Source organism: Streptomyces sp. B15 (genome assembly GCF_018070605.1).
Taxonomy (GTDB): Bacteria; Actinomycetota; Actinomycetes; order Streptomycetales; family Streptomycetaceae; genus Streptomyces; species Streptomyces smyrnaeus.
This window is the reverse complement of record NZ_JAGPXJ010000015.1, coordinates 57,672-110,139: the sequence shown is the minus strand read 5'-3', so window position 1 is coordinate 110,139 and position 52,468 is coordinate 57,672. Positions and strand designations below refer to the sequence as shown.

At 69.6% G+C, this 52,468-nt stretch carries 45 protein-coding genes, 1 tRNA gene and 2 pseudogenes; 25 read left to right on the top strand and 23 right to left on the bottom strand.

Annotated features, from left to right (window positions below; all coding sequences use genetic code 11):
- Window positions 1–130: 130 nt before the first annotated feature.
- The 3 genes and pseudogenes from KBY19_RS10155 to KBY19_RS10145 all read right to left on the bottom strand — a co-directional run bounded on the left by KBY19_RS10155 (window position 131) and on the right by KBY19_RS10145 (window position 4,546).
- A complete protein-coding gene (locus KBY19_RS10155) occupies window positions 131–1,147 on the bottom strand; it encodes an RNA polymerase sigma factor RpoD/SigA (RefSeq protein ID WP_099881893.1) in 1,017 nt (338 codons plus the stop codon).
- A gap of 710 nt (window positions 1,148–1,857) precedes the next feature.
- Window positions 1,858–3,413, bottom strand: a pseudogene (locus KBY19_RS10150) (MFS transporter).
- 458 nt (window positions 3,414–3,871) lie between these two features.
- Entirely contained in the window at window positions 3,872–4,546 is a 675-nt protein-coding gene (locus tag KBY19_RS10145) for a TetR/AcrR family transcriptional regulator (RefSeq protein WP_185017209.1), read from the bottom strand.
- A 434-nt stretch (window positions 4,547–4,980) separates the two neighbouring features.
- Between KBY19_RS10145 and wrbA the strand changes: the two genes are divergently transcribed.
- From wrbA to KBY19_RS10125, 4 genes are all read left to right on the top strand, one after another.
- Window positions 4,981–5,607, top strand: coding sequence for an NAD(P)H:quinone oxidoreductase (gene wrbA / locus KBY19_RS10140; protein WP_099881897.1), 627 nt, complete (start codon window positions 4,981–4,983; stop codon window positions 5,605–5,607).
- Window positions 5,608–5,878: 271 nt separating this feature from the next.
- Window positions 5,879–7,801, top strand: coding sequence for a glycoside hydrolase family 3 protein (locus KBY19_RS10135; RefSeq protein WP_210957218.1), 1,923 nt, complete (start codon window positions 5,879–5,881; stop codon window positions 7,799–7,801).
- Window positions 7,802–7,895: 94 nt separating this feature from the next.
- Window positions 7,896–7,968, top strand: a tRNA-Arg gene (locus KBY19_RS10130).
- A 114-nt stretch (window positions 7,969–8,082) separates the two neighbouring features.
- Window positions 8,083–8,415 carry a hypothetical protein gene (locus KBY19_RS10125; protein WP_185017213.1) on the top strand — a complete coding sequence of 111 codons (333 nt, stop codon included), beginning with the start codon at window positions 8,083–8,085 and terminating at the stop codon, window positions 8,413–8,415.
- An 88-nt stretch (window positions 8,416–8,503) separates the two neighbouring features.
- Here KBY19_RS10125 and KBY19_RS10120 read toward each other — a convergent pair whose 3' ends face one another.
- Window positions 8,504–9,742 carry a site-specific integrase gene (locus KBY19_RS10120; RefSeq protein WP_185017215.1) on the bottom strand — a complete coding sequence of 413 codons (1,239 nt, stop codon included), beginning with the start codon at window positions 9,740–9,742 and terminating at the stop codon, window positions 8,504–8,506.
- A complete protein-coding gene (locus tag KBY19_RS10115) occupies window positions 9,742–9,996 on the bottom strand; it encodes a helix-turn-helix domain-containing protein (protein WP_185017217.1) in 255 nt (84 codons plus the stop codon). The genes KBY19_RS10120 and KBY19_RS10115 overlap by 1 nt, the downstream gene beginning before the upstream one ends.
- Window positions 9,997–10,374: 378 nt before the next feature.
- Between KBY19_RS10115 and KBY19_RS10110 the strand changes: the two genes are divergently transcribed.
- The 4 genes from KBY19_RS10110 (at window position 10,375) to KBY19_RS10095 (ending at window position 14,589) form a co-directional block, all read left to right on the top strand.
- Entirely contained in the window at window positions 10,375–10,593 is a 219-nt protein-coding gene (locus KBY19_RS10110) for an AlpA family transcriptional regulator (protein WP_185017219.1), read from the top strand.
- 146 nt (window positions 10,594–10,739) lie between these two features.
- Window positions 10,740–12,182 (top strand): DUF3631 domain-containing protein, encoded by a 1,443-nt coding sequence (locus KBY19_RS10105; RefSeq protein WP_185017221.1) that lies wholly within the window; start codon window positions 10,740–10,742, stop codon window positions 12,180–12,182.
- 312 nt (window positions 12,183–12,494) lie between these two features.
- Window positions 12,495–13,070, top strand: a complete 576-nt coding sequence (locus KBY19_RS10100; RefSeq protein WP_185019418.1) for a hypothetical protein — start codon at window positions 12,495–12,497, stop codon at window positions 13,068–13,070.
- Entirely contained in the window at window positions 13,060–14,589 is a 1,530-nt protein-coding gene (locus tag KBY19_RS10095; RefSeq protein ID WP_185017223.1) for a mobilization protein, read from the top strand. Before KBY19_RS10100 ends, KBY19_RS10095 begins: the two co-directional genes overlap by 11 nt.
- Window positions 14,590–14,635: 46 nt before the next feature.
- Here KBY19_RS10095 and KBY19_RS10090 read toward each other — a convergent pair whose 3' ends face one another.
- The 4 genes and pseudogenes from KBY19_RS10090 to KBY19_RS10075 all read right to left on the bottom strand — a co-directional run bounded on the left by KBY19_RS10090 (window position 14,636) and on the right by KBY19_RS10075 (window position 17,675).
- On the bottom strand, window positions 14,636–15,214 hold the full coding sequence (locus tag KBY19_RS10090; RefSeq protein WP_185017225.1) for an HAD domain-containing protein: 579 nt from the start codon (window positions 15,212–15,214) through the stop codon (window positions 14,636–14,638).
- Window positions 15,215–15,245: 31 nt separating this feature from the next.
- A pseudogene (locus KBY19_RS10085) lies at window positions 15,246–15,939 on the bottom strand (class I SAM-dependent methyltransferase).
- On the bottom strand, window positions 15,940–16,767 hold the full coding sequence (locus tag KBY19_RS10080) for a phosphotransferase (protein ID WP_307843483.1): 828 nt from the start codon (window positions 16,765–16,767) through the stop codon (window positions 15,940–15,942).
- A gap of 158 nt (window positions 16,768–16,925) precedes the next feature.
- Window positions 16,926–17,675: a hypothetical protein gene (locus KBY19_RS10075; RefSeq protein WP_185017231.1), complete on the bottom strand. Its 750-nt coding sequence runs from the start codon at window positions 17,673–17,675 to the stop codon at window positions 16,926–16,928.
- A gap of 213 nt (window positions 17,676–17,888) precedes the next feature.
- Here KBY19_RS10075 and KBY19_RS10070 point away from each other — a divergent pair, with 213 nt between their 5' ends.
- Both KBY19_RS10070 and KBY19_RS10065 read left to right on the top strand, forming a co-directional pair.
- Window positions 17,889–19,244 (top strand): tetratricopeptide repeat protein, encoded by a 1,356-nt coding sequence (locus KBY19_RS10070; protein WP_185017232.1) that lies wholly within the window; start codon window positions 17,889–17,891, stop codon window positions 19,242–19,244.
- 35 nt (window positions 19,245–19,279) lie between these two features.
- A complete protein-coding gene (locus tag KBY19_RS10065; RefSeq protein ID WP_307843482.1) occupies window positions 19,280–19,780 on the top strand; it encodes an NUDIX domain-containing protein in 501 nt (166 codons plus the stop codon).
- A gap of 155 nt (window positions 19,781–19,935) precedes the next feature.
- On the opposite strand, the gene KBY19_RS10060 is transcribed toward KBY19_RS10065, so the two are convergent.
- Together KBY19_RS10060 and KBY19_RS37480 are read right to left on the bottom strand one after the other, a co-directional pair.
- Window positions 19,936–20,679, bottom strand: coding sequence for a hypothetical protein (locus KBY19_RS10060; RefSeq protein ID WP_185017234.1), 744 nt, complete (start codon window positions 20,677–20,679; stop codon window positions 19,936–19,938).
- The gene (locus KBY19_RS37480; RefSeq protein ID WP_185017236.1) at window positions 20,676–24,782 is read right to left on the bottom strand and encodes a CHAT domain-containing protein; all 4,107 of its coding nucleotides are present in this window, start codon (window positions 24,780–24,782) and stop codon (window positions 20,676–20,678) included. Before KBY19_RS37480 ends, KBY19_RS10060 begins: the two co-directional genes overlap by 4 nt.
- Before the next feature lie 860 nt (window positions 24,783–25,642).
- Here KBY19_RS37480 and KBY19_RS10050 point away from each other — a divergent pair.
- The 3 genes from KBY19_RS10050 to KBY19_RS10040 are packed head-to-tail and all read left to right on the top strand — an operon-like array spanning window position 25,643 to window position 27,463.
- A complete protein-coding gene (locus tag KBY19_RS10050; protein WP_099881930.1) occupies window positions 25,643–25,882 on the top strand; it encodes a hypothetical protein in 240 nt (79 codons plus the stop codon).
- Window positions 25,863–26,447: an RNA polymerase sigma factor gene (locus KBY19_RS10045; protein WP_099881932.1), complete on the top strand. Its 585-nt coding sequence runs from the start codon at window positions 25,863–25,865 to the stop codon at window positions 26,445–26,447. The genes KBY19_RS10050 and KBY19_RS10045 overlap by 20 nt, the downstream gene beginning before the upstream one ends.
- Window positions 26,447–27,463, top strand: a complete 1,017-nt coding sequence (locus tag KBY19_RS10040; RefSeq protein ID WP_210965613.1) for a hypothetical protein — start codon at window positions 26,447–26,449, stop codon at window positions 27,461–27,463. Before KBY19_RS10045 ends, KBY19_RS10040 begins: the two co-directional genes overlap by 1 nt.
- Window positions 27,464–27,587: 124 nt before the next feature.
- Here the strand turns inward: KBY19_RS10040 and KBY19_RS10035 are convergent, their stop codons facing one another.
- From KBY19_RS10035 to KBY19_RS10020, 4 genes are all read right to left on the bottom strand, one after another.
- Complete coding sequence (locus KBY19_RS10035) at window positions 27,588–28,688, bottom strand: mandelate racemase/muconate lactonizing enzyme family protein (protein WP_210965612.1); 1,101 nt, start codon at window positions 28,686–28,688, stop codon at window positions 27,588–27,590.
- Window positions 28,689–28,957: 269 nt separating this feature from the next.
- Window positions 28,958–29,098: a hypothetical protein gene (locus tag KBY19_RS10030; protein ID WP_180289667.1), complete on the bottom strand. Its 141-nt coding sequence runs from the start codon at window positions 29,096–29,098 to the stop codon at window positions 28,958–28,960.
- Between the two features lie 3 nt (window positions 29,099–29,101).
- Window positions 29,102–30,634 carry a sodium-dependent transporter gene (locus KBY19_RS10025; protein WP_099881938.1) on the bottom strand — a complete coding sequence of 511 codons (1,533 nt, stop codon included), beginning with the start codon at window positions 30,632–30,634 and terminating at the stop codon, window positions 29,102–29,104.
- Between the two features lie 523 nt (window positions 30,635–31,157).
- Window positions 31,158–31,850 (bottom strand): GntR family transcriptional regulator, encoded by a 693-nt coding sequence (locus KBY19_RS10020; protein WP_099881941.1) that lies wholly within the window; start codon window positions 31,848–31,850, stop codon window positions 31,158–31,160.
- Window positions 31,851–31,979: 129 nt separating this feature from the next.
- Here KBY19_RS10020 and KBY19_RS10015 point away from each other — a divergent pair, with 129 nt between their 5' ends.
- A complete protein-coding gene (locus KBY19_RS10015) occupies window positions 31,980–32,918 on the top strand; it encodes an ornithine cyclodeaminase family protein (RefSeq protein ID WP_185017244.1) in 939 nt (312 codons plus the stop codon).
- 94 nt (window positions 32,919–33,012) lie between these two features.
- On the top strand, window positions 33,013–34,269 hold the full coding sequence (locus KBY19_RS10010; protein WP_185017246.1) for an FAD-binding oxidoreductase: 1,257 nt from the start codon (window positions 33,013–33,015) through the stop codon (window positions 34,267–34,269).
- Between the two features lie 124 nt (window positions 34,270–34,393).
- Here KBY19_RS10010 and KBY19_RS10005 read toward each other — a convergent pair whose 3' ends face one another.
- From KBY19_RS10005 to KBY19_RS09995, 3 genes are read right to left on the bottom strand one after another with little or no spacing between them, the layout of a single operon-like run.
- Window positions 34,394–35,182 carry an ABC transporter permease gene (locus KBY19_RS10005; protein ID WP_099881947.1) on the bottom strand — a complete coding sequence of 263 codons (789 nt, stop codon included), beginning with the start codon at window positions 35,180–35,182 and terminating at the stop codon, window positions 34,394–34,396.
- Window positions 35,179–36,135, bottom strand: coding sequence for an ATP-binding cassette domain-containing protein (locus KBY19_RS10000; RefSeq protein ID WP_185017250.1), 957 nt, complete (start codon window positions 36,133–36,135; stop codon window positions 35,179–35,181). The genes KBY19_RS10005 and KBY19_RS10000 overlap by 4 nt, the downstream gene beginning before the upstream one ends.
- Window positions 36,136–36,152: 17 nt before the next feature.
- Window positions 36,153–36,818 (bottom strand): DUF4097 family beta strand repeat-containing protein, encoded by a 666-nt coding sequence (locus KBY19_RS09995; protein ID WP_099881951.1) that lies wholly within the window; start codon window positions 36,816–36,818, stop codon window positions 36,153–36,155.
- A gap of 221 nt (window positions 36,819–37,039) precedes the next feature.
- Here KBY19_RS09995 and KBY19_RS09990 point away from each other — a divergent pair, with 221 nt between their 5' ends.
- The gene (locus KBY19_RS09990) at window positions 37,040–37,798 is read left to right on the top strand and encodes a helix-turn-helix domain-containing protein (protein WP_185017252.1); all 759 of its coding nucleotides are present in this window, start codon (window positions 37,040–37,042) and stop codon (window positions 37,796–37,798) included.
- Window positions 37,799–37,977: 179 nt separating this feature from the next.
- Here KBY19_RS09990 and KBY19_RS09985 read toward each other — a convergent pair whose 3' ends face one another.
- Window positions 37,978–38,403 (bottom strand): hypothetical protein, encoded by a 426-nt coding sequence (locus tag KBY19_RS09985; protein ID WP_185017254.1) that lies wholly within the window; start codon window positions 38,401–38,403, stop codon window positions 37,978–37,980.
- Between the two features lie 272 nt (window positions 38,404–38,675).
- Complete coding sequence (locus tag KBY19_RS09980) at window positions 38,676–39,992, bottom strand: helix-turn-helix domain-containing protein (RefSeq protein ID WP_185017256.1); 1,317 nt, start codon at window positions 39,990–39,992, stop codon at window positions 38,676–38,678.
- 203 nt (window positions 39,993–40,195) lie between these two features.
- On the opposite strand from KBY19_RS09980, the gene KBY19_RS09975 reads away from it, so the two are divergent.
- The 4 genes from KBY19_RS09975 (at window position 40,196) to KBY19_RS09960 (ending at window position 43,465) form a co-directional block, all read left to right on the top strand.
- Window positions 40,196–40,753 (top strand): flavoprotein, encoded by a 558-nt coding sequence (locus KBY19_RS09975; RefSeq protein ID WP_099881959.1) that lies wholly within the window; start codon window positions 40,196–40,198, stop codon window positions 40,751–40,753.
- Between the two features lie 282 nt (window positions 40,754–41,035).
- Window positions 41,036–41,644, top strand: a complete 609-nt coding sequence (locus KBY19_RS09970) for a TetR/AcrR family transcriptional regulator (protein ID WP_099881961.1) — start codon at window positions 41,036–41,038, stop codon at window positions 41,642–41,644.
- Window positions 41,641–42,876: an FAD-dependent oxidoreductase gene (locus tag KBY19_RS09965; protein WP_210965611.1), complete on the top strand. Its 1,236-nt coding sequence runs from the start codon at window positions 41,641–41,643 to the stop codon at window positions 42,874–42,876. The genes KBY19_RS09970 and KBY19_RS09965 overlap by 4 nt, the downstream gene beginning before the upstream one ends.
- A gap of 184 nt (window positions 42,877–43,060) precedes the next feature.
- Complete coding sequence (locus KBY19_RS09960; protein ID WP_099881965.1) at window positions 43,061–43,465, top strand: VOC family protein; 405 nt, start codon at window positions 43,061–43,063, stop codon at window positions 43,463–43,465.
- A 69-nt stretch (window positions 43,466–43,534) separates the two neighbouring features.
- On the opposite strand, the gene KBY19_RS37760 is transcribed toward KBY19_RS09960, so the two are convergent.
- Window positions 43,535–43,702, bottom strand: coding sequence for a hypothetical protein (locus KBY19_RS37760; protein ID WP_368860988.1), 168 nt, complete (start codon window positions 43,700–43,702; stop codon window positions 43,535–43,537).
- A gap of 192 nt (window positions 43,703–43,894) precedes the next feature.
- Between KBY19_RS37760 and KBY19_RS37755 the strand changes: the two genes are divergently transcribed.
- The 3 genes from KBY19_RS37755 (at window position 43,895) to KBY19_RS09950 (ending at window position 44,968) form a co-directional block, all read left to right on the top strand.
- Window positions 43,895–44,056 (top strand): hypothetical protein, encoded by a 162-nt coding sequence (locus KBY19_RS37755; protein ID WP_368860987.1) that lies wholly within the window; start codon window positions 43,895–43,897, stop codon window positions 44,054–44,056.
- Window positions 44,057–44,155: 99 nt separating this feature from the next.
- Window positions 44,156–44,353, top strand: a complete 198-nt coding sequence (locus KBY19_RS36340; RefSeq protein WP_247690809.1) for a hypothetical protein — start codon at window positions 44,156–44,158, stop codon at window positions 44,351–44,353.
- A 222-nt stretch (window positions 44,354–44,575) separates the two neighbouring features.
- A complete protein-coding gene (locus KBY19_RS09950; protein WP_099886572.1) occupies window positions 44,576–44,968 on the top strand; it encodes a VOC family protein in 393 nt (130 codons plus the stop codon).
- A gap of 28 nt (window positions 44,969–44,996) precedes the next feature.
- Here KBY19_RS09950 and KBY19_RS09945 read toward each other — a convergent pair whose 3' ends face one another.
- Window positions 44,997–47,090, bottom strand: coding sequence for an MFS transporter (locus tag KBY19_RS09945; RefSeq protein WP_210965610.1), 2,094 nt, complete (start codon window positions 47,088–47,090; stop codon window positions 44,997–44,999).
- A 215-nt stretch (window positions 47,091–47,305) separates the two neighbouring features.
- Complete coding sequence (locus tag KBY19_RS09940; RefSeq protein WP_247690808.1) at window positions 47,306–50,056, bottom strand: serine hydrolase; 2,751 nt, start codon at window positions 50,054–50,056, stop codon at window positions 47,306–47,308.
- A 194-nt stretch (window positions 50,057–50,250) separates the two neighbouring features.
- Between KBY19_RS09940 and KBY19_RS09935 the strand changes: the two genes are divergently transcribed.
- Window positions 50,251–51,030: a GPP34 family phosphoprotein gene (locus KBY19_RS09935; RefSeq protein WP_099881968.1), complete on the top strand. Its 780-nt coding sequence runs from the start codon at window positions 50,251–50,253 to the stop codon at window positions 51,028–51,030.
- Between the two features lie 478 nt (window positions 51,031–51,508).
- The gene (locus KBY19_RS09930; protein WP_099881970.1) at window positions 51,509–52,369 is read left to right on the top strand and encodes a helix-turn-helix transcriptional regulator; all 861 of its coding nucleotides are present in this window, start codon (window positions 51,509–51,511) and stop codon (window positions 52,367–52,369) included.
- Window positions 52,370–52,468: the final 99 nt, after the last annotated feature.

The window sequence follows — 52,468 nt, the reverse complement described above, 5'->3', positions numbered from 1 at the left end:
GGGTGGGGGCCCGGGGGGAGAGAGAAGGTGAAGCAAACAGGAAAGAGCCCCGGCGCTCGGGGGAAGGCACCGGGGCTCGTCTGTGGGGGCGACGGGCGGGGCGAGCTCGAAAGAGCCGGCCTGCGGACTCTTACGCGGCCTCGTCGAAGCCCGTGTCATGGGCCATCTTCTTCAGTTCCAGAAGGGCATGCTTCTCGATCTGGCGGATGCGCTCACGGGTGAGGCCGTGCTGCTTGCCGACCTCGGTGAGCGTGCGCTCACGGCCGTCGACCATGCCGTAGCGGGCCTTGATGATGGAGGCCGTGCGGTCGTCGAGCCTGCTGATGAGGTCGTCGAGTTCCTCCCGGCGCAGCACCGTGAGCACGGACTGCTCCGGGGACGCGGCCGAGGTGTCCTCCAGCAGGTCACCGAACTGGGTCTCGCCCTCGTCGTCGACCGACATGTTCAGGCTGACGGGGTCGCGTGCCCAGTCGAGCACGTCCGTGACCCGCTCCGGGGTGGAGTTGAGCTCCGCGGCCACCTCCGCCGGCTCCGGGTCGCGGCCGTGCTCGCGGTTGAACTCGCGCTGCACTCGTCGGATGCGGCCCAGCTCCTCCACAAGGTGGACGGGAAGCCGGATGGTGCGGGACTGGTCGGCGATGGAGCGGGTGATGGCCTGGCGGATCCACCATGTCGCGTAGGTGGAGAACTTGAAGCCCTTGGTGTAGTCGAACTTTTCCACTGCGCGCACGAGTCCGGCGTTGCCCTCCTGGATCAGGTCCAGCAGGGGCAGGCCGCTGCGCGGGTAGCGGCGGGCTACGGCCACCACGAGGCGGAGGTTGGAGCGGATGAAGATGTCCTTGGCCCGTTCGCCCTCGGCGACGACGGCTTCCAGCTCCTCACGACTCGCGGTCGCGCTGGCCGAGTCGCTCGAGATCGGCTTCTCAAGACCGTCGAGGATACGCTGGGCGTAGACGCCCGCTTCTATCGCGAGCGAGAGCTCAACTTCCTTGGCGGCGTCCAGCAGCGGCGTGCGCGCGATCTCGTCGAGATACATGCCGACCAGGTCGCGGTCCGCGACTTCGCTGCCTGCGGCGCGAACACTGCTTGCCGTGTCGGAGACACCGGTCGTGTTCTCCTGACGACGGGCGACGGCACGGGTTGCCATGCGTGCTCCCTTGCGAGTGGTCTGAAAACTTTGGCCTGGTGGCTGACTCGGACACTTCACGGGTGCCCGCCTTGCGTAGATGTCAACGGCTGGAATCCGGACTAAATTCCCAACCTGCGCAACATTTTTCCGATCATGCAGTAGACTGCGCGGCTACCCATGCGGGCAGGACGATGACAGAAAGCGCTCATGCGCTGGTCGGAGCGGTGTGGAGCTGCTCCGGGCAGGCTTTCGGGGGCCACTCCGCCGCTGCCGGACGGGCATCTTCTTCGACACCCTTCACCCGTCTAGACGGGTGATGATCCCCGTTGGTTGCGTGGACCTTCCGGCCTTGCAGCCTTCCGGCCTCTCGGCTTCCCGTACTCCCGCACTCCCCCGGCCTTCACCGCACCGCCGGTGCCCACCCACGGAGAGCGGAAGCACCCTGGGCACTGAGAACGCAGGGGGCGCTGGGAAGCGGGGGCGCCGGGAAGCGGGGGGCGCCGGGAAGCGGGGGCGCCGGTAGGCGGGGCACAGGCACGAAAGCGGCCCTCGCCCTCCTGCTGAGGAGGTACGAGGGCCGCCGGTCACTCTGTGGCCCCGCAGGCCCGAGCCGGGCGCCGCGCCCGAGTCGTACGCGCACCGTGCCGTGTCATGCACCGCACCGTGCTACGCCGCACAGTGCCGTACGCCGCGCGTCTTGCGTCAGCGCTCTCAGTGCCGTCAGGCCGTCAGTGCATGGCCGCCAGCACCGGCTCCGGCTCGCCGCCGGGGGTGTCGCCGTCGGTCTCACCGTCGAGCGTCTTCTGGGGGGCCTGGTTGCCCCCGCCGCGGGCGTTCACGAAGACCGTGACGATCGTGGCCGAGACGAGCAGGATGCCCACCGCCCACCAGATCGCCGAGGTGTAGCCGTGCACCATGGCTTCCAGCTTCAGCATCTTCTGTGCGGGCTTGCTGGTGGCCTCGCCGACGTGCGAGGTGACGTACGAGGTGGTGGCGCTGGCCGCGATGGTGTTCAGCAGCGCGGTACCGATGGCGCCGCCGACCTGCTGGGAGGTGTTGACCATCGCGGAGGCGACACCGGCGTCACTCGGCCGTACACCGTGCGTGGCCAGGGACATCGCGGGCATGAACGCCGTACCGAGCCCGAGGCCCAGCAGAACCATGGCGGGCAGGATCAGCGCCGGGTAGGAGCTGTCCACCTCGAGCTGGGTCAGCAGCAGCATGCCCAGCGCCGCAGTCAGGAAGCCGGGCGCCATCAGCAGGCGGGCCGGTACGCGGTTCATCAGCCGCGCCCCGATCTGGGTAGAGCCGGTGATCATGCCGACCACCATCGGCAGGAAGGCCACACCGGTGCGCACCGGCGAGTAGTCCTTGACCACCTGGAGGTAGTACGTCAGGAACAGGAAGAGGCCGAACATCGCGATGACGGCCAGGCCGAGCGACAGATAGACCCCGCCGCGGTTGCGGTCGGTGACCACGCGCAGCGGCAGCAGCGGCGCCCGGACCTTGGACTCGACCAGGGCGAACGCGCCCAGCAGCACGGCAGCCGCGACGAACATGCCGATGGTGCCGCCCTCGCTCCAGCCGTCCGTCTCCGCACGGGTGAACCCGTACACCAGCGAGACGAGGCCGAGCGTGGAGAGAACGACGCCGGGGATGTCGAGCGCGGACCGGTTCCGGGTTCCGGACGGCTCACGGATGACGCTGGCGGCACCGAGGGCGGCGATGACCGCGAACGGGACGTTGACGTAGAAGGTCCAGCGCCAGTCCAGGTACTCGGTCAGCACACCGCCGAGGATCAGACCGATCGCGCCGCCACCGCCCGCGATGGCGCCGTAGATGCCGAACGCCTTGGCGCGCTCCTTGCCGTCGGTGAACATCACCGCGAGCAGGGACAGTGCGGCCGGTGCGAGCAGTGCGCCGAATGCGCCCTGCAGCGCCCGCGCCGCCAGCAGCATGGCCTCTCCGGACGCGGCGCCACCGAGGGCGGAGGCTGCCGCGAAGCCGACGAGTCCGGTCACGAATGCGCGCTTACGGCCCCACATGTCGGCGATCCGACCGCCGAAGAGCAGCAGTCCGCCGAACGCGAGGGCGTAGGCGGTGATGACCCACTGCCGGTTGGCGTCGGATATGCCAGGTCGGTCTGGGCGGAAGGGAGCGCGATGTTCACGATCGTCGCGTCGAGGACGACCATGAGCTGCGCGATGGCGATGAAGGCCAGCGCCTTCCAGCGCCGGGGGTCGAGCCCGGCCTGCGCGGTGGCCGGAGATGGCGTTTCTGGCATGGATGTGCCTACCTCACGGTGCGGAGTACGAAAAATGGGACGTTGAAGAGACGCTGCCGGAGACGTTGTTGTGACAACACCGCTCTCAGCAGGCGTCCAGGTCTGGTGTCCGACGTTGGCGTCTGGCGTCTGACATCCGGTGTCAGGCCTCGGGCGTCCGGTGCCAGGCGTCAGCCGTCAGGAACGGGTGGCAGATGGGCAGGTGGGTCGGATCCGTGCGGGCCCCCCGTGCTCGCACGGATCCGATCCAGGTGCTGGGAGGAGGGACTCGGGAGGAGAGGGAAATTGAGCGGTGCGACGACCACTCGTACTGCGACGCAGCTGCCCGCTAGCTGTCCTGGTACGGGCTGCAGTCGTGGCTCCGCCTCCGGTTCCGGCTCCGTCGTCGGAGCCGGCCCAGCTGCGCTGCATCGACTGTGCTGCACTGCACTGGCTGCACCGTGCCGGCGCTGCAAAGATCAGTTGTCCTGTCGCAGTTCCTCCAGAGTCGCGGCGTGGCCGGGTAGTTGGGACTTGGCGGGAGCGCGCAGCCCGTCGAGGAAGAGCTGCACATGGCGTTCGACGAAACGTTCGATGCGCTGACAGCCGACGCCCGGCAGCGGCCGGGTGAGCTGGCTGAGCGCGACCATCACGTCACCGACGTCGATGTCGGATCGCACCTCGCCCGCCTGCTGGCCCCGCCGAATGAGCTCGTGGGTGAGCTCTTCGACCCGTGTACGGGCCGCCATGCACTGCGGCTCCGTGGGGTCGAAGCGGCCCGAGAGAATGGGGCAGAGTGCTCCGATGCGCTCTGCCGCCGCGCCGAACACGAAGCGGCGCAGCGCCTCGAAGGAGTTGTCCTCCTCCGCGAGCGCCTGCTCCGCCCGCTCCGCGATCCGCTCGGTGACGGCATGCATCACTCCGTGCACCAGCGAGTCCCGGTCGGGGAAGTGCCGGTAGAGGGTCGCATTTCCGACCCCCGCAGTGCGAGCGATTTCATCCAGGGACGCGTCCGCCCCATGGATGACGAACGACTCGCGGGCCGCGTTGAGGATGCGTTCGCGGTTGCGAGCCGCGTCAGCACGACCCTTGGGCGCTGCGCAGTCGGCAGTGTCGGCAGTGCCGCGCTTGGTGGCGGTGGTTGCGCTGCCCATCTGTGACTCCTCGCTCCCAGGGTGGACTGATGCGGTGGTTGAAGTGGCGAGCCGTGCAGCGACCCGCACGGATGCACTGACTGCACTGCTCACCGACTGCGGTGGCTGGCGCGTACTCCTCGATCCGGGGACCCACTCCCCGGTTCGCTTGAACGCCTACGTAAACGGGGACGCACTCCCCGGTTATTTCCCCTGACGACTGTGACTCACCTCACGCCTACCGGTTGAGTCGCTGAGCCACTGATCACCGGACTTCCGGGCTACTCGGCCATCGGTCGTTCAGCCCACCGGCCACTCGGTCACCCCGCCAACAGGGTCGCTGAGGCACTGGGCTGCTGAGCCACCGAGCACCAAGCGCCAAATGAACAGCCGACGCCCTACCGGTACACACCCGTCCGGGCCGGTGTACGCCCCCAGGAGAGAACGGAGCGGCAATGTCCACATCCACCCCCGTCAAGGTCGCGGTCATCTACTACTCGGCGACCGGCACCATCGCCACCCTCGCCAAGGAGATCGCCGACACGGCGGAGAAGGCCGGCGCCGAGGTCCGGCTGCGCCGCGTGCAGGAGCTTGCTCCGCAGTCCGCCATCGACTCGAACCCCGCCTGGGCCGCGAACGCGCGCGAGACCGCGGACATCCCCGAGGCCACACCGGACGACATCGACTGGGCGGACGCGGCGATCCTGGGCACCCCCACCCGCTACGGAAACGTCACCTCCCAGCTGAAGCAGTATCTCGACGCCCTCGGACCGCTGTGGGCGGAGGGACGGCTCGCCGACAAGGTCTACAGCGGCTTCACCTCGTCCTCCACGGCACACGGCGGGCAGGAGAGCACGCTGCTGGCGCTGTACAACTCGGCGCACCACTTCGGCGGCATCATCGTCCCGCCCGGATACACCGATGCCTCGAAGTTCGAGGACGGCAACCCCTACGGCACCTCCCACGTCGACGCGCAGGGCCAGAAGCCGGTCGACGGCACGGCGCTGAAGGCCGCCCGCGTACAGGCCGAGCGGGTCGTGCTGATGACACGAGCGCTCAAGGCCGGTCTCGCCGAGCAGTGAGCGGCGCGCGGCGCCGCGGGACGTGTGGTCGCCACGGTTGACGTGAGCGTCACCACGGTTGACGTGAGCGTCGCCACGGCGAAACACGCGCGTCGCCATCGGGAAGGCGCGCGTCACCACGCGTGAACGGACCAGACGCCACTGGACTGGACCCATGAAGTCCCGCGCGGCGTCTGGTCCGATCCGCCGCCACGCTGGGACGATGCTGTTGCATCCAGCGGTGACCCCCACATGACCACGTGCTCCACCCACACATGTGAGGAGCGTTCCGATGCAACAGCAGCCCACCTCTCGCCGACACGTCCTCGCTGCCGCGGCCGGCACCGCGGCAGCGATCGGCGTCACGGCTCCCTCGTCACCGGCCGCCGCACACACCGCCCGCTCCGCGACTCCTGCCCTCTCTGGCCAACTGTCCGCCTCCCTGACCGGCAGACACGCCGCGTCCGCGCCTCCGGCCGACTCGACGACGGGCGCGCCGGGGCACGCCTCTTCGTCCGCCGTCCGGGCCCGGGCGGCGGCCCTGCTGCAACGGATGAGCCTCGACGAGAAGATCGGGCAACTGTTCGTCATCGAGGTCTACGGCCAGACGGCGGACACGGAGCACGACGGAAATCGCAAGCTGTACGGCGTCCCGACACCGGCAGAAGTGATCGAGAAGTACCGCCCGGGTGGCGTCATCTACTTCGACGCCCGCCGGGGGCCCGACAACGTACGCGAGCCGCGCCAGATCGCGCGCCTGTCCAACGGGCTCCAACGCGCCGCCGTACGCACTGGTGCACGCGTACCGCTGCTCGTCTCCATCGACCAGGAGGGTGGCAGCGTCGTCTACCGGATGCTGGAGCCCGCCACCCAGCTCCCGGGCAACATGGCACTGGCCGCGACCCGCTCAACGCGGGACGTCTACGACAGCGCCGACATCATCGGCACCGAACTGGCTGTCGTCGGTATCAACCAGAACTACGCACCCGTGGCGGACGTCAACATCAACCCAGCCAACCCGGTGATCGGAGTTCGCTCGTTCGGGTCGGACACCGCGCTGTGCTCGAAGTTCGTCTCGACCGCCGTACGCGGCTATCACCGGGGTGGTGTCGCCAGCGCGGCCAAGCACTTCCCCGGGCACGGCGACACGGACATCGACAGCCATAGTGGTCTCCCGGAGATCAAACACACCCGAGCCGAACTCGACCGCATCGATCTGCCACCGTTCCGGGCAGCCATCCGGCGCGGGGTGGACACGATCATGACGGCGCATATCGTCGTGCCCTCGCTGGACCCCTCCAGGGTGCCCGCCACCATGTCCCGGCCGATCGTGACCGGGCTGCTGCGGGAGGAACTGGGATTCGGCGGCGTCATCGCGACGGACGCCCTGGACATGGGCGGCGCCACGGCCGACTTCCCGCCCGACGTCGCACCAGTACGCGCCTTCCAGGCAGGCTGCGACCAACTGGTGCTGGCTCCGAAGCTGGAGGTGGCCTTCACCGCCGTACGGAACGCCGTACGGTCGGGCACCATCACGCAGGAGCGGCTGGACGAGTCCGTCCTCCGTATTCTCGAACACAAGCTGCGGCGTCGCCTGTTCCCCTCCCCGTACGTGAGCGAACGGCGCGCCGCACGGATCGTCGGCAGCCGGCGGCACCGGTCACAGGCCCGGCAGATCACCGAGCGGACCATCACCCTGCTCCGGAACGAGAACGGTGCTCTCCCGCTGCCCCACTCCCCCGCCACCGTCCTGCTCACCGGCTGGGGCACCGCCCCCCTCGCCGCCCTGGCACGCGCCGTCGGCGAGCGGCGCGGCCAGCGGACGACCACCCTGGAGACCGGAACCAGACCGAACACCACCAAGATCACGGAAGCGACGGAAGCGGCCCGCACCCACGACGTCACGATCGTCCTAGCCAACGCCGCCGCGGCCGGCAAGGAGGACGGCGCCGCCCAGGCCCAGCTGATCGAATCCCTGGTCGCCACGGGCCGACGGGTGATCGCGGTGGGCGTCCGCCTGCCCTACGACATCCGCCGCTTCCCCGATGTCCCCGCCTACTTGGCGACGTACAACTACGGCACTCCCTCCATGACGGCCCTTGCCCGCGTCCTCTACGGCGCAGTGACCCCCCGCGGAAAGCTCCCCGTCCCCATCCCCACCCTCACCCCCTCCGACCGCCCCCTCTACCCCTTCGGCCACGGCCTTCGCTACTGAGCCACAACCGCACGGCACCGCCGACGCACAACGACGTTGCCGACGCCGATCCCGCATCCGCTAGGCTAGGCGCGCGGATCACCCTGATCCGCGCGCCTCCGTAGCTCAGGGGATAGAGCACCGCTCTCCTAAAGCGGGTGTCGCAGGTTCGAATCCTGCCGGGGGCACAGCAAAGCAGCAGCTCAGAGGCCCTGCCGTCCGAGAGGGCGGTAGGGCCTCCGGCTTGCTGCACACATATGGCACACATGCGCCTGTGCCCATCCCTGTGGGAGCTGTGCCCGATGCCCAAGAAGGACGAGCTGGCTGAGCGCCGGTACCGGAACCTGGTGGATCACCTTGAGGGCTTGATGAGGGCCGCACTGAAGCCCGAGTACGAGGGCTACTACGGGCAGCTCATCCTCAACAGCGGCGAGCTTGCGGAGCTGGGCGAGCTGGGCGACGTCCGCCGTGCGGCGCGTGCGGCTGGCCAACACCTCGGCTGGCAGCCTGCTACCAAGCTCGTGGGCGGTCGGCTCTTCGTGCTCGACACACGGGAGGCTCCTGCGGAGATCGCGCGGCTTGCCGAGGACCAGACATCTGAGGCTATGGACCGGGCCTTCCGCCAAGAGCCCTGAGCGCCTCCCATCAGTCGGGAACTATCGCTGGGGCCGCGCCGCCCCCAGGCGTGGCCCCAGCGATGACGAGGCACGCATAGGGCACACATCACGCTGCGGCACCTTCCAGGCCCGCCAGCGTCTCGGCTGCCTCGCGGGCCTTCCGCTCTGCCTTCTCCAACTTGGCCTTCGCCTTGGCCAGTTGCTTGGCGCGGCGCTTGTGCATCTTCTTCGAGACCTCGTCGAGGCGGTCCGGGAAGAGATGGCCATAGGTGTCCAGCGTCAGGGTCGCGGACTTGTGGCCGAGCATGGTCTGGACGACATTGACGTCCGCTCCGCTGGCGATGGCGAGCGAGGCCGCCGTGTGCCGCAGCTTGTGCGGGGTGAGCTTCAGGTAGCCCAGGCCCGCCTTGGCCACGGCCTGGGCGAAGAACCGCTGACGGAAGTTGCGGGCACGCAGCGCTCCGCCCTGTGGTGCGGTGAAGAGCAGCTCCTCCTCGCCTCGCCCCTCGATATGAGGCTTCAGCTCCTCGACGAGGAAACGCGGGATCGGCACCGACCTGCGCTCGTGGTTCTTGGGGCTGTCGAGGTAGAGCTTGCCGTTGTCCTCGACGTATCCCTCGACGATGTGCGCGCGACACGCGTCGAGGTCGACCCTCCCGACCTTCAGGGCAGACGCTTCACCCCAGCGCACCCCCGTGTAGGCGAGCAGCAGGATGAACACCCGGTACGGGCCTGCCGCGTCGGCCAGGGCATCGACCTGCATATCGTCGAGGTAGACATGATCCGCCGGGGCCGGCTTGGGCAGCTCCACGCCGACAGCCGGGTTGAACGCCAGACGACGGGACTTGACCGCGAAGGCGAGCACGCGGCTGAGGACGACGTACGCCTTGCGCACTGAGCGGGCGCTGAGTTTCCTGCCGCCCGTCGAGCCGCCGGACAGCATCTCGGCAAGCCATTCGGAGATGTCCTCGAAGCGGATCCGGTCCAGGCGTGTGGTGCCCCACCGGGGGATCACGTGTACGTCGAGAACACCTCGGTAGCGATTGCGCGTTGAGCGCTTGAGGTGGACCTGCGCCGCGAGCCACGCCTCTGCCACCTCGGCGAACCTGACTCGCGCCGCCGCCGGGTCGCGGTACGTGCCGTCGGAGAGGCGGGATTCCACCCTCGTCCGCTCGTTCTCCGCATCGACCTTGCGGGCCAGAGTCTTCATCTTCGGCTTGCCGTCGAGGTCGTACCACCGCACGCGGTAGCGCCCAGGCGGAGTGCGGCCTGCCTGTTTGGCCCGCCGCACCGCCTGTGTGTACGCGGCGTGCCCGATACGGTCTTCGATCCAGACGCGCGCCATCAGCCCTGCCCTCGCTGCAGCAAGGCCACCGGCGAGACACCGAGGGCATCGGCTATGGCGACGAGGTCGTCGACGTCGCAGCGTCGCTGCCTGCGTTCGATACGGCTCAGCGCCGTGTGCGGCAAGGGACGGCCGAGCCGGGTCAGACGGGCGGCCAATTCACGCTGACTGAAGCCGCGTTCATTTCGGACATGCTCGATCAGTCGGGCAGTACGAGCACCGGCAGGGCCGATTGCGAGTGGTTGTTTCGCCATGTCTGTGTTGTAGCTCGACATCCGCGTTTTCGGAAACCGCGAATCGTGGTGTATAAGCCCTCGCGCGCCGTCCAAGGCGGCACGCGAGGGCATTGGAGCTGTGCATCGGGGCTAAGAGCACCAGGTCGCTGACCGCGTGGCCTCGCCGCGAGTTCCCTGGTCAAGCCCTCGATGTGCACTAGGCCCGCTAGCGGCGGCGGAACATAGCACCGGATCGCCGGTTAGTGAAACCGGGGTTTCTCCGTACCGTTCTTACTGCATCACATCGCCGCCGTTTGGTGCGGCCGTGATTCGTCCGCACAATGGCGCTCGCTTTCACGGCGAACGTGTGGCTGTGTTGTCCACACCGCCGAACGGTTCTGCCCAGAAGGGAAATCCATGCCCCACGCCTCGTCCCGCGATTCCACTTCTCCCAAGCGTCGTGCCCTGGCCAGCCCGAAGGAGGTCGCCGACTATCTCGGTGTGCCGGTCCCCACTCTCTACCAGTGGAAGTACCGGGGCATCGGCCCGCAGGTCCACAAGGTCGGCAAGCATTTGCGCTACCGCTGGGTCGAGGTCGATGCCTGGCTGGACCGCGACATGGACCTCGCTTCCTGAGCCACCCCGGGGGAGCGAAAAAGCGGCCTCCAGCGCGCCAACGCCGGAGGCCGCAGGCTCCCCAACGTGCCACCCGTCGCTGAACGTTTGACCTGGTGGGGCCTGGACTTAGCGCGTGCCAGCCCCACCGCATGAGGAGCGTCCGCATGAACGACCCTAAGCCCCCACACCGTGTCCAGGTGGAGTGGCCACCAGTGACCGTCCCGGGTCAACCGTGCCTTCCCAACAGTGGGAACGGAGGCCAATCCCCGGTCAGGGCAGGGGACCGTCCCGCTGACCGACCGGCGGTCAGCGGGCTAATCCCCGGTCACCTCTCACCGACCGGGACCGGGGACCGTCCCCACAGTGACGGGGACGGTCCCCTCCCGCCCCGGGGACCGTCGAACAACGGGGACCAGGCGGCGGGCGAGGGTGCCGAGTTGCTGTCCGAGCTGCGGGCGGCGATCGGCCGGTACCTGGTACTGCCCAGCGACGAGGCGCTGACCGCGGTCACGCTGTGGGTGGCGGCCAGCCACCTGCAGCCGGTGCTCCAGCACGCGCCGCGCCTTGCGATCGTCGGCCCGACCAAGGGGTGTGGGAAGTCCCGTGTGCTGGATGTGCTCGCCGAGACCGTGCACCGCCCGATGATCACCGTGAACACGTCCCCGGCGGTGGTCTACCGGATCATCGGGAAGAACCCGCCCACCCTGCTGGTGGACGAGGCCGACACCATCTTCGGACCCAAGGCCGGTGACAAGGAGGACCTGCGCGGCCTGCTCAACGCGGGCCATCAGCGCAACCGGCCCGCCTGGCGCATCAGCGGCCCCGAGCACAAGCCCACCCAGTTCCCCACCTTCGCCATGGCCGCCCTCGCCGGGATCGGCAACCTGCCCGACACGATCATGGACCGGGCCATCGTCATCCGCATGCAGAAGCGCAAGGCCGGGGAGAGGATCGCCCAGTTCCGCTCCCGCAGTACCATCCCCGCCCTGCACCGGCTACGCGACCGCCTCGCGGCCTGGCTCACCTCGCAGATGACCACCGCCGCCGACCTCATACCCGAGATGCCGGTCGAAGACCGGGCGGCGGACACTTGGGAGCCGCTGGTCCTCGTCGCCGACCTGGCCGGTGGACAGTGGCCCGCGCTCGCCCGTGCCGCGTGTGCGGCGATGTCCCGCTACGAGGCCGACCAGGACGAGGAGACCGCCCTGAAGATCCGGCTGCTGCGCGACATCCGCCGCGTCTTCGCCAAGCACGGTAGCCCGGACGCCCTGCGCACTCACGCCTTGATCGAGGACCTGCGCGCCGACGCCGAAGCCCCCTGGGCCGAGTACGGCACGAACGGCTTGAACGCCTACCACCTCGGTAACCTGCTGCGGGACTTCGGCATCAGCTCCGCCAACGTCCGCTTCGCGGAGGGGCGTCAGGCTAAGGGCTTCACCCGCAGCAAGTTCCACGACGCGTGGGAACGCTACTGCCCCGAGACCCCGCCCCCGGCCGCCGAAACCACCCCGCCGGGACAGCGCGGATCGTTCGTGCCCCCGGCCGGTCCGGTGGCCGCTCCACCGGCCCCGCCGGGCCTTCCGAACGGTCCCCAGCGCGGCCGGTAGCCGGACCTGGGTCCGTCTCGCACCGTCCCATCCGTCCCCGTGCAGGTCAGCACGGGGACGGATGTCCTCGCCGGGACGGACTCCTCCGTACCAACACACGTATCCGTACCTGCCCTGACCAGCCACGGGACGGACGGGACGCACATGACCGCACCCTGCCCCTCCCCTGCCACGGAGCACCCCATGAACGACAACACCCCCAGCGCCCGCAAGCGCCGCTGGCCCCTGTTCCACCGCACCCACCGAACAGCAGCAAGCTGGAGCGAACGAGCCTCTACCGGGGCTTCGTCCGCGCTTGCCCCCACCCCAGGGGTGGCGGAGGAGAAGGCCGGGCGCCAGCGGACGCCCGAGCCTGGGGAGGGGGTGACCGAGACCAGTGCCGTGCCCCTCGCCGACATCGCTGACGACACTGTCGTCTCGCATGCCGACGCCCCGCAGCTTGCCGAGCAGCCGTCCTGGCGTGAGCCGGATGCCCCGGCCCTGCCTACTCTGATGAACCGACGGCGCACCGCCGAGAAGCGCGACCAGGTCAAGAACATCCGCTTCACCCCGACCGCAGCACGCCTCATCGATGCCGCAGCCACACGGCGCGGTCAGCGCTTCGCCAGCTTTGTCGGCGACGCCGCGCTCAGCGCAGCTCTCGGGAAGGCGGGCATGAACGGCAGCCCCGAGGATGACCCGGTCCGCCCGCTCATCGAGGCCATCGAAGCCCACACCACCGCGCTCGACCGCATCGGCCGGAACCTCAACCAGATCACCTCCGCCATTCACCGAGGCACCGTCCCCGAACAAGCCGAGGCCGTACTGGCCCGCGTCGAGCAGGCAGCCCAGAGCAGCTACCGGTTCATCGACAAGCTTTTGGCGGAAGGGCCCGACCGTGGTGCCTGACGTCTCCACCGGATCCAGCACCCGCGGCCTGATCCGCTACCTCTTCGGCCCCGGGCGGCGCGACGAGCACACCGACCCGCACATCGTCGCGGCCTGGGACATGAACGGAGCCCCGGACCCCGGCCGTGATCCCGAGGCCACCTTCACCCTGCTCGCCAAACGCCTCGACCACCACGTCGACCTGCGCACCCGCGAACTCGGCGCCCAGCCACCGCAACACGTATGGCACTGCCCCGTGCGCGCCGACGGCCGCCGCCCCCGCACCCACCGCGACGGCCAGCGCGCCCAAGCCGCGTGCCGCGAGATCGAAGCCGACCTCGGCCTGCGCCGCCTCAAGCCCGGCGACCTGACCGCACCCCGCACACCGACCGGCGCCGAACAGGCCAAGGCCCAGCGCCAGGGCCAGACGGTCACCGCACGGCAGTGGCTGCGCGAACAGGCGTACACCGTCGCCGCCGCCGTACGCAGCGTGGAGGACTACTTCACCGTGCTGGACTCGCTCGGCATCCAGGTCAAGCAACGCGTCGGTCCCGAGAGCGGTGAGGTGACCGGCTACAGCCTCGCCGCCCCCGGCGACACCAACGCCCAGGGCAAGCCGGTCTGGTACGGGGGCTCGAAGCTGGCACCCGACCTGTCCGTCAACCGTCTACGCGAACGCCTTTCCACCCAGGACATGGCCGACAGCCCGCGCCGGGTGGCGGATCCACCCGACGTATGGCGACGCGCTGAAGCCGCCATCCGCCACTCCCACCACGTCCTCGATACGAACGCCGATGAGGTGGTGCAAGGCCACATGGACGCCTTCGGTGACGCCCTGCACACCATGGCCCTCGCCACGCACGGCTCGCATCGGAACGAACTTCGAGCGGCGGCACAGGCGTTCAACCGCGCACGCCGCTCCGCGATACGCGCCGACCACCAGGCCGCCAACGAGCTGCGTCAAGCGGCCAAGGAACTCGCCCATGCCCCCACCGAACCGGGCGGAACCGCCATCGCCCTGCTCTTCGCCACCCTCCACCTGGCCCGCGCCGCCGCCAAATGGCACCAACAACGCGACCACGAACAACAGGCGGCAGCGGCCGAGCAGACCTTCCGCCACCTCCAGGACGGCTACCGGCAGGTCGCCAAGCCGGTCCTGGCCGAACTCGCCCAGCGAGCCCCCTCTCCCGCAACCACCCACCGGTTCGAGCACGAGCTTCGCGCGGCCCTGCCTGACCACGCCGAGCGCATCCTCGTTGACCCCGCCTGGCCCGCGTTGACCACCACCCTCGCCCGCGCCGAGAGCGCCGGCCACAATCCCCGCCGCCTCCTGGCCGAGGTCGGCACCCGCCGTGAACTCGACACCGCCGAGCGCCCCGCAGAGGTCCTCAACTGGCGCATCACCGCCCAGCCGAACAACCGCGCGCAGGCAGCGCGCACGCGAAGCACTCATCACTCCACGACCCGTGTACGGGCCCCTGCACGCTCCGCGGCTGCAACCGTGAAAACAGAGGGCAGGGAACAGAGGCGCCGTCGGTAGGGAAGGAGCCGCCGCGGGCTCTGTCCAGGGAGCCTCCGTACGCACTTCATGCGGCTGAGGCTCCGCTTGAAGTGGCAGGTCCAAGCGTCCGTGGACCGGCCAACCGCCCGGCCCACGCCCGTACCTCGGCCAGGTGTTCCACCTGCAGCCCGACGTGCGGGTCGGGCTGCACGAGGAGAGTCTCCGGGCCGCGCTCGGTGCGTTTCGCAGCCCATTCGTGATCGAGTCCGGTGAAGTCGTCGTCGATCCAGGCAGCGGGTGCTTCGCCAAGCCAAGCGTCGACGTGGTCGCGCTTCCACAGGTAGCCGTTGGGATGGCTGGTGGTGATCTGTGGGCGCGGGAGATCGATGTGAGGGAAGGGTGGGAGTCCGAGGAGGGGGCCTATCAGGGTGGCGGCGTCCTGGCGCCAGCTCGTGCACCAGACGGGGGTGAGCAGGCCGGTGCGAAGCACGTCCATGAGCAGTGGGCCGTGGGCCGCGTTGAGCCAGACCGCCACCGGGGCGTCCGGGTCCCGATGGGAGGGGACGACTTCGTGGTGGACGTGGCTGGCTGGTCCGGTCCCTTCGTCGTCAGGGAACGGTATGAGAACGCCGTCGATGTCGAGGAGCAGGTAGGGCACGCGCATCGGTTCCTCCGTGGGAGAGCCGGGGCTGGTGTCAGAGCTTGCGTGCGGTGATCAGCAGAGTGGTGGGCCAGCGGTTGTGGCGGGCGTCGTGGAACTCCTGGGCCGAGGCGAGCCACAGGCCCGCGCGGTTGAGGTGCTTCTCCCAGCGGTCTGCGTCGAAGTCCCAGCGGATGAGGGGCAGACGGCTGCGATCAGGCAGGACCACGGAGTCGCGACGGGGCCGGTCGTCGGCGGGAAGACGTCTGCCGGCGCGCAAGGGGTGAGGCACTGAGAAGGCGAGCAGGCAGCCTGGTTTGAGGTGGTGCGCGATGGCAGGGAGCAGGAGTTCGGGAGCGACGAGTCCGACGGCGCCGAAAACGGAGTAGATCGCGTCGAAGGGCTCGTCGGACGCCTGGAGGTAGTGCAAGGCATGACCTGCGACGAAGGTGAGGTTGGCGAGGCGTCCGTAGTGGGAGCGGGCCCGGCGGACCTGGAGGCCGACCAGGTCGACGCCGATGACGCGGGCGCCGTGGCGGACGGCCAGACAGGCGGCGTTGTGTCCGGGGCCGCAGCCGAGTTCCAGCACCCGCTTGCGGCGCAGGTCCGGCCCGAGTGGTTTCGGCGCCGGGCCCGCTACCTGGCCGTGTAGTCCACTCCACGCGGGCCGGTACGGGCAGCGGCTCGGCCGGACCAGCCGCGGTGCGCTGGAGGGCGTGGGCGTACCACGGGGTGGTCTGGGCGAGCATCTACACCTCCAGGAGCTGGAGGACGTCGGTTAGGTGGCGGCGTACGACCTTGATGTACGCCGGGTCCGTGGCCGGGTCGTTGATCCAGCGGATGGACTGTTCCATGAACCACTCCACGGCCCAGATCCGGTGCCAGCCCAGCGCCCACTTCTCGGCCGCGAGCCCGCCCCGCTCGGCGAGGGCGTCGGGGGTACCGCCTTCCATCACGTACGACTCCAGAAGGGCGCGCAGGCGTACGGGGTCGGGGGCGTCGAGGGTGCCGTGCCAGCTCGCGAGGTCGAGCAGGCCGGGACCGGTGAAGGCGCGGGCGAAGTCCAGCAGGCGCCAGCCGCGCTGGCCGATGTGGAGGCTGGTGGGGTGGAACTCGGAGTGCACCCAGCCGAAGGGCGCCACGGTCGCTCCGGCCGAACGGGTCTCGGCGCCCTGGGCGATCCGTTCAAGAGAATCCTGGATGTCGTCCGCGTCCTGCCAGCGTTCTTCCTTGCGGAGCTGACCGAGGTGGTCGAGCGCCCGGCCCGGCAGGGCACGGAGCCCGTGCTCGTCGAGGACAGGCAGGGAGGCCGCGCTGCGGGTGCGGTGCAGGACCACGGCTGCGGCGGCACCGTCGAGGTCGTCTGCTTCGCGGATGGGAGAGCCGAGGTCTTCCAGCAGCATCCCCAGCCAGCCGTCCTGTACGGCTGAGGCGAGGACCTGTGGGACGGGGATGCCGAGATTGTGGGCCAGCCGCAGCGCCTGGTCTTCGCAGTCGAACGGTTTCCTGGCGTACTTGAAGATCGCCGTGGTCCTGTCCGGGAAGGTCAGGCGTTCGACGCCGGACATGGACCACACCCGGACCTCCTCACGGGCCGGGGCGGGCCGGCCCGTGATGGTGAGCAGGCTCTCCAGGAGTTCGGCGTTGAGTTTCGTGTCCCTCAGAAGGCTCCAGTGCGGTGGGAGGCGTCCGGGGCGGGCGGGGGCGGCAACCCGCCCCGGGCACCTGGTCGGGGTTATGTGGGATCGCTCACGCGGTGGGCGTAGACCTGCTTGATCCATCCGGCCTTGAAGGCCGCGAGGTCGTCGCGGAAGGCGGCCATCGAGGCACCGTAGGGCGCCACGACGCCGCCGGACTGGTCCGGCACGGACTGGCAGCCGTGCACGAGCCGTCCGCCGAGAGCGGCGTGGGCTTTGACGGACTCGATGCGGCGGTGCTCGTTGAACCAGCCGCCGTGGTAGACCTCGTCCAGCATTCCGCCCGTCTCGTCGTCCAGGTCGAAGACGACGGAGGTGGCGGCCGGGAAGAACCAGCAGGGGCCGACGTTGGAGATGCGCCCGTCCAGCTCGACCTTGTTCAGCGCCATCAGCGTCGCCGCCTCGCGCAGCATCCGCAGATGGTCGGAGGTGAGCTGCGGGAGGCCGAGGCTGGCGAGGTGCTCGTCGCGGAAGAGGTACGCGTACACCTCGTAGGCGGTGCGCAGCACCCGGGCCGCGTCAGACGTGGACTCGGCGTGGGTCTTGATGAAGTCGAGGGCGAGCTGCTCGACAGCACTCTCGGCGGTCTCCTCCACGTCCAGGAGGCGGGCCTTGACCAGCTCCCAGTCGGCGACGAGCCACGTGCTGGACTCGAAGCGGAAGAAGTAGTCGGCAGGATCGATGGTGATGCGCCGGCCGTCGATCTGGATGCCGGGCAGTCGGCTCCAGCGCTCGTCTAACGCCTCGGGCAGTTCGACCGTGATGGCCGTGGTGTCGATGGTGGTCACCGTGTCTCCGTCTCTGTCCGGGCATACGAATGCCCGAACCCGGTGTCGTTGCGGGATTCTTCGGAAGCCGCCCGGATTGGCGGGGGAGCCTGGAGCGTGTTGAGCAATTTCGGGCGGCTGTACTTCAGTGAACCTGTCGTCACGCACAGTGGGTACGGTGAGAGGCAGTTGAAGCCGTATACGCGGTTTACAGCCCCCGGAACGGAGGCGAACGTGGCAGCCAAGAGGGAACCCAACTGGCGCCTGCGCGAGACCATCGACGCGATCGGCTGCACGTATGAGGCGCTGGCGAAGGACGTACGCCGCGTCGCCGCCGAGAACGGCGAGATCCTTCAGACGAACAAGTCGGCCATCTCCCACTGGGTGGGCGGCGTCCGTCAGCCCACCGGCCGGGCCGACGGCTACCTGGCCGAGGCGCTCTCCCGCCGTGCCGGGCGTGTCATCACCCAGGCCGAGATCGGCCTACGCTCGCCAGCTAGCGATCGGGCAGATGAGCACGATCCAGTTCTGACGGTCACGGACCTGGGCCGCGCCGATGTCGAGCGCCGCCGCTTCCTCGCCCTGGCCGCCTTCACGACCGCTGGCGTCGCCATGCCACTCGTCTACGACCACGAAGCCACAACGCGCATGCTGCGCGCCCGCACGGGCATGGCCATGATCGGCCTGGAAGAGGTCGAGGTCGTACGCCAGATCACCGCCACCTTCAGCGCTGCCGATGAACGCCTCGGCGGCGGCCACGGCCTGACCACCGTCACCGCCTACCTCGCAGACACTGCAGCGCCCATGCTCCGGGGGCGATTCCCCTCCGAGCCACTGCGCCGAGCAGCCTTCGCCGCCGTAGCCGAACTCGCCTACCTCGCTGGATGGAAACACCACGACCTCGGTCAGGAGGGCGCCGCGCAGCGCTACTACCAGGTCGGCCATCAGCTCGCCTGCGAAGCCGACCCTCACGGACACGCCGCCTGGATGATGCGTGCCCTCGCCCACCAGGCGCTCAGCCTCAAGCAGCCGCACCACTGCGTAGACCTGGCCGAAGCGGCCCTGTCCCGGGGAATCGGCCACATCGACGGCCAGACCGAAGCCCTGCTCCACATCACCCACGCCCGCGCCTACGCCGCCATCGGTGAGAAACCCGCCGCCGCCCGAGCCCTCCTGGCCGCCGAAGACGCCCTGCTCCGCGACGACGAGCCCCAGCCCAGCTATTCCCGCGTCAGCGGACCAGCACCCGGCACCGTCGCCAGCCACACCGCCCGCACTCTCACCGACTTGGCCGATCACGTAGGCACCGAGCAACAGCACAGGGACGCGCTGACCCGCTGGGACCCGGAGAAGTACAAGCGCGTCCACGCCCTCACCTACGCCGATCTCGGCGACAGCCTCGCCGCCCAGGCCCGCGCCGACGAGGCCATCGCCGTCTGGTCCCAGGCCCTGACGCTCATAGAGGGCATGACCTCTGACCGCACCCGAAAGGCGATCACTTCGATGAGGTCGCCCCTTGCCATCTACCAGCGGCGCAAAGTGCCCGGTGCCGCTGAACTCGACCGCCGTGCACGCGAGGCGCTGGCATAGCATCGCCACCAACCTGGCCGACGAAGGGACGCGACGTGGCTCAGCCGAACACCGAGGACCAGCCCAAAGCCCTCAAGCCCGCCCTCGAATCCATGACCCTGCTGGTCGCCGCCGTCATCGTCCACGACAGGGACACCAACCGCGTCGTCCTCCTCCAGCGCAGCGAGAACGCCAAGTTCGCCCAGGGCATGTGGGACCTCCCCGTCGGCAAGAGCGATCCCGGTGAGCCGATCACGGAAACGGCGGTCCGAGAGCTGTACGAGGAAACGGGGCTGGTTGTGAAGCCCGAGTCCTTGAAGGTAGCCCACATCATCCACGGCGCCTGGGGCGTCGAAGCCCCCAACGGCTTCCTCACCGTCGTCTTCGCCGCCCACGAGTGGACCGGCAAACCCGAAAACCGCGAACCGCGGAAGCACGCGCAAGTGTGCTGGGTCGATGCCGACGTCATCCCTCACGAATTCGTGGAAACCACCGCCAGCGCGCTCCATGGCTACCTCACCAAGGGGTCTCAGGTGTCGTTGGAGGGTTGGCAGTAGACACCTCAACCACGCCAGTGGGCCAGTTCCCGTCCTCGTCCGGCGAGACGGAATTGCTGCCGTGCCGCTCAGCAGGCTTGGCCCGCCGGACTAAGTTCCTCTTCGGGCTCCGCGTACGTGCTCGCTGCGAGAAGCCACAGGTCGGCCTCTCTGCGTCAAGCGCCGCTCCCAGGCAAGGGAGCCGTTGTGTATCGGTCCCGCCGGTCGGTCCGACGACGCAGGTCGATGGTCCGCAATGCGGTGGGGAGATCTGCTCGGTAGGGAATCAGGCCGAATCGCCGATGCTTGATGGTGGCTGCCACCGTCACCTGGGCCTGCACGGGAGCACCGGCGGTGGCCTTGACGATCAGCGTGAAGGTCTCGTCGCCGATCAGGGGGTGACGGTCGGTCGCCTGGATGCGCCATTCCGGGTCGCTGTCCCTTTCGCCCATTCCGATGACGAGAAGGTCCTCACGGCCTTGTCCGGGTGTGAGTTCGAGGGTGGATTCGACGATCGCGAGCTTGGCGCTGAGTCCGATGGAGGTTGCCCGCTCCACCGGGTGGGAGCGTTTCTTGGGAGAGATCGACCAAGCGATCGGCTGTCGGTCCGCAGGCTCATCAGGGGACTCCAGGAGAACGCCGACGGCAGCGTCGGCGAAAGGGGCACCGTTCGCCGGTGGGCGGAAGGCGCACGTGAGGCTGAGGAGGAAATAGTCGCTATGCGACGCCTCTGCGGTCAGGAATCCGAGCCATTCCGCCTCGCCTGCGGCTGCCTCCTCCGCAGTCAGTGAGTGAACGATGGCGGTGCTGAGCGATACCCGCCCTTCGATGCGGTGCTGCGGAGCGGGTGACTGCAGCCGAGGCACCTCCACCAGGTCGATCTCGTGGAGCGGGGTCAGGGGCAGTTCCAGATGGGTCACGAGGCAGCTCCGTGGTTCGAATCCGAATGGCGCCAGTCGCCGATGAAGCAGAACGAGCCCCAGTCCCGGAACGCCGTGTGGCGGCCGCGGACGGCCGACTGCGCGGCGCGGAAGGCGGCCCGTCGGTCCGGTGCCTGCGCGAGACGCTCGTAGAGCGTTCCGAAGAAGTCCGTGGCCACGTCCGGGTGGACCGGCCATAGGCAGCCGATGACTGCCGAGGCGCCAGCGGACAGGAACGCGGCGGGCAGGCCGCGCAAATTGTCATTGACGTCGAACCGGCCCAGGGCGGATTCGCAGGAACTCATCGTCACGAGTTCGACGCCCCTCAGGTCAGCCCGGAGAATGTCGTGGGCGAAGAGACGACCGTCGTTGTCCGCATCCGGCGACAGGAACAGGCACTGGTACCACGACGCCCACTCGTTGTGTGCCCCGTGCGCTGCCACGTGGACATAACGCGCGTCGGCGAGTTCGCCGAGCAGTCGCCGTGGAGTCGCTGCGGGCCCCAGAACCGCGTGACCGCCCATCGCCACTGCGACCTGGCCGGCGTGTGTTTCCAGGGCGTTCTGAGCGAGGAGACCGTGCTGGGTGCCCCCGGCCGCGGATGCCAGGGCGACGAGCCCACGCCCAGGCGGACAGTGAGGGCTGGGCGCCGGCGTACGGAGGAAGCCCAGGCTCGGTACCTGCGTGACGGTCCAGTCCTCGGCGAGGGGACGACCGTCGACCTCCAGCAGGTGGTACGGGAGGTAGTGCAATGGGCCGTTGGGCCAGATGCACAGATGCCGCTTCCCCTGGGTCCGCCAGCCGTCCAGCGAAGCGGTGAAGCCCGCCAGATGAGGGACACTGTCCTCCCTGAGCTGCTTTTGTGCCGCACGGCTGACAGTCCGGTGCAGCGGATCCGCAACGATGGCCTGTCGTAGGGCGGCGACGTGAAATGCCACCGGGTGGGCGGAGAGAGAGTGTTCCGCGCGCGTGAAGCGAATGAGTCCGGCTTCGAAGTTCGTCAGGAGCACGGTGTGGTGCTCCGTGTCGTCGCGGGTCACCGCCATGCCGGACAGAGAGGTCACCGGCGTCTCGGTTCCGTCCCGACGCGCGTGGCCGAGATACAGCGAGAGCAGCACCGTGTCCTCGGTCAGAAGTGCCTGCAACTCGTCGGGGAACATCATCGGTATGCGGTTCGTGCGGCCGGCAGCAAGGAGTTCCTGAGTGATCCGCCGGTCAGCGGCACGCTGCATGTTGCGGTGCTCCGTTTCGGCGTCGATGCCGAGTTCGGACTCGCCGGTGCCGACGTAGAAGAGCATGCCCTCTTCGGGGCTCGGTAGTTCGGGCTCGCTCAGCGGTCCGGAGAGCCGGGCGTCGTCCCCCCGGATGCGGTCCAGCAGTTGCAGGAGCCCTGCGGAGGGTGCGAACGGGTCGGGCCGTTCGGTGATAGCCGTGAAGTCGATTCCTTTGGCAGCTTGGTGAATTGCCATCATCAGACCGTGGGGGACAGTGGGTCCGCTCAGTTCGAGGACCAGCTGTTGGTACAGATCGCGGAGCTTCCATCCGATGACTTCGTCGACGCCGCCCCGTAGCCATACGGCGGCAGGGATCAGTGCCGCCATGGCCACGCCGACACTGCTCTCGTCGGTTGCACGCACACTTCGCACTGCGGCATCGAGGCTGTTCAGCGCCATATCGACCTGGCCGCACATGGCGTAGGAGGCGAGTGCGTCGGCGAAGTGACGTGCGGCGAGGGCCTCCTGTCCTGTCCCCGACATGCGCAGCCCCATGTCGTACGAGAGTGTGCCGTCGAGGTAGTCCAGTGCAGGACCGCACCGGCGGCACAGCTCCGGGGACAGCTCCCGCGCCTCCCGCGTCAGAGCACGGCCGAGGTGCTCCTCCTCGTTTCCACGGGCGTGCGCGGCGAGGTGGATGAGGGTCGCCGCACGTTCCTCGGCGGACCAGCCCTCTTCGTCCGCACGGGAGCGTATCCGACCTGCGGCTTCCTCCACTCGGACCAGCCCTGCGAAGCATCCCAGGTGATCGTCTGCGAGACAGTGCACCTCACTGGCCCAGCGGCGACGACGGTGGGAATCTGCAGGTAGTTCCGGGAGTTCGTGGTCTGCGGCCTCGATCAGCTGGAGTTCAAGGTCGGGCCGGCGGACTTCCTCTGCAAGCGTGAGCGCCTGAGCGAAGACACTTGCGGCATCCTGCATCCCTTGCCGGTCCCGGACGGCGGCCAGCGGCAGAGGCAGGACGTCCTGAAGGTCACCGGGCAGCGAGACCTCACGCAGCAAGCACAGGACTCTCAGTAGGTACAGGTGGGTGAGGGGATCCCGGACCGGGTCCAGCAGGTCGAACGCCTCACGGGCAACCGCCCGGATCTCCTCGTCGTACGACTCCTGCTTGTGACCGGCGACCATGGACAGGGCTTCGGCCAACGCCTTGAGAACACGCCCTCGCTCGTGCCCGCGCGATAGGTCGGCGGCCTCGCGCAGATACCGGACCGCCTCCTCGGCGGCGACCAGTGGAGGGGGCATCTCCGCGGTTTCCGGTGCGACGGAATCGTCGGGATGGATGGAGCGGTGCCGAGCTCGGCGTTCGCGCCACAGATCATGGGCTGACTCGAATGTCAGTCCCGACATGTTCCCCACATACGGGCTGACCCGGAGCAGCCCTGCGGCGAACAGCGTCTCGGCGAGTTCGGCGGTGCCCTCGGCGCGGCCGCTGTCGCGCAGAACAGCGATCTGTTCGTCCGCCACGGCACAGACGCGGCGGAAGAGCAGCCCGTCGGCCACCTCGATCAGCGCGAACCGTCCTGCTTCGACGTAGGCATCGGCCGCCCACCACCAGGGTGTTCCCCATCCGGTGGCCCAACGGGAGCGCGCGGCCTCCAGAGCGAGGGTCAGCACCGGCACCGCACCGCCCGGCGTGCCGGCCTCAACGAGACGTAAGGCAGCGAGCACCACGGAGCCCACAGCGGCCTCCGAGAGCTCAAGGGACTGATCCTTCACGCGGCGTATGGCCTCGCTCTCGGTCAGCACCCGTGCCGAGAGCTGCCCGCCAAGACCGGCCAATGTTTCGGCCTGGCGCCGGATCTCAGGGTCTTCCGGACGGGCCGCTGTGCCAGCCTCGGCCACAGCAGCTTCGCTGAACTGCGGAACCCCCCTGGCGCGGGAAGTCCGCTCAAGAAGAAGCCTCATGACCCTGCTCAGGTTGGCCAGATGCCCCTCGCGATAGTCGCCGTTCGTCAGGTCGACCGCCCGGCGCAGCCACCCGACCGCTTCGCGCAGCACGGGCACCACGCCGTCCTCGTCACCGGCTTTCGCTTCCACTGCTTCCGCCCGACGGCCAAGAGCCGATCCGAGTCCGGCCGCTGCACGCGCATACGCAGAGGTGTCTCCGGCAGCGTCTGCGAGAGCATCCCTGTAGACACTCTCCGCTCGGCTGAGATCCTCGATGTTCCCTGCGACCTCGAAGCGTCGTACGAGGACGGCGGCGAAGGACGTTCGGCGGTTTGCGCGCCGCAGGGCGGACGGCTCCGGGAGAGCGGCCACACTGCCCATCAACTCCACCGCGGCATCGGCGTCAGCGCTCCGTTCCACCGCAGGACGGTCGGGAAAAGCCGCGCGGTGTTGGAGCGCAAGGCCGTGGACGGTGTCCCGGTATGAGTTATCACCGCTGTCGGCGACGGTCTGGATCAGGCTGATGGCCTGGTCGAGGGCAGCAATGTCTCCCTTCTCCTCACCGTCAATGACCAGATCTGCCGCATGTTCCAGCGGGTTGCTCCGCGGGTCGTATCCGGTCTCATCGGCGAGCCGGGGCCACAACTCACGCGGCACTCGTCGGTGATCAACCAGGTAAAGCAGGCCGAATACGCCGATCGCCGTCTCAAGGTCCCGGGCGGCGAGGGCTCCGCCCTTGTGCGCCAGGGAACGGGCCCAATAAAACGCCGCAATGGTGTGCAGGACATCGGGGTCGGCCTCTTCGGGGCGCCCGCCCACCGACGCGAAGAGTTCCGCCGCGACAGCCAAGGCGTCGTCATCGAGCACGCACTGCGGATCTCCGCCGTCGCCGAACTCGCGTACGCGAGCGACCAGCTCGCCAAGGTGCGCATCCTCCACGAATCCCCCCACCCGTTGGAGTACTCATCGTAGTGAAGGCGACACGAGCGGCCCGGACAAACTGTCGATCTACACGAGGGCAGCTCACAGGCTCCCTCTGAGGCCCGACCCGCGACTCAACGGCGATGTCATGGATCCCATCCGGCCGCAGCGTCCACGTGCCAAGGCCGGGTTGGCCCCCACACAGCAACGATTGCATAGGCAGCTGGGGTCCTGTCTGCAGGTGCCGTGAGAAACGGATTCAGCACACATGAGGGCGGGAAACCCCGCGAACACCTGAGAACTACGGAGAGATGTTTTCCCAGGCCAGACACACTGCGGACGGCGTCTGCGCAGGTCACAACCCCGTCCCGGGAACTCTCCTAAAGCGGGTGTCGCAGGTTCGAATCCTGCCGGGGGCACCAGCGAAAAGGCCCCGGACCGATCATGGTCCGGGGCCTTTGGCGTCCGGGAGCCCAGCCCACCCCGGTAAGGGCGGTGACGCGGGTGGCAGGTCGGTTCGGGGTGCGGCTCGGCCGGCGGTCGGCCGGGGTGAGTGGTGGGGGCTGTGGCTCGGTCGCGCCTTTCGTTGCCCGTCCGGCGGGGCGTGATCGTCCTCGCCGAGGGGCCTGGTGAAGTGCGGGCGGGATCTCCGTCGGGTCGTTGCTCACTCTGCGTGGGCGCCGAGCGTGACGTCCAGGTCCCAGAGGTCGGGCGTGCGGCTGCGGGCCTTGAGGGTGCTCCCGGCCGCAGGAGACAAGTGGTGCCTTCTGACCAGCGCGATGTCACAACTGGCGTCCCACAGCGCACTACTGACGGCCTGAAGGAACAGGGCCCCTCCGTTCACAGTGGCGGGTTGGGGAGAGGACGAGGAGGCAACAGTGGACCCGGTGTGGATCGGGGTGGGGGCGACCCTGCTGGCGGCCGTGGTGGACGGAGCGGTGCGAGTGGCTCGTCAGCGTCGTGTGGGGCGCGAGGGCGACAAGTCCCCCGAGCGGACGGCCGAACACTTCCGTGTGGTGGCCGCCGAGGCTTCGCTGGAAAGTGCGGGGCACCGTCTGCGCTTCGCCGTCTCCCTCCGCACGAGCGGGGGTGAGGACGGTGGACGAGGCGCTGAGTGACGAAGTCAGCCTGACGTATCTGGCGGAGCAGGACGTCGCGGTCCCGGGGCGGGAGCTGGCGGAGGAACTGCACGACAAGGAGTACGCCGGACTCGTGCGCTTCCTCCTCCTGCAGGGAGCTACCTGGGCCGAGGCGCAGGACGCCGCTCAGGAGGCCTTCACCAGCATGTGCCGGCCGGGCACGCGCATCACCCGTGCTCGGGCGTGGCTGCGGACGGTCGCTTGGCGGTCCTGGATCAAGCAGCAGGTGCGCTGGGAGGACTCGTGCGCGGACATGCACGAGGCCCATCTCAGCTTGAAGTGGGACACCCCTGCCCACGCCGCGGAGCTCTGCGAGGAGGCGCGGCACGTCGTGCGGTTGCTCTCCGGTCTCCCGCCCAAGCAGCGTGCCGCGATGGCCTGGCACATGGACGGATTCACCACGGAAGAAAGCGCCCGCGCCATGGGCACGTCGTCGGCTGCGGTCCGGCAGAACCTGGCCCGGGCCCGAGCAGCTCTGAAGGCCGGCCTGGGCCTGGGAGATGTCTCCCCGGCCGAGAACACAAGGGAGGGGGAGGTCTCGTGATGGACGGCAACGAGACGGAGCGGCGGACCGAGTTCAGCGGCCTCGTGAAGGGGGGTGCGGAGACGTCGTTGGAGGAGATCCTCTCGTCCACGTACCAGGACTTGGGCACGGCCGTCAGCGACCGGCTCGCAGCCCAGGGAGGGCCGCCGGAACTCTGTGACCCCGACCTCGCCCTCGACCGACTTCTCGCGTCCGTCCATCGGCAGACGCGTGTCGCGATCGACAACCGGCTGTCCGCCGGGCACGCGGAACGCAGGAACAGCCTCGACGCCCTTGCGAAGCGGAAGCTCCCCTACCAGGAGTTGCGGGACCGGCCGGCGGACCTACGGCTCAAGCACCGCCAAAAGGCACTCACGCTCGTGGAACTCTTCCGTGCCCCGAACCGGACGCACACGCTGCGACGCGCCCTGTCGTATCTGGAGGAATTGCACGGTCTGTTGGAATTCTCGGGGGAGCGGGAGTCCGCGGGGGAGCGGGGGTTCGCGGCAGATCTGATGGGCAAAGCCGTCCACTGGCTCGACGCGATTCCGCGGCCGTACGTCAGCCCGGCGACGGCTCGGCCGGGTGACGGCTACGAGGACGCCGTCGAGGCCCACTTGGACGCTCCCGCGCGGCGGCTCGCCCACCGGCTCCAGGGCATCCGGCGCCTCCTGCACGAAGTGGTCGCGTCCTACCTGCCCGAGCGCGGTGGTCGGACGGCGGAGTCGTTGGGCGGCGCGACCGAAGCCGTCCAAGATCTCTGCAACGACGTGGAGCGGGCTCTTGAGGAGGCCGTCGCTCTTGAGGCCGCGATCGAGTCGGTGGTGAGCGCGAGCAACGACTTTTGCGGTGCCGATTTGAATTCTGCGGCCTTGGAAGGGGTCTCCCTGGCAGGAATCATCTGGAATCTCGACACCGTCTGGCCTGCTGGGTGGGAAGAACGCATCCTACGCACTTCTCTGCCGAGGAACGAGGCCGAGACGGAACTTGTCGTCGCTGCCGAGCCCAGCGCGCAGTCGATGCACGCCGACGTATGAACCGCGACCCGAACCGACTCCCTTTCGTGCCTCCGTATGACGGCTCGTGCCTCCGTATGACGGCTCACTTCGGCCCACCTCGGCCACGCCAGGGCGCGGTGCAGGTTGCGGTGCAGATTGCGGGTCAGGCGATGTGGAAGACGGACTCCAGCCCGTCGGTCTGCACGGTGATGCCCAGGCCGGGGCCGGTCGGTGCTGCGCCGCGGCCGTTCCGGGAGCGGGGCTGGTGGCCGGCGACGTGTCCGTCGGTCCAGTCGTTCATGAACGAGGCGTTCTGGAAGTTCTCCGCTTCGGTGCTCGCCGCCAGGTGGCTGACGGCCGCACTGACGATGTCACCGCCCCAGGTGTCCTCGATCGAGACCATCATGTCCAGGTCCTGCGTGAGGTCGCGCATGCGTGCCGCCCCGGTCAGCCCTCCCACGCGACTGATCTTGATGTTGACGGACACGGCTCCCGCGTCGTATTTGGCGCGGAAGACGTCGGTCGTGGTCAGAACGGTCTCGTCGAGCACCAGCGGAAGACTGGAGTGGCGCATCGCGAAGACGCAGTCCTCGGTCTTGCGGCAGGGCTGCTCGACGAACACCGGAAGTCCGGCCATGGACGCCACGGCGATCTGGGCTGCTCGCAGGTTCCAGCCACCGTTCGCGTCGGCCACCACCAGGGTGTCGGACGCGGCGGCGTCCACGACGGCGCGGGTGCGGGCCGCGTCCTCCAGCGGATCGTTGCCGACCTTGAGTTGGAAGCGTGCGATACCGGCCTCTTCCCGGCGTACCACGAAGTCGGCCATCGCCTCCGGTGACGTCAGCGGGACCGCCTCGTAGAGCGGGAAGTCCTCCTGCAGCACACCGCCGAGCAGTGTGGCGATCGGCTGCCCGCAGGCCTTGCCGAGCAGGTCCCAGCATGCGACATCGATGGCGGCCTTGGCGTAGGTGCCGCCGAGGAGGACGCCGTCCAGGGTGCGGCGGACCGCGGACACGTTCGTCGGGTCCTTCCCGAGGAGCGCGGGGGCCAGCGTGTGCAGGGCCGCGCGCACCTCGGCCCAGTGGGTGGGCAGGTACCGGTTGCCGAGCGGCGTGATCTCGCCCCAGCCCTCAAGGCCCTCGTCGGTACGCAGGCGGACCAGCGTGCCGATCTCCGACGTCGCCGCCCGGCCGCCCGACATGACGTACTCGCCATGGGCGTACCGCAGGTTGTAGCCGAAGCAGTCGATCCCGACCACCCTCATGCCGTCACCCCGATCTCCGCGTGGTTCCTTCTCGACAGTCGTTGCGTGATGCGTTCTGGACAGTCGCAGCGTGATTCGTTCTCCGCGGTCACTGCGTGATTCGTCTCGACAGTCGTAGCGTGGTGCTTTCGGCCTCTGGTCGTCCCCGGCACCGCTACGTTGCCGACTTCGCGGTCACCGGGGCCGGGGGCGGGGAGCCGGCCGATTTCGTGCCCGCCCGGCCGCCCGGGGCCGGGGCCGGCTACGCGGGCTCCGGACCCGGGCGCGGCTCACTCGGCGCTCGGCTCGACACCGTTGCCGTCGGCGGTGCTCTCCCTCTCCTTGCGCCACGCGACGTAGCCCAGCCACACGACGGCCAGCACGGTTCCGCCGAAGAGAATCAGCGTCCAGATCACGGTTTCCGCGTCCACGGGTCAGACCGCCTCTCCCTGGTGCGTGGGCGACGCCTGCTCGTCGCCGTCGGTGGTGGTGAGTGAGCTGCGGCTCGTCTTCCGCGCGAACAGATTGTTGAGCAGCAGCATCACGACGAAGAGGACCGTCCACTGGAGCACCATGGTGCCGATGCTGAAGGTCTGGAACGGGTCGTACCACGTCTGCGAGGAATCGGTGATGGACAGGTACATGAACCAGCCGAAGACGACGGCGAACATCAGTGGGAACAGTCCGATCAGCACCTTCCACCACGCACCGACCTTGAAGTCGCTCGTGAGGTCCAGTGCGCGGCGCGCACGCTCCAGGCCGAAGCGCATCATGGCGATGGCCGCGAACAGGCCGCTGATCAGCAGGCCGACGCCCCAGACGTTGTCCTGGTTGGTCAGCACATCCAGGTCGAGTGCGGACGGGACACCACCGACGAGCGTGAGGAGGACGATCGCGACGACGGCCTTCTTCCGCTTCACTCCGAGGTCGATCACGTTGCGCACGGCGAGTTCCATCATGGCGATCAGGCTGGAGAGACCGGCGAGGACGAGAACGAGGAAGAACAGCGGGCCGAAGAACCAGGTGCCGCCGGGTATCTGGCCGAACAGAGCGGCCAGATAGACGAACATCAGCCCCTGGTCACCGGCTGCGACCGCCTCCTCGGCGTACTGCGGCGACTGCACCGCGAAGACCGTGCAGATGACAGCGATACCGGCGAGCATCGAGGCGAGGTGGTTACCGGCGACCACGATCCCCGAGTTGAGCGCGAAGTCCTCCTTCTTGCGCATGTACACCGAGTAGGTCAGATAGAGGCCCCAGCCGGCCCCGGTGGAAAAGGCCATCTGCACGAACGCGCCGAGCCACATCTCGCCGTCGAGCATCTTGCTCCAGTCGGGCACGAACAGATAGCGCAGTCCCTCGTCGGACCCCGTGAGGGTCATTGCGCGGATCGCGAGCAGCACCAGGACGACGAACAGCATCGGCACGGTGATGTTGAGGACCTTCTCCAGGCCGCCCTTCAGTCCGCGCAGTACGACGAAGCCGACGAGGAGCGCGGCGACCACGTGGAACAGGAGCGTCTGCGCCGGGTTCCCGACGAAGTCGTCCCACAGTTGCTGCGTCTGCTTTCTGCCCACACCCGAGGAGAACTTGCCGCTGACCGCGTAGACGAAGTAGCGGATCGCCCAGCCGCAGATCACTGTGTAGTAGAAGAGAATGCCGACCGTGACCACGGCCATGAATCCGCCCATCCAGGCGAATTTGCGGCCCATGAAGGCACGGAAGGCGCCGATCGTGCCGAGTCGGCTGCGGGATCCGAGCAGTGACTCCGCCATCAGCAGCGGAATGGCCCAGACGAGGTTGGCGAGTACGACGGCGATGATGAAGACGCCGCCTCCGCCCGCTCCGACATCTCGCGGGAATCGCCAGATGTTGCCGGTACCCACCGCCATCCCGATGGCGGCGGCCACGAACGCGAAGCGGCTGGAGAATATCTCTCGCTTCGCGTCGGATGTCTGACGCGCCATGATCAGGTTCACTCCGTTCAGCCGGTTGGGGACTACCGCGCTTCGGCAGGTCAGCGCCGCCCCATGTGGGTCGCCCTCCCCCTGACGCCGGGTACAGCTCTCCTGGCGCGTGGCCGGTAATGTATTACACCTCACATGGAATTCCGCAAGGGTCGCGCGACGAACTTCTTTGTGAGCGGCAGCAGCCCGACCCCGCCCCGCGACCTGCCCCGGTCCGCCCCCGCGCACGTCAGATCCGCCGCAGCGACGACAGCTCCGACGGGCGTCGGCAGTGGCGATACGGCGGTGGCGAGACGACTCAGGCGGTGGTGGCGACGGTGGCGGCGCCGCTCAGGCGGTGGCGGCAGCGGGAGCGATACCGCTCAGCTCGTGGCCATGGCAGTGCCGCTCACACGGTGACCGCGGCGCTGCCGCCCTACGGCGCCGCCCGCACGGTGGAGCCCAGCCCCCTCGGTCGACCGGCAGGGGCAGTCAGGCGGCAGACAGCGGCCGTCGAAGACGCCAGGGAGACACCAGGGAGGCGTCAGGCGGTGCCTTCCGTCCGGCCGGCCCAGATACCGCGGCTGTGGGTCAAATGCTTACGCACCAGTTCCGCCGTCAGTTCGCCGTCATCCGCTTCGACGGCGTCGACGATGGCGATGTGCTCCTCGCCGGACTGGGTCAGCTCACCGTGGTCCGCCAGCTTCTGCAGGCCCTGCATACGGGCCTGATCGCGCAGTTGGCCGACCATCTCCACGAGGCGGCGGTTGCCCAGGAGTTCCAGCAGGCCGAGGTGGAACTGCCGGTCCAGGTCCAGGAAGGAGACCAGGTCTCCCTGGCGTGCGGCGTCGGTGAGCTGCTCGGCGAGTTGACGGAACCGGGTCAGGGGGGCCCGGTCCGTGAGCTGGGCGAGCTCGACCATGGCCGGGACCTCCAGCATGGTGCGCAGGCGGAAGATCTCTTCGAGATCGTGGTCGGTGAGCACCGGCACCCTGAAACCCCGGTTGCGGATGATCTCCACCATGCCGAGATTGGCGAGGTCCATGACCGCTTCACGGACCGGCGTGACGGAGACTCCCAGTTCCGAGGCCACATTGATGACGCTCTCCACCCGCCCGGGCTCGATCTGCCCCAGCACGATCCGGGTGCGCAGCGCCTCCCGAGCCTGTTGGCGGAGGCTGACCGACTTGAGCTGCGGACCGCGGGCGGCGGTCACCGGGGGGTGAGGAGTTGTCACGCCTTATGCATAACACGGAACTCCCGGACCGTACGAAGGGACCTGGGGCCTCCTTGCCCGGAGGGGTGAGGTGTAATACCTTACTCACCGAGGCGATCGAGGGCCGCTCAGCGGAAGAAGTGGGGTGCCATGAAGACCATCACCGTGGGTGAGCGCGAGATTCGCGACGCCGTGACGATGGGCGAGGCGATCGAAGCCGTACGGCGGGGCTTCATCGATCTCGTCGGCGGGGAGTTCGAGATGCCCACCCGCACCGCGCTGCGGGACGGGCGGTTTCTGGTGATGTCGGCTCACCACCGGTCCACGGCCTCCGCCATGTTCAAGACGCTGAGCGTCAACTTCGCACGCGAGCCCGCCATCGCCGGAACCGTGATCTGGAGTGAGACCGGCCGGCTGGACCAGCTGGTCGCCGACGCCGGAGCGGTGACCGCTCTGCGGACCGGCGCGGTGGTCGGCGTCGCGACCGATCTCCTCGCCCCGCCCGAGGCAGGCCGACTGACCCTGATCGGCGCCGGCGGCCAGGCGCCCGACCAGGTGCGCGCCGTCCACGCGGTCCGGCCACTGCGCCAGTTGACCGTGGTGGACGCCGATGCGCGTCGCGCCCGGGCCCTCGTCGGGACGCTGGAGAGCGAACTGCCGGGAGTGGAACTGCGCACGGCGTCCGACGCGGAGGCCGCCGTGCGGACGGCCGAGATCGTCTGCTGTGCGACCAACGCGACCAGTCCGCTCTTCCCGGCCTCGGCGCTGCCCGCCCACGTGCATGTCAACGCCATCGGCGCCTTCCGCCCCACCATGCGCGAACTGCCCGACGAACTGCTCGCCGACAGCACCGTCGTCGTCGACGAACTCGATGCGATCCTGGCGGAGTCGGGCGAGATCATCCACGCCCTCGAAGCCGGGGCCGTCACCAAGGACGCCCTCACCGAGCTCGGCACCGCGCTGACCGCCCCCGCTCCCTCTCCCGTCTCCCCTGCCGCACACGGCAACCGCACCGTGTTCAAGTCCGTCGGTGTCGCCGTACAGGACTGGGCCCTCGCACGCCTCCTGGCGGACAAACTCCTCCCCTGATCCGGCCGCCCATCCGCGCCATGAGCAAGGAGCGGCGCGGACAGGGCCGCGCGCGACACGAGAAGGACGGACACGAGAAGGACGACGGACAAGGATGACGGACAGTGCAGTGGTCGTCGGTGCGGGAGTGATCGGGCTGGCCACCGCTTATCGGCTGGCCCGGGACGGGCTGGCCGTCACGGTCGTGGACGCGGCTTCCGAGGGGGCAGCCGGTACGTCCGTCCACAACGCCGGATGGGTCGTCCCGATCATGTCGGCTCCGGTGCCCGCTCCCGGAATGCTCGGAAAGGCGGTGCGGTGGATGGTCCGCAGGGACAGCCCGCTGTACATCCGCCCCTCCCCGCGTCCCGAGCATGTGCGCTTCATGGTCCGCATGCTGCGCCACTGCAACCCCGAGGACTTCGCGCACGGCGCCGAGGCTCTCACCTCCCTCAACGAACGGACACTCGCCCTCTTCGACGAGTACGAGGAGGACGGCGTGCGCTTCGAGCACCACCGCACGGGCCAACTCCTGGTCTTCACCTCCCGGCGGACCATGGAGGAGTACCGGGCGGCGACGGCCCCCATGGAGCGGATCGGCCACACCGCCGTCCCGCTTTCCGGTGACGAACTCCGGGACCTCGAACCCGCGCTCGGCAAGCAGGTGCTGACCGGGCTCCGCTGTCCGCGGGAACGCCATGTGGACCCCGTGAGTCTCGTCAGAGGCCTGGAAGACCGTTGCCGGGGGCTCGGGGTCCGGTTCCTGCGCGACAGCCGGGTCACCGCTGTGCGGTCCAGGGGCCGGGCGGTGGACTCGGTGCTCGCCGGGGGCCAGGAGGTCGAAGGCGACCTCTTCGTCCTCGCTGCCGGGGCGCACACCGGCCCGCTGGCACGGCTGGCCGGACACCCCCTGCCCATCCGGCCCGGCAAGGGGTACGGGTTCGACGACACCAGCGGGGCCGTGACGCTGCGGCACTCGGTGTACCTCGGCGAGGCGAAGGTCGCCGTCACACCGCTGTCGGACCGGCTCCGCTTCGCCGGGACGATGGAGTTCGGCAGCTTCGACGGGGCCGTCGATCCGCACCGTCTGCGAGGCATCGCCCGCTCCGCCCGCACATATCTGCCCGGCTTTCCGTCGGCGGTACAGCCGCACGGCTGGACGGGGCTGCGTCCGATGACCCCGGACGGGCTGCCGGTCGTCGGGCCGCTACCGGGCAAGGACAACGTGCTCGTCGCCGCCGGACACAGCATGCTCGGGGTGACCCTGGCGCCGGTGACCGCGGACCTCGTCTCCGCGCACATCGCCGGAGGCCGACGGAGTGCCGGGACGGCCCACACGGCAGCCCCGTTCTCCCCGCGACGCTTCACATGACGACTCCTGACGTCTCATAGCGCCTCCTGCATCCCATGACGTCCCACGGCGAACATGCGACAGGGCCGCACTCCCGTGTCGGGGAGGCGGCCCGTGTGGTCGTCAGAGTCCGTGGCGTTCGCGGTTACTTGGGGTCGCGGTTGAATGTGGAGGCCGACCAGAGGTGGCCGAGGGCTGCGAGTCCGAGGCACCAGGCGATGGCGAGCCATGCGTTGTGGCCGATGTGGCTGCCCAGCAGGAGTCCGCGCAGGGTCTCGATGGCGGGGGTGAAGGGCTGGTATTCGGCGATCGGCTGGAACCAGCCGGGCATCCCGTCGACCGGGACGAAGGCGCTGGACAGCAGGGGCAGCAGGATCAGCGGCAGGGCGTTGTTGCTGGCGGCCTCGGCGTTCGGGCTGACCAGGCCCATGCCGACCGCGATCCAGGTGAGTGCCAGGGCGAACAGGACGAGCAGTCCGAAGGCGGCCAGCCACTCCAGGGCTGTGGCGTCGGTGGAGCGGAAGCCGATGGCCACGGCGACGGCACCGACGAGGACCACGCTGAGGACCGATTGCAGCACACTGCCGATGACGTGGCCGATGAGGACCGAGCCGCGGTGGATGGCCATGGTGCGGAAGCGGGCGATGATGCCCTCGCTCATGTCCGTGGAGACGGACACCGCGGTGCCGATCGTGGTGCTGCCGATGGTCATCAGCAGCAGGCCCGGGACGAGATAGGCGATGTAGTCGGAGCGGTCGGCGCCGCTGCCGATGCCCGCGCTCATCGCATCGCCGAAGATGTAGACGAACAGCAGCAACAGCATGATCGGCGTCAGCAGCAGGTTCAAGGTCAAGGACGGGTAGCGCCGTGCGTGCAGCAGGTTGCGGCGCAGCATGGTGTTCGAGTCGCGCAGGGCGAGGGACAGGCCGCTCATCTGACGGTCTCCTTGGACTGGGTGGGCAGGTTGGCCGGGCCGGTGAGGGCGAAGAAGACGTCGTCGAGGTCGGGGGTGTGCACGCTCACCTCGTCGGCCTCGACGTCGGCGGCTTCCAGCTGGTCGAGGATGGCGCGGAGTTCGCGGTGGCTGCCGTCGCCGGGGATCTGCAGGGTGAGGGCTTCGTCGTCGCGGGTGGTCTCGCGCAGTGCGGTGGCGGCGGTCCGGTAGGTGGACGGGTCGGTGAAGCGGAGGCGGATGTGGCCGCCGGGGATGAGCCGCTTGAGCTCCTCGGCGCTGCCTTCGGCGGCGATCTTGCCGTTGTCGAGTACGGCGATACGGTCGGCGAGCTGATCGGCTTCTTCCAGGTACTGGGTGGTCAGGAAGACGGTGACGCCGCCGGCGACCAACTCGCGGATGATCTGCCACATGGTGTGGCGGGAGCGGGGGTCCAGTCCGGTGGTGGGCTCGTCGAGGAAGATGATCCGCGGGTCGCCGACCAGGGTCATGGCGATGTCGAGACGCCGCTTCATCCCGCCGGAGTAGGTGGAGGCGGGCTTCTTCGCGGCCTCCACCAGGTCGAACCGCTCCAGCAGTTCGGCGGCCACCCGTCGGCCCTCCCGCTTGGACAGATGGTGCAGATCGGCCATCAGCAGCATGTTCTCCTCACCGGTGATCAGGCCGTCCACGGCTGAGAACTGCCCGGTGACACCGATGGCCGCCCGCACCGCCTGCGACTCGGTGGCCAGGTCGTGGCCGCCGACCCGGGCCTGCCCGTGGTCGGCGGCGATGAGGGTGGAGAGGATCTTCACGACGGTGGTCTTGCCGGCCCCGTTCGGCCCCAGCAGGGCGAAGACCGATCCCTGGGGGACGGTGAGGTCGATACCGTCGAGCACGATCTTCTCGCCGTAGGACTTGCGCAGACCGTTCGCCGCGATGGCCGGATGCGTCATGACGGTTACTCCGTTCTTCACAGGCTGCGGGCGCTGATGTCGCCGTGAGCGGTGGTCGCGTGGATGGTCAGACCGGCGGCGCCGTCGGTGTTCTTGAGCGTGTTGCGGATCCGGCCGAAGGAGGTGCCGGCGTCCAGCGAGGCGGACACTCCCCGGGCGGCACCGACCGAGATGCCGCCGTACTCGGTGCGCAGGGTGATCGTGCCGCGCTCGGCCTCGGCGATGTGGATGTCGCCCTTCTGTGTGCGGATCTCCCCGGCGCCGCCCAGGCGGCCGACCGTGACGTCACCGGCGAGGGTGGTGAGGCGGACGCCTTCGGCCTCGTCGAGCTTGATCTGCGCCCGCTGGCCCTCGAAGGCGACCTCACCGAGCCGTCCGACCCCGCGGAACTCGGCATCGGCCGCCTTTGCCTCGGCCCGGGACCCGGTGGGCAGCTGAATCGTCACCTCGATCGCTCCGGAAGGGCCCAGCAGCCGGTTGCCGCCCTTCGGGCCCTCGATCCGCACGACGCCGTCGTCGTGGGTGACCTCGGTCTGCTCCGCCGCCTTCACGTCCCGGCCCTTGGAGGCGTCGGCGGGCAGCACCTCGACCGTGGTGTCGGCCCGGTCGGCGGCGATGAGACGGATGCTTCCGGCGGGGATGTCCAGGACGGCAAGGACGGGGGCGGGGGTCTTGAACTGCATTGTGCTCTCCTTCGGCTCGATGTTTCCGATGAGGGAAACGCTACGTTGCGTTCATAGGCCTGGCAACGAGTCCGTTGCACAGAAGTCGCATCTACGCAGGTGAGAGCAGTTATTTCGTTGCAACAGGTCAGAAGATAACGCAACGCAGCCGGACTGACCGTTGCAATGGAATGAAGGTGAACGCTATTCTGGGGGCACCAGGGACCACGAAGGAGGCCGCGATGCCGGGAGGCAGACTCACCCAGCAGGAACGCCAGCAGATCGCGCTGGGGCTGTCCGAAGGCCTCGCCTACGCGCAGATCGCCAGACGTCTCGACCGTCCGACCTCGACCGTCACCCGCGAGGTGATGCGCAACGGCGGCCCCACCGGCTACCGCGCCGACCTGGCGCACCGCGCCACCGAACACCGCACCCGCCGCCGCAGGCAGGCCGCGCCCCGGGGCGGGCCGCAGGTGTCCCCGCAGGCCCACGGACGCGACGCCGAGGCCCTGCGCGAGTACGAGGAGACGCTCACCACCGTCTTCATGCAATCGGGCGCGCCCAAGATGATGGCCCGGGTGCTCGTCTGCCTCTACACCACCGACACGGGCAGCCTCACCGCGTCCGAACTGGTCCAGCGCCTGCAGGTCAGCCCGGCGTCCATCTCCAAAGCCATCACGTTCCTGGAGGGCCAGGGCCTCGTCCGCCGGGAGCGCGACGAAGGCCGCCGCGAGCGCTACGTCGTCGACGACGACGTCTGGTACCAGTCGATGATCGCCAGCGCCCGCTCCCTCGCCCAGGTCGTCGAGACCTCACGACAGGGCGTCGGCATACTCGGCCGCGACACCCCGGCCGGCGCCCGGCTGGAGAACATCGCCCGCTTCCTCGACTTCATCGCCGAGAGCACGATCAGGGCCGCGGAGCAGGCCCGCGAAGTCCTCCACACGGACCCCGGAACGACCACGGGCGGCACCACCGGGCCGCATACGGAGGGCGGATGATCCGCCGCCTCGATCCTCAGGGGCAACCCGATGTCCAAGGCCGGGAGTTCAGCACTCGAGCGGTTCGGCGTCCGTCCGACTCGGCACCCGAGCCCGTGACCTCATGCCCCCCTGCCCAGCGGCGGGGCAGAGCAAGGGCAGGTCGGTCGGCAGGGCGGTCGGCAGGGCGGTCGGTCGGGTCACCGTCGCTCAGTGGGGGGCGTGGTCTGCCGGGGGCGAGGGCCGAGGTTCTGGGTGATCGTGACGTGGAGGGCGGCGTGCAGGGTGGCCGCCGGCGTCAGGGAGCCGGCCGGGGTGCAGGGGACGGCCCAGTGCGGCCCCGGAGGGTGCAGGCGGCTGCTGGGCGGAACGGTCACCCAGCTCGCCGCGCCCAGCACCTGTACGGCGGCGAACTCGCAGAAGGACCACCCCTGCGCGCTGCCCGGCTCCACCAGCCAGTAGAGCCTGCTGCCGTACGGGTCGCGGATGACCGCACCCGAGGAGGCGCCGAGCCGGGTCAGTACGCCCTCTCCCAGGTACGCGGGCACGCGCACCGCGTCCCACCACTCCCCGGCGGGTAACAGCACGGCATCCAGGCCCTTCGGCAGTGGCCAGCACACGGTCACGGCTTCTCCTGTGCGTCTTCAGCGACTTCGACCCGTTCGGCACCGGCAGTCGACCTGCCGGCACTTCGCGACGTCAGGTGTCCCCGCACTGTCGGGCGCATCTCCCGGTTCCTCACGCTCTCCACATGCCTTCACCTGACAGCCCTTCGCCTGTCAGGGCTTCACCTGTCAGGACGTGTCCCATCCTGCCGACCATGAAGACCGGAAAGTGTCACCAATGTGTGACACTCCCGTCGCGCACCGTATCCGCTCTCCCTCCACCGTCCGGTACATCACAGGCAGAGCCAGGCCGCCATGTTGTCGAGCGAGTCGGGTGTGCGGCGGCGCTGCGCCACCAGGCCGCTGATGGTCTCGCGCGCCCCTGGGTGGTAGCGGGTCTGCTCCGGTGCCAGTTTGCGGGCCGTCACGACGGATCCCAGTGCGGCGTCGCTGTGTCCGGTCTCCATCTCGGCCCGCGCCCGGTCCACGTAGAAGTGCGCGCGGCGCGACATCGGCCAGCCGTGCGGGAGGCGCACATCGCGGGACTTCTCCAACGCCTTGCCGTAGCGCCGCATCTCCACCTGCGCCGACACCTCGTGCACCGCCACATTGGCCGGTCCGAAGCTCAACCAGTACACCCGTTCCGCCTCCCCTGTGCGCCGCGCGTAGGAGGCGGCCTCGCGCAGATGGCTGCCGACCGCGTCGGCGTCGTGGGCGCGTGCCGCGATGACGCTCGCCCCCAGATGCAACTGTCCCCGTACGACGAGGGTGTCGCGGGCTTCCTGCTCCGCGCTGTCGACGCGGGAGAGCACCCGGTGGCCCGCGTCGATGAGCCGCAGCCCGATGGTGTGCTCGCCCTCGCGGAAATAGGTCAGCGCGCGCATGTACTGGCGTACGGCGGCCAGCAGCGGGTCCGAGCCGCGTTCGGCGGCCCAGCCGAGCCGGTCCAGGGCGATGGTCGCCAGGTCGTAGAAACCGAGCTTGGTGGCGATGTCATGTGCCGTGCGGTAGGCCGAACCCAGCGTCTGCCACAGCGCGGTGGTCCGGCTGCGGTGGGCGGCGGCGGTCACCTCGGCGATGAAGGCGGGCAACGCGTGGGCCGCCTTGCTGAGCTGGGTGGCGCGCACCATACGGCACAGCTCGTCCGCCTGCGCGGCGAGTTCGGCGGGCGTACGGGCGTCGTGCTGTGCACGCGTCCCGCCTGCGTCGTGCGGTACGGAAACCGCGCACCGGCCGGACACGTCATGCCGGTCGGACATATGACGCCCGTCGGACGCATGACGCCCGTCGGACGCATGGCTGAGATCGGAGACGTCGTACAGGTCGTACAGATCGAGCGCTTCCCGGATGGGCCGGATGAGCGCGGCGAGCCGGTCCTGCTGCAGTTCGGTGACGTACGGCTGGCCCGTCAGCACCGTCACATCGATACGCAGCTCCCGTGCCACCGCCGAGACGAGGTCGGGCGAGGCGTTCTTGCGGCCCTCCTCGACCTGTCGTAACAGACTGTAGGAGTAGGGCAACCTGGCGGCCAGGCCGCGCTGGGTCAGTCCGGCCAGCTTCCGCTGATGGGCGATGCGGACGCCCGCGTGTTCTTCCTTAAGCCCGCGCATCCGCGACTCCGTTCCTCGATGCCCGGAACCGTATGCACGGTCTGCGACAGCGATGCTTTTCGGACGCGAGCACCACTCGATCGGGTTCCACCGAGTTGCGTGGGCGCGGCGGGGTGTGAGAAGCCCGCTGCGCTGCGCCGGACAGGGGGCCGGAAGAGATACGGCGACTGCGGAGACTGCGGACTCCGTGGTGAGATGCGCGTATGGCCTCTCGCGTCCTGTATCTGCTCGGTTGCGCGGCGCCACCTGTGCTGCGGATCGCCGGTGTCGTCGACGACGCCCAACGCGCGGGCTGGGACGTGTGCCTGGGGCTCACGCCCACTGCGGCGCACTGGCTGGCGGACCAACTGCCCGCGCTGGAGCAGCAGTCCGGTCACCCGGTGCGCTCCCGGTACAAACTGCCGGGCCAGCCCGATGCCTGGCCGCCCGCGACGGCCGCGCTGCTGGCGCCCGCGACGTTCAACACCGTCAACCAGTGGGCGCTCGGGATCACGGAGAAGTTCGTCGTCGGCTTCGCGGCCGAGGCGATCGGCAAAGGGATCCCCTTGGTGACGATGCCGTGCGTGAACGCCGCCTATGCCCGCCATCCACAGTTCGCCCGTTCCGTCGAGACGCTGCGCCGGGCCGGCGTACGGGTGCTGTACGGGGAGGGCGGCTTCGTACCGAACGCACCGGGCGAGGGCCACCCGGACGCGTACCCGTGGGGGCGCGCACTGGCGGCCACGGGAGAGGCCCTGGAGTCCACCGGCACCCCGGACTGACGGCCACCCCGCCTCCGGCGGAGTGCGTCCCCCGCGCGCACCCACGCGCCCACGCACCGACGCGCCCGCGGCCCCACGCGTCCCCAGGGATGACGACCGGGGGCCCTCGGGGGGTACGGGGCGGCGACGGCCCATGTCCGCATCGGTCGAGGGGGCACCCGGGCGCTTGCCCGTTCCGGTTCGACACGCGGTACCCTTTGGTCAGTCGCCTTGGTCGAACGCCCAAGGCGGACGCCCGAGGGTGAACGACCCACCGCGACCGATCCCCCCAAGGAGGCCTCCATGCCACCTCCCCCTCCTCCACCCCCTCCCACCGCTGCGGACCGGGGCCGCGAAGTGCGGCAGCGGCTGCTGCGGGCCGGCGCGGAGCTCATCGCCGAGCGCGGCTGGTCGGCGGTGAGCACCCGCGCGGTCGCCGAGCGGGCAAAGACCGCTCAGGGCCTGGTGCACTACCACTTCGCCTCCCTCGGCGCGCTGCTGCGGCAGGCGGCGCTCGGCGGCGTCGAAGCGCTCTTCGACGAGCTGACGACACTGCTGAAGACCGCCGCCACCTCCCAGCAGGCGCTGGATCGCGTACTGGGCGCACTGGACGCCTACTCGGGCACGGACCCGACCTCCTTGCTGTTCACCGAGACCTATCTGGCAGCCGCCCGCGACGAGGAGCTCAAGGACGGCCTGGCGGGCATCCTCGCGGGCGCCCGTGACGCGCTGGCCGGCCACCTCAGCGACCAGGGAGTGCCGCAGCCGCAGGAGACCGCCATCGTGCTGCTCGCGGCGGTCGACGGGCTGATGCTGCACCGCCCCACGTCGCCCTCCCTCACCTCGGCAGCCGTCGGCCCGGTCCTGCGCCGGCTCTTCACCGAAGCGAACCCGGGAGGTGGGACCGTATGAAGGCGGTCATCTGCGGCGCCGGCATCGCCGGACTCGCACTCGCTCATCAATTGGCGGCGCACGGGTGGCAGGTCGAGGTCGTCGAACAGGCCCGGGGCCCGCGCGAACAGGGCTACATGATCGATTTCTTCGGCATCGGCTACGAAGCGGCCGAGGAGATGGGGCTGCTGCCCAGGCTGCAGGAGCTGGGCTACATGATCAGTGAGGCGGCCTTCATGGACGAGCGGGGCCGCCGCCGGGCGGGACTGGACTACGGGGAGTTCTCCGATGCGACGGGCGGCAAACTGCTCAGCATCATGCGCCCCGACCTGGAACTCGCCCTACGGGAGAGCCTGCCCGCCGAGGTACGGGTGCGCTACGGCATGACCGTCACGGACGTGACGGAGGGAGCAGAAGGAGCAGGTGCGGCGCGCGGGGCAGGCGGGGCGAGCAGGGACGCCGGGGTACGCGTCACGCTCAGCGACGGCAGCGTCCGGGAAGCCGACCTGCTGGTGGGCGCGGACGGAATCCACTCCACCGTGCGCTCCTTGGTCTTCGGCCGGCAGGGCACCGACGAACAGTGCCTGCGCCATCTGGGCTTCCACACCGCGGCGTTCGTCTTCGACGAACCTCAGGTACGCGAACAGGTCGCGGGCCGCTTCTGCCTGACCGACACGGTCGGACGTCAGATGGGGTTCTACGCACTGCGCAACGGCAAGGTCGCCGCCTTCGCGGTGCACCGGGTGGACGACCCGTCCGCACCGCTTCCGAAGGACGCACGGAGCGCGGTGCAGGAGATCTACGGTCCGCTCGGCTGGGTGGTGCCGCGCGCGCTGGCCGCCTGTCCTCCTGCCGAGGAGATCTACTACGACCATGTGGCGCAGACGGTCCTGCCCCACTGGAGCCGCGGCCGGACCGTACTGGTCGGCGACGCCTGCTACGCCGTCTCACTGCTGGCGGGCCAGGGCGCGTCGCTGGGCGTCGCGGGCGCCCACGTGCTCGCCGCGCAACTGGCAGCCGCCGACGGGGACGTGCGCGCCGGACTGGAGCGGTACGAGCAGCTGTGGCGCCCGGTGGCCGAGGACAAGCAGCGCGTGGCCCTCCAGGGAACGCGCTGGTTCCTGCCCAACAGCAGGGCCCGGCTACGGATGCGCAGGGCGGCGATGCGGCTCTCGGGGCTGCCCGGGGTCAACCGGCTGATCGCCTCGGCGGTGACGGGCAAGCCGGCGGAACTGGCCCAGCTGACGAAGTGACCCGCCCCCTTCGAGAAGCCACCGAAGATTCTTCCGGAACAGCGATGAGTTCCGTCCCCGCGCCCTGTCTACTACTGCGTGGAGCCTTTCACCCTCTGTCGGACCAAGGCCCACAAAGAACGACAGCAAGAGGAATGCCACCAACTGTCAGGATGCGCAGCGGAGCGCAGAGAAGAGGCACACCATGTCCCGGAAGATCTTCGTCAACCTGCCGGTGAAGGACCTGGACCGCAGCGTCGACTTCTTCACCAAGTGCGGCTTCTCGTTCAACCCGCAGTTCACGGACGAGAACGCCACCTGCATGGTGATCAGTGACGACATCTTCGTGATGCTGCTGGTCGAACCGTTCTTCACGTCCTTCTCGAAGCGGGAGATCCCCGACACCGCGCGGACCAGCGAGGTGCTGGTCGCCTTGTCGGCCGACAGCCGCGAGGACGTCGACGAACTGGTGGACACCGCGCTGACCGCCGGTGCCCAGCCGCACGGCGACACGCAGGAAGAGGGCCCGATGTACGGGCGTTCCTTCGCCGACCCGGACGGCCACATCTGGGAGGTCATGTGGATGGACCCGACGGCCTTCGAGGGCTGACACCGGGCTGCGTCGCCGGCCACGGCGAGGGCCCGCGAGCCTGCGGGCCCGCCCGGCGGTCGAGCGGCCTCAGCGGAAGCCCTCGGCGTGCTCCCGGGCCCACTGCGCGAAGCTGCGGCCGGGGCTGCCGGTGAGCTGCTCGACCCCCGGGGAGACCTGTGCCGGTACGTCCACCGAGTGGGCGGCGATGCCGAGCAGCACGTCGGCGATCTCGGCGGGGGTGCCGGCGGCGATCATGTCCGCGCGGGCCTCCTGCTGTGAGATCTCCTCGTACCGCAGGCTGCGTCCTGTCGCTTCCGCGATGAGGCGGAGCTGATCGGCCTGGCTCAGCGACGCCGGGCCCGTCAGCGCCGGGGTGGCTCCGCGGGCCTCCAGCGCTCCGGTCAGCGCGAGGACGGCGACGGCGGCAAGGGGTTCGCCGGGGCACGGGTGCAGGACATCGCCGACCGGGCAGGACTCAACAAGCAGCTGATCGCTTACCACTTCGGCGGCGAGGAAGGGCTCTGGAACGAGCTGAGCCGGCTCTGGGTCCACCAGGAGGAGACGTTCAACCAGCCGGACACACCGCTGGAAAAGGTACTGGTCCGCTAGCTGCACCAGGCCCTGGACGACCCCAGGGGCTCCCGGCTGAACGCCTGGGCGGGGCTGACCGGTGCGGGCCCGGAGGTCGAGCGCGAGGACCTGTCGGACATGGAGCGCCGTAAGGAAGCCGGGGAGATCGGCGAAGACCTCGACCCGGGCGCCGTCCTGCTGCTGATGGGGGCGGTCGCCCTGCCCGTGGTGACGCCGCACACGGTCCGTCCGGTGCTCGGCATGGACCCGCAGTCGTCCGAGTTCCGGGAGTTCTACACCGAACAACTGCGCCGGATCGTCCGGCGCCTCGGCTGAGGCGGGCGCCTCGGCCGAGGCCGTCGCGGACGGCCGCAGGTCCTACGACCAAGGTCCGGCCCGGAACCCGGCATTCCGTGCGCTCTCCCGGAGTTGTACCCGGTGAGCGGCCGACGCCGATCCCGCCTCCCCGGCACCGTCGTGGCCGCCCTTGTCGCCGTTGTCGTCCTTGCGTCGGCCTGTCGTGGACCTGGTCGCCGTTCGAGCCAGAGGAGCACCCGGATGTCGGTTCAGCTCAATCACACCATCGTGTACTCCAGCGACAAGAAGCGGTCGGCCGAGTTCCTCGCCGACCTGCTGGGGCTGGAGGTGCGTCCGCAGTACGGTCCGTTCCTGCCGGTCGTCACCGCCAACGATGTGGCGCTCGACTTCGCGGACGCCGGGGAGGAGCCGATCACGCCGCAGCACTACGCGTTCCTCGTCTCCGAAGAGGAGTTCGACACCATCTTCGCCCGGATCCAAGAGGCACGGCTCACCTACTACGCCGACCCCATGCGCAGCCGCCCCGGCGAGATCAACCACAACGACGGCGGGCGCGGCGTCTACTGGGCCGACCCGGACGGGCACATGCTGGAGATCATCACGCGCCACTACGGCGGCGAAAAACCCGCCTGAGGGTCGGGAGTCCGCCCGGCGGTCGCGGTCAGTCCACCGTGTCCCCGCCGTCCTCCTTGTCGGGGCACGGTGTGCCGCGCGGCAGCTTGTAGGGGGCAGCGATGCGGTAGACGCCCGGGCGCGGCGCGTCCAGCACCGTCCAGGTGTCCAGCACCGGCTCGTCCTTGCCCTCCGGCGGCGGGCCGCCGAAGGTGGGTTCTGCCTTGCGCAGACAGCCGTGGGTGTTGTCGCCCTCGCCCGAGGGCGGTGCCACCCGGCCCCCGTCCTTGTCGACCAGCCCGAGCCACGGCGAGTACGGCACCCGCACCAGCACGCGTCCGCTCTCCCGTACGCGTACGGTCACACTCTCCGCGTCGGCACGCTCGACGGACGCCGAGGAGTCGACCAGCGGCACCGGATCCTTGACCCGGAAGAGCCGCCAGCTCTCGTCGGACCAGATCTCCTCCAGATACGGCTGGCCCTCCGCCACCAGCTTGGCCTCGGCGACACCGCCGGCGATGTCGGGCGGGTCCGCGGGGAGGACGACGTAGTGCACTGCCCAGCGGCGCAACCACGCGTGGTAGCGCTCGGGGCTGAGATTCTCCTCGTAGAAGAGCGGATTGCGCTCCAGGTCGGCCTGCCGGTTCCAGCCGCGCGCCAGATTGACGTACGGAGCCAGCGCCGAGGCCTCCCGGTGGCTGTTGACGGGCACGACCTCGACCCGCGCCCGGTCCGCGTCGACCCTCTTGAGCTGGGCGAGCAGTGGCCTCAACTCGCGGGACCAGTTGGTGTCGGGCGTGGTGTGCAGCACGTCCCAGGTCGGCTTGCCGATCTGCCAGCCGAACGTCACCAGCAGCGCCAGCGCCATGGCCAGGCCGCGCCGGGACTTCCAGGGCTGCCACCCGTGCCCCACCGCGATCGGCACGGCGGCCAGCAGCGCCACCCCGCCGAACAGCAGTCCGAGCCGTTCCACGTTGGAGCCGACCTGCGAGGGGATCGCCCAGGTCAGCACGATGCCCAGGGCATAGATGGCGCCGCCGACCCGTACCGCCATCCACGTCTTGGGGACGAGGAGCACGACGGCTACGGCGCCCAGCACGGGGAAGATCAGCGACACGAACGGCATCGGCTGCACCCCGGTGAACGGGAAGAGCAGCGCCGAACAGGCCACGACCGCCGGCGGCGGAAGGGCGACCGCGAACATCGCGGCGGGCCTGCGCGCCAGCAGCAGCGAGGCCGCGACCACCTCCAGGAACAGGCCGGCGACGGGGCTGGCCGCCGTCGCCAGCGCGGCCAGCAGTATCGCGAGCGCCGCCCGCGTATACCGCGCGGGGCGGCTGGCGCGCCCACCGCGCCAGCGCGCCGGCCATGTCCAGACGACGGCTACGGCACCGAGCCCGAAGAGCACGCCCAGCGCGAAGGTCACCCGCCCGGAGGCGGCGTTGCACGCGAAGGCGAAGGCGCCCCACAGCGAGGGCAGCAGCGGCTTGGGCACGGTCCGCGCGAGGAGCAGGGACAGCAGTCCCGCGGAGAGTACTCCGGAGATGATCAGCGTCGTACGGACACCGATCACCGCCATCAGATACGGCGAGATGACGCTGTAGGAGAAGGGGTGCAGCCCGCCGTACCAGGCGAGGTTGTAGGCGGACCCGGGGTGCTCCCCGGCGAACTCGGCCCAGGCGTCCTGCGCGGCCAGGTCCCCGCCGCCGCTGGCGAGGAACCACAGCCAGAGCATGTGGAGCACCGACGCGACCGCCAGCGTGATACCGACGACGGGCAGCGGCCGGGAGACGTCGTTCCATCGCCGCAGCCGACCGCCGAGACCGCCGACACCGACACCGACGCCTGCGCCTCCGGCCCCCGCCGCCCCGTCGCTGCCGCCGCTGGCGTCGCTGTCAGCCTTGCTGGTTTTGCCGGCCTTGCCGGTGGTCTCGTCGGCAGCGGTTCCGCTGTCGGCCGTCCCGCTGTCCGGGGGATCGTTGCCCGAGGGCTCCGCGTTCGCCGCCGGGTGCGCGTCCATGCCCGCCCGACCCCGCTCCGGGCGCTGCCCGGGCACGGGTGTGCGAACGGCGCCCGCGACGTCGTTCACGCCCGGGCTCTCCGCTATCTCACCTGCGCCGGGGTCGGGGTCCGACTCCGGCATACGTGGTGGGTGCACAGTGGCCACTGCGCTCTCTCCCCGTCCTCCCCGTACGGATGTGCGGCTCAGATCCGCACGACGTTACCGGACGACATCCCGGCGCTTCCCGCTGGCCCACGCGCCCGGGCCCGTGGTGGAACGAGCGGGACGCGCGGGCCCGGCGAGCCATGAGCCGGACATGCCGACGGAACGGTGGACGCAGCGCGGCGCGGATTGGTTCAGCCGACGCGGGTCAGCTTGTCTCCGAACCCGGGCTCGCTCAGTTCCTCCTGGAGGGCGACCGGAACCCTGACCTGGCCCGGGCCGTCCCCCACCGTCAGAGTGCCGACCTTGGTGCCCGGCTCGGCCGTGTGCGGGACGGTCTTGCCGCTGTCGGTCAGCCCCAGTTTCACCTTCAGGCCCGGCCAGCCCACGGCCGTCACGTCCTTGGTGGCCACGACGGGGGTCCTGCCGCCCATCTGGTCGTCCACATAGCCGACGATCTGGCCCTTCTTGACCACCTTCTTGGCGGTGAGCGCGTCCTGGCCGGCGTCGATCAGCTTCTTGCTGGCGGCCAGCACGGTGTCCAGGATCGACGGCTCGTACTGCCCGAGCACAGCGCCGATGATCAGCTGCTTGGTGCCACCGATCTCCTTCTCGGCGGCGAACAGCAGATTCCCGCCCGCCTTGGTGGTCGTTCCCGTCTTGATGCCGACGACGCCGTCCATCGGGACGAGCCTGTTCCAGTTGCCCTGCGTCTTGCCGTTGCCGTCGACATAGTGCGGCTGCCGCACGACCTCACGGAAGAGCGGGCTCTCCATCACCTTCTTGCCCAGCTTGACCTGGTCGGCCGCGGTGCTGACCGTCGAAGCCGTGAGGCCGCTGGGGTCGGTGTAGTGGGTGTTGGTCATGCCCAGGTCCTTGGCGGCGGCGTTCATCTTCTTCACGAACGCCTTCTCCGAGCCCGCATCCCAGCGCGCCAGCAGTCGCGCCACATTGTTCGCGGATGCGATCATGATCGCATCCATCGCTTCCCGCTGGGAGATCTTCGTGCCCGCCTGGACCTTGACGGTCGACTCGTTCTGCGCGCTCAACCCGGCCTCGTCCTCGGCCTTCTGGTCGACGGGGATCATCTTCCCCTTCGACCCTTTCTTCACCGGGTGGTCCCGCAGGATGACGTAGGCGGTCATCACCTTCGCAACGCTGGCGATCGGCACCGGCTTCTGCTTGCCGTACGAGCCGAACGAGCCCAGCCCGTCCACATCGATCACGGCCTGCCCCTCGGAGGGCCAGGGCATGGACGGCTTGGAGCCCTCGAACGTGTACGTCTCGGAAGCCGTCATCGACAGCTCGGCCTCCGGCAGCGGACGCACCGCCTGCACGACGACGAAGACCACCGCGAGCAGCAGCACCAGCGGCGTCCAGATCTTCACCCGGCGGGTCAAGGTGCGCAGCGGCGTCTCGGGCGGCGGCGGGCTGTTGGTGAGCTGCGCCAGCAGGTCGAGCGGCTGCGGCTGGGAACCACCCGCCTGCGCCGCCTCCGGGCTGCCCGGCATCGGCTGCTGCCGGGTGCGCTCCGGCTCGCTCTCGGCCGGGCTGGACGGCGCCTGGGGCGTGTCGAGAGCCCCGGAGGCGCTGCCCCGAGCAGCCGCCGCCGCGGCCGGCCCCTCCGGGGCCCCTGCGGGGCGCGCCGGGGCCGCCGACCACGGGGTCGCGGTGGGCGCCGACGGCGACGTAGCGGGTTTGCGGGGCGCCGTCGGGGCCGCGGCACTCGCAGCCGCGGCCGCCGGCGTGGCCGGCTTGGCGGGGGTGCGGGGCCCGTCGGCGGACCGGAGCGGGACGAACTGGCTGGTCCGCTCGGCGTCCGACTCCTCGCTGCCCCCCTTGTCCCGGTCGCTCCGTTCCCGGGGATCGGGCGCCCCCGAAGGCGCGGCTGAACCCTTTCTTCCGGCCTTATCGGTCTTTGCGGACCTATCAGTCTTATTGGTCTTTTCGGCCCCGCTGGCCTCGTTGGCCCCGCTGGCCCCACCGCCCTTGGGGCCCTGGTCGGCCTTCTCGACCTTGTCGGGCTTGTCGGGCTTTCCAGCCTGTGTCGGCTTCTCGCCGGTGCCGTTGCTGCCGCCGGTGCCGCCGGACGGGCCCTGGGCACGCCGGACATCGGGGGCGCGGAAGACCGCCGTCGCCTGATCGACAGCGGGAGTGTCCTTCTCGCCCTCGCCGCCCGCATCAGCCTTGCCGTCCTTACGGCCCCGGTCGGACTTGTCGGCCTCGTCGGCGCCCTGCGCCTCCTTGGCCGCTCCGAAGAACGCCGAGGTCAGACGCTCGGCGCGGTCGGCTGCCGCGACGTCGTCCTCGGTGCCGGTGCGGTCGCCCTCACGCCGCAGGACTCCGAACATCGCGGTCGGCGCGTCACCCTGAGCAGCGGTGTCGGCACCGTTCGCCGCGGCGTCGTCGGACCCGACCCCCTCCGGCTTCGGCCGGACGGGAAGATCGCTGGAGGCGGCGCCGTCGCCGGCCTCCGCGGCGCGCTCGCCGTCACCGGTTCCGTCGCCCTTGCCGTCGCCCTGGGCGGCCTCCGAGCCGTCGCCGCCTCCCGCGTCGGCCGGGGCGCTGTCGCCCGCGACCCAGGCCGCCACGGCGGACTTCAGCCGTTCGTCGCCCTCGTCGCCCTGGTCCCGGCTCTCGCCGTCCCGCGCCTGCCGGTCGTCCTCGGGTCCGTCGGCTGCGCCGTCCCGCTCCGTCGCCCCGTCCGGCGTGCCGCCGGGGGGCGTGGGGGCCGGGATCTTCGACGGGTTGCCGTCCTGTGTCGCGGTTCCGGTGCCGTTCTCGGCCCCGGAGTCCTTCGCCCGCTTCGTTTCGGCCGTCTCCTCGGGCCGTGCAACCGTCCCGCTGCTCCCCGTCGTCTCCCCCGACGACCTCTCCCGCTCCGACCTGTCGGGGGATTCGCCCGCCACCAAAGCCTCCTGATGCTGCTGCTCGCCGCTCGCCATACCAGTTAACAGTGTCCTACGCACCGAAGCCGCCACCGGCGTGCCGGGGCTCCTTCGGAGGGCGGCCTCCGCGGCCCCCTCAGCGCCAGACGAGAACGACATACCTACTGGTTCCCACCCATAAGGTTCGGGCGCTCTCGACAGACCATTGTGAGAGGGGTCACCCTGTCATTCATCCACGCGGGGAGGCATGGATGGGCAGGAGCCGCAGAACAATTCCCGAGGAGTTGCTGCTGCTCGCTCTGGACCCGGCCACGGGTACCACGGCGCAGCCGCAGTCGCTCGACCTCGGCCTGGCCGGAGCACAGCTAGTGGAGCTGGCTCTGGCAGGACGGATAGCCCCTGATGGGGATCGTATCGCCGTGGTGCTGCCACGGCCGACCGGAGATCCGACTCTGGACTCCGCGTTGGAACTGCTGCGCAGGCGTGGCAGTCCCGTACGCGCTGTCCACTGGATCGGCGGGCCTCGGCTGGGGCTGCGCCAAACCTATCTCACACATCTGGAACGGTGCGGCATGGTGCACGCCGTTTCCGGCCAGATGTGCGGAGTGCTGCCGACGACGCGCTACCAGGCGACGGAGACAGCCATCAGCCGGGAGATCAGGGCCCGGCTCGACACCGCTATCCGCACCGGAGTCCCACCGGACCCGCGGACGGCGGCGCTCGCCGCACTGGCCCACGCGGTCGGTCTCGGCAAGCACCTCTACCCCGGAAACGAGGGACGGTCGTGCCGTTCCCGGCTGCGGGACCTGATCAGGCACGACCCGATGGGCGGCCTCGTCGCGCACGCGGTGATGGACGTGCAGAACGGCGTCGGGGCGCAGCCCAGGCGGGCCCAGGCGGGCGCGGCGAGCGGACCTTCCTCGGGACGTTCGGCCGCGCGGGCGACAGCGTCCGCCGCGGGTCCGACGCGGCATGTGCCGGAGCAGGCCCGGCACCTGGCGGGCGGCATGGTCAGGGCAGGAGCACGCTGACCGGCTCGCCCGCGTCCCGGCACCAGGCACATCTCCGGGCGCGACGCACAGGTCCCGGTCACCACGCACGGGGCTGAGCACGGCATGGGAACGGGTTGCGCGCGGCACCCGGACCGGCTGAGCCGCACACGGGCCGAGCGCTACGCGCGTACGGGCTGAGCACTACGCGCGTGGCTCGGCTCCGCGGCGCGGCGAGGACGGGAATGCCGAGTGCGGCGGTGTGCCGCGTGCCGGGCGCGTCGGCTGTCGGAGTGTGCCGACCGCGGGTCGCGGGCGGCAGGCCGCGTGCCAGATTCGGACGCACGCGCGGGACGGTGGTCCGGTCGTCGGGAACGACGGCCGGATTCGCCTTCCGTGCGTGCGCTCTTTCGTGTCCGCTGTACTCGTCCCCGCACTCTCTGTTGCCATTTTCCAGCGGGAGCGCACATGTTGGTGGCAACCTGCTGGAGTAGTCGTACTTACACGGAGGTGCGGTCCCGTGGCGTCGAACGTCAATCCCACAGTCCGGCGTCGCCGACTGGGCCAGGAATTGCGCCGCCTGCGCGAGCAGCGGGGCATGACGGCCGAGGAGGTCGCGGACCGGCTGCTGGTCTCCCAGTCGAAGATCAGCAGGCTGGAGAACGGCCGGCGCAGCATCAGCCAGCGGGACGTACGCGATCTGTGCGGGGTCTACGAGGTCGAGGACCGGCGGATAGTCGACTCGCTGATGCAGATGGCGAAGGAGTCGCGCCAGCAGGGCTGGTGGCACGCGTTCGGTGACATCCCCTACAGCGTCTACATCGGCCTGGAGACGGACGCCGCCTCGCTGCGCGTCTACGAACCCCAGGTCGTGCCGGGGCTGCTGCAGACGCGGCCGTACGCGGAAGCCGTGGTCGCCGGTGCGCTGCCCGAGGCCACGGCGGCGGACATCGAGCGGCGGGTGCAGGTGCGGATGCGCCGCCAGGACCGCATCAAGGACGAACGCAACCCGCTGCGGCTGTGGGCGGTGCTGGACGAGTCGGTGCTGCGCCGCGAGGTCGGCGGCAAGCACACGATGGCCGAGCAGCTCGAGTACCTCAACGAGATGTCGCAGCAGCCCCATGTGACGCTCCAGGTCATGCCGTTCTCGATGGGTGCGCATCCCGGAGTGAACGGGCAGTACGCCATTCTCGAGTTTCCGGAGGCGACGGACTCGACCGTCATCTACCTGGAAGGGGTCACCAGCGACCTCTACCTGGAGAAGGCGAACGACGTGCAGAACTACAGCGTCATGTACGAGCATCTGCGGGCCCAGGCGCTGAACCCGGACCAGACCCGGGAATTCATCGAGAAGGTCGCCAAGGAGTACGCCCGGGGCTGAGCGGACCCCGCCCCCGAACGAAACGGCCCGGCAACTGCCGGGCCGTTTGGCATGTGCCGCACGAGGATGCCGAAAAAGGTGGGAAGGCTACACCGCTGG

What these genes read in the sequence shown, in the direction of transcription:
- KBY19_RS10155 (WP_099881893.1), bottom strand. Translation starts at nt 1,147, where the DNA reads ATGGCAACCCGTGCCGTCGCCCGTCGTCAGGAGAACACGACCGGTGTC.
- KBY19_RS10145 (WP_185017209.1), bottom strand. Translation starts at nt 4,546, where the DNA reads ATGGGCAGCGCAACCACCGCCACCAAGCGCGGCACTGCCGACACTGCC.
- wrbA (WP_099881897.1), top strand. Translation starts at nt 4,981, where the DNA reads ATGTCCACATCCACCCCCGTCAAGGTCGCGGTCATCTACTACTCGGCG.
- KBY19_RS10135 (WP_210957218.1), top strand. Translation starts at nt 5,879, where the DNA reads ATGCAACAGCAGCCCACCTCTCGCCGACACGTCCTCGCTGCCGCGGCC.
- KBY19_RS10125 (WP_185017213.1), top strand. Translation starts at nt 8,083, where the DNA reads ATGCCCAAGAAGGACGAGCTGGCTGAGCGCCGGTACCGGAACCTGGTG.
- KBY19_RS10120 (WP_185017215.1), bottom strand. Translation starts at nt 9,742, where the DNA reads ATGGCGCGCGTCTGGATCGAAGACCGTATCGGGCACGCCGCGTACACA.
- KBY19_RS10115 (WP_185017217.1), bottom strand. Translation starts at nt 9,996, where the DNA reads ATGGCGAAACAACCACTCGCAATCGGCCCTGCCGGTGCTCGTACTGCC.
- KBY19_RS10110 (WP_185017219.1), top strand. Translation starts at nt 10,375, where the DNA reads ATGCCCCACGCCTCGTCCCGCGATTCCACTTCTCCCAAGCGTCGTGCC.
- KBY19_RS10105 (WP_185017221.1), top strand. Translation starts at nt 10,740, where the DNA reads ATGAACGACCCTAAGCCCCCACACCGTGTCCAGGTGGAGTGGCCACCA.
- KBY19_RS10090 (WP_185017225.1), bottom strand. Translation starts at nt 15,214, where the DNA reads ATGCGCGTGCCCTACCTGCTCCTCGACATCGACGGCGTTCTCATACCG.
- KBY19_RS10040 (WP_210965613.1), top strand. Translation starts at nt 26,447, where the DNA reads ATGGACGGCAACGAGACGGAGCGGCGGACCGAGTTCAGCGGCCTCGTG.
- KBY19_RS10035 (WP_210965612.1), bottom strand. Translation starts at nt 28,688, where the DNA reads ATGAGGGTGGTCGGGATCGACTGCTTCGGCTACAACCTGCGGTACGCC.
- KBY19_RS10025 (WP_099881938.1), bottom strand. Translation starts at nt 30,634, where the DNA reads ATGGCGCGTCAGACATCCGACGCGAAGCGAGAGATATTCTCCAGCCGC.
- KBY19_RS10015 (WP_185017244.1), top strand. Translation starts at nt 31,980, where the DNA reads ATGAAGACCATCACCGTGGGTGAGCGCGAGATTCGCGACGCCGTGACG.
- KBY19_RS10010 (WP_185017246.1), top strand. Translation starts at nt 33,013, where the DNA reads ATGACGGACAGTGCAGTGGTCGTCGGTGCGGGAGTGATCGGGCTGGCC.
- KBY19_RS10005 (WP_099881947.1), bottom strand. Translation starts at nt 35,182, where the DNA reads ATGAGCGGCCTGTCCCTCGCCCTGCGCGACTCGAACACCATGCTGCGC.
- KBY19_RS10000 (WP_185017250.1), bottom strand. Translation starts at nt 36,135, where the DNA reads ATGACGCATCCGGCCATCGCGGCGAACGGTCTGCGCAAGTCCTACGGC.
- KBY19_RS09995 (WP_099881951.1), bottom strand. Translation starts at nt 36,818, where the DNA reads ATGCAGTTCAAGACCCCCGCCCCCGTCCTTGCCGTCCTGGACATCCCC.
- KBY19_RS09990 (WP_185017252.1), top strand. Translation starts at nt 37,040, where the DNA reads ATGCCGGGAGGCAGACTCACCCAGCAGGAACGCCAGCAGATCGCGCTG.
- KBY19_RS09980 (WP_185017256.1), bottom strand. Translation starts at nt 39,992, where the DNA reads ATGCGCGGGCTTAAGGAAGAACACGCGGGCGTCCGCATCGCCCATCAG.
- KBY19_RS09975 (WP_099881959.1), top strand. Translation starts at nt 40,196, where the DNA reads ATGGCCTCTCGCGTCCTGTATCTGCTCGGTTGCGCGGCGCCACCTGTG.
- KBY19_RS09970 (WP_099881961.1), top strand. Translation starts at nt 41,036, where the DNA reads ATGCCACCTCCCCCTCCTCCACCCCCTCCCACCGCTGCGGACCGGGGC.
- KBY19_RS09965 (WP_210965611.1), top strand. Translation starts at nt 41,641, where the DNA reads ATGAAGGCGGTCATCTGCGGCGCCGGCATCGCCGGACTCGCACTCGCT.
- KBY19_RS09960 (WP_099881965.1), top strand. Translation starts at nt 43,061, where the DNA reads ATGTCCCGGAAGATCTTCGTCAACCTGCCGGTGAAGGACCTGGACCGC.
- KBY19_RS37760 (WP_368860988.1), bottom strand. Translation starts at nt 43,702, where the DNA reads ATGATCGCCGCCGGCACCCCCGCCGAGATCGCCGACGTGCTGCTCGGC.
- KBY19_RS36340 (WP_247690809.1), top strand. Translation starts at nt 44,156, where the DNA reads ATGGAGCGCCGTAAGGAAGCCGGGGAGATCGGCGAAGACCTCGACCCG.
- KBY19_RS09950 (WP_099886572.1), top strand. Translation starts at nt 44,576, where the DNA reads ATGTCGGTTCAGCTCAATCACACCATCGTGTACTCCAGCGACAAGAAG.
- KBY19_RS09945 (WP_210965610.1), bottom strand. Translation starts at nt 47,090, where the DNA reads ATGCCGGAGTCGGACCCCGACCCCGGCGCAGGTGAGATAGCGGAGAGC.
- KBY19_RS09940 (WP_247690808.1), bottom strand. Translation starts at nt 50,056, where the DNA reads ATGGCGAGCGGCGAGCAGCAGCATCAGGAGGCTTTGGTGGCGGGCGAA.
- KBY19_RS09935 (WP_099881968.1), top strand. Translation starts at nt 50,251, where the DNA reads ATGGGCAGGAGCCGCAGAACAATTCCCGAGGAGTTGCTGCTGCTCGCT.